Here is a 56708-nt window from a genome sequence, read left to right on the forward strand (position 1 = left end):
CTGGCCGCCGCGATAAAGTGCTCGCCACGGCCCGGGCGCAGATAATCAACGCGCAAATCTATGGTGCCCATGCGCGACAGACGGCTAGCGACTTCTTCTTCGATCAGTGGATCCAGGCGCATCAGCACGCTACCGGCGCAGGCTAACCCGGCGGCGACGTCGAGCACCGAGGCGATCACCCCGCCGTGCAGGATCTTCTGGGCCGCATTGCCAACCAGCTTGGGCTGATTGGTGAAACTCAGCTCCACGTAGTCGTCGTCAAAGCGGCGCAGCTCGAGACCCAGCTCGCGGTTAAACGGCATGTGATAAACAAAGATTTCGCCAATTTTTTGGCGTGCGGCTTCTAGTGTGAGTGGTGTGGTAGACATAAATACCCATTCTTGTTCTGTGTCGTAGGGAAGTAAACTGGTCAGTCCAGGTTAACCGTTTGTTGATATTATGCCTATATTTTGTTGCTTTCCAGACTAATCCAATAAATACACGCCGTGCTGCTGTAAAATCTCCTTTGTGTGTAAAATGGCCTGTTTTTATTTCAGAGTTTGTCATTTTTTGTTGGGGTGAGGAACGTTATGCGCATTTTGTCAGGGATCGTTTTGGCCACGCTGGCCGCGCCGCTGCTGGTACAGGCGGAAGAAGCCAAAGAGCAGCAAATTCATGATAAACCGGCGGTACGCGGCAGCATTATTGCCAACATGCTGCAGGATCACGACAACCCATTTACGCTGTATCCGTATGAAACCAACTATGTGTTGTATACCGATACCAGCAATATCAATAAAGAAGCCATCCAGTCCTATAACTGGTCCGATAACGCCCGCAAGGACGAGGTGAAGTTCCAGCTTAGTCTGGCATTCCCACTGTGGCGCGGCATTGCGGGCGACAACTCGGTGCTGGGTGCATCTTATACTCAGCGCTCCTGGTGGCAGCTGTCCAACCACGGTGAATCATCACCGTTTCGCGAAACCAACTACGAGCCGCAGGTGTTCCTCGGCTGGGCGACCGATTACCGCTTCGCCGGCTGGACATTGCGCGATGTGGAAGTGGGCCTCAATCACCAGTCCAACGGCCGTTCTGATCCCACCTCACGCAGTTGGAACCGCGGTTACGCGCGCTTTATGGCGCAAAACGGCAACTGGCAGGTGGATCTGAAGCCCTGGTTCCGTTTCTCGGAAAGCAGCAGCAGCGACGATAACCCGGATATCACCAAATACATGGGCTACTACCGCCTGAAAGTCGGTTATGCCTGGGGTGACAGCATCTTCAGCGTCGACAGCCACTATAACTGGAACAGCGGCTACGGCGGCGCGGAAATGGGCTGGAGCTACCCGATCAGCAAGCACGTGCGTTTCTACACGCAAGTCTTCAGCGGTTACGGCGAATCCTTGATTGATTACAACTTCCGGCAGACACGGGTTGGCGTTGGTGTCATGCTTAACGATATTATGTAATCCGGCCGTCATACAGGCGTCGCTACGCAGCAAAAAATGGGGAAGTGTGTGTCAACCGCAGCAGTGATAAACAAAGAGTTGCTGGCAGAGCAGGTATTACGCGATACCTTCGGCTATCAGCAATTCCGACCGGGTCAACAAACGATTATCAACACGGCGATCGGCGGGCAGGATTGCCTGGTTGTTATGCCGACCGGCGGCGGTAAATCGTTGTGCTATCAAATCCCGGCGCTGGTGATGGATGGCCTGACGTTAGTGGTTTCCCCGTTGATTTCGCTGATGAAAGATCAGGTCGATCAGCTGTTGGCCTATGGCGTCTCAGCCGCCTGCTATAACTCGACGCAAACGCGTGAGCAGCAGCTCGAAGTGATGGCGGGGTGCCGCAGCGGCCAAATCAAAATGCTGTACATCGCTCCCGAGCGGCTGATGATGGACAGCTTTCTCGATCTGCTCGACCACTGTCCGCCGGCGTTGCTGGCAGTAGATGAAGCACACTGTATCTCGCAGTGGGGCCACGACTTCCGCCCAGAATACCGTGCCTTGGGGCAGTTGAAGCAACGCTTCCCCGCGATGCCGGTGATAGCCCTGACGGCGACAGCCGATGAATCTACCCGTGGCGACATCGTGCGCCTGCTGGCACTGCAGGACCCTCTGGTGCAGGTCAGCAGCTTTGACCGGCCGAACATCCGCTATACGCTGGTGGAGAAGTTTAAACCTCTCGATCAACTGTGGCGTTTTGTACAGGACCAACGCGGCAAAAGCGGCATTATTTACTGCAACAGCCGGGCCAAGGTGGAAGACACCACCGCGCGCCTGCAAAGCCGTGGGCTGAGCGTGGGTGCCTATCACGCCGGGCTGGATAACGATCGCCGCGCCCAGGTGCAGGAAGCGTTCCAGCGTGACGATTTACAGGTGGTGGTGGCCACCGTCGCCTTTGGTATGGGCATCAATAAACCGAACGTGCGCTTTGTGGTGCACTTTGATATTCCGCGCAATATCGAATCTTATTATCAGGAAACTGGCCGCGCCGGGCGCGATGGCCTGCCCGCCGAAGCTATCTTGCTGTATGACCCGGCCGATATGGCCTGGCTGCGCCGCTGCCTGGAAGAAAAGCCTGCCGGACAACAGTTGGACATCGAGCGCCACAAGCTGAACGCCATGGGCGCATTTGCCGAAGCGCAAACCTGCCGCCGCCTGGTGCTGCTTAACTATTTTGGCGAGGGCAAACATCAGAACTGCGGCAACTGCGATATCTGCCTGGATCCGCCCAAGCGCTACGACGGGCTGGAAGATGCGCGCAAAGCACTGTCTTGTGTCTATCGCGTCGGGCAGCGTTTCGGTTTGGGCTACATTGTCGAGGTGTTACGCGGCTCCAATAATCAGCGTATCCGCGAATACGGCCATGAAAAGCTGCCGGTGTACGGCATTGGCCGCGACCAAACCACCGAACACTGGACCAGCGTGCTGCGTCAGTTGATCCACCTGGGGTTTATTACTCAGAACATTGCCATGCATTCGGCATTGCAGCTGACCGAGGCCGCACGCCCGGTGTTGCGCGGCGAGTTGGAGCTGCAACTGGCGGTGCCACGCATTCAAAGCCTGAAATCGCGTGGCAGTGCCAACCAGAAATCCTACGGCGGCAACTACGATCGCAAACTGTTTGCCAAACTGCGCAAGCTGCGTAAATCGATTGCCGATGAAGAAAATATTCCGCCTTACGTGGTGTTTAACGATGCTACGCTGCTGGAAATGGCGGAACAGATGCCAATCAAGGCCGGCGATCTGTTGAGCGTTAACGGCGTTGGCCAGCGTAAGCTGGAGCGTTTTGGCGCCCCGTTTATGGCGATGATCCGCGATCATCTCGATAATGACGAAGACTAAGGGCAGTAAATCATGCTGATGTTATTTCTGACCGTGGCGCTGGTGCACCTGATTGCGCTGATGAGCCCGGGGCCGGACTTCTTTTTTGTTTCGCAAACCGCCGCCAGCCGTTCACGCCGTGAGGCGATGATGGGGGTGGTGGGCATCTCGCTGGGCATCGTCGTCTGGGCGGGCGTGGCGCTGATGGGCCTGCACCTGATCCTGCAAAAAATGGCCTGGCTGCATCAGGTTATTATGGTGGGCGGGGGGATTTACCTGTGCTGGATGGGCTGGCAGCTGCTGCGCTCCGCACGCTCTCAGAATGCACAATCAACGCCAGCACCGGAAGTGAAAGTGGCCTTGCCTAAGCCGGGACGCAGCTTTATTCGCGGTTTTCTGACCAACCTGTCAAACCCAAAGGCCGTTATCTATTTCGGCAGCGTGTTCTCACTGTTTGTCGGTGACGACGTGGGCGCCGGTGCGCGCTGGGGGCTGTTCCTGTTGATCATCGCCGAGACTTTTGTCTGGTTCAGCCTAGTGGCCGTGGTGTTTGCGCTACCGGCAATGCGCCGGGGCTATCAACGCCTGGCGAAATGGATCGACGGACTGGCGGGGGGATTGTTCACCGGTTTCGGCTTGCACCTGATCTTTACCCGTTAATTTTGGGGCAGTGAACCAGAGGGCCGAACAGCGATGTTCGGCCCTTTTGCATCAGGCTTTTCGGGCCGTGGCCAGCAGCCCTGCGACCAGGATGAACAGCGAGCCAAAGATGCGGTTCAGCAGTTGCATTTGGCGTGGGGTCTTCAGCCAACCGGCAATACGGGTCGCCAAAGTGGCGTAGCCAATCATCACGATGATATCGACCACCACCGTAGTGACGCCGAGTACCAGGTACTGCTCGGCTTGGGGCTGATTGGGCAAAACAAACTGTGGAAACAGCGCCGCCAGAAAAACGATGCTTTTCGGGTTGGTCAGATTCACCAGCACGGCGCGGCGGAACAGACGGCGGCGCGGCATGGTGCCCGCCAGCGTATGCAAGTCCAGCGAACCGGCGGCGCGCCACTGCTGAATACCGAGCCACACCAGATAAGCGGCACCCAGCCATTTCAGCAATTCAAAAGCCATCAGCGACTGCGAGATCAGCGCCCCCAGGCCAATGCCCACCAGCAGGATATGCAGGCTCAGCCCGACCTGCAGCCCGGCGATCGAGGCTGCTGCCCCGCGATAACCGTGGCTGATGCCGGTGCTCATGGTGTTGATCGCTCCAGAGCCGGGTGACAGGCTGAGGATAAGGGTTGTCAGCAGGTAGGTTAGCCACCAGTCCAAAGTCATTGCAGTGCTCCCTGAAAGCGCCAATTTGTGCCAAAATGATTCGGTTTTTGTAGGAATTGAATCACAATACGCTAGTATTATTTCTTGTGCCAGCGGTCACATTTTTACCGCTGGCGGCTCAGGGAAAAGCATTTGATGACGTCGTTTACTCTCAGCACCGATGACTGGTTAACGCGTGAAACGCAGTTTGCTGCTTTCGCCACCGGCCCGCTGCTGGACTTTTGGCGGCTGCGTGAGGAGGGCGAGTTCATCGGCGTTGGCGGCGTATCCATCCGCTTCGTACGATTCTGTTCTGCGCGTCATCAGCGGGTGGTGGTGGTAAGCCCCGGCCGCATCGAAAGTTACGTTAAATATCCTGAGGTTGCCTACGATCTGTTCCAGTGTGGCTATGATGTGATGATTTTAGATCACCGTGGGCAAGGCCGTTCCGGCCGTTTGCTGGCGGATACGCACCGTGGTCATGTGATAAACTTCAGCGATTACGTCGACGATTTCACCCAGTTCTATCAGCAGGAAGTGAAGCCACGCGGTTACCGGCAACGCTTTGCGCTGGCGCACTCAATGGGGGGCGCGATCCTGGCACAATTCCTGGCTCGTCAGCCGCAGGCCTTTGACGCCGCCGCGTTTTGTGCGCCAATGTTCGGCATTTATTTACCTATGCCGGGTTGGATGGCCAATCGCATTCTTGACTGGGCGGAGAAGCACCCGAAGGTGCGTGAGTACTATGCGATAGGCACCGGCCAGTGGCGCCCACTGCCGTACGTGGTCAACGTGTTGACCCACAGCCGTGAACGTTATCGGCGCTGCTTGCGCTATTACGCCGACTATCCTGAGCTGCAGGTGGGGGGGCCCACTTACCATTGGGTGCGGGAAAGTCTCCAGGCCGGTCGGGATATCATCGCTCAGGCGGCTAACATCACTACGCCGCTATTGTTATTGCAGGCCGGGGAGGATCGGGTGGTCGACAACCGCTCTCACCAGGCTTTTTGTCAGGCATTGTCAGAAGCGGGGCACCCTTGCGAAGGGGAAAAACCGCAGGTTATCGAAGGCGCACGGCATGAGATCCTGTTTGAGCGGGACGCGATGCGCGCCGAAGCACTGAACGCAATCCTGCGTTTCTTTGCTCAACACTTAGGTGGTACCCCTACCGCCGACCACTCCATCAGAGGTTAGAACATACCGCTATGTATCACGTCGTCGCTTCCGATTTAGATGGCACGCTGCTGTCACCTGACCACACCTTGTCCCCGTACGCCAAAGAGACCTTGAAGCTGCTGACCCAGCGTGGGGTACATTTCGTCTTCGCTACCGGGCGTCACCATATCGACGTTGCGCAGATCCGCGATAACCTCGACATCAGCGCCTTTATGATCACGTCCAACGGCGCTCGCGTGCACAACACCGACGGTGAGCTGATTTTCAGCCATAACCTGGCCGAAGACATTGCCCGCGACCTTTACGGCATGCTGCATAACGATGCCGATATCACCACCAACGTCTATCGCAACGATGACTGGTACATCAACCGCGAAAGCCCTGAACAGAAAGAGTTTTTCCAGGAATCCATTTTCCAGTACCAGTTGTTCGAACCGGGCCTGTTGGAAACCGACGGCGTGTGCAAGGTGTACTTCACCTGCGACGATCACGAAAAGCTGCTGCCGCTGGAAGATGCCATCAATGCACGCTGGGGCGATCGGGTTAACGTCAGCTTCTCGTTCCCAACCTGTCTGGAAGTGATGGCGGGTGGCGTGTCAAAAGGGCATGCGCTGGAAGAAGTGGCCAAGATCATCGGTTATACGTTGAAAGAGTGCATCGCCTTCGGCGACGGCATGAACGATCTGGAAATGCTGTCGATGGCCGGTAAAGGCTGCATCATGCGCGACGCGCATCAGCGTTTGAAAGATAAACTGCCTGAGCTGGAAGTCATTGGCTCAAACGTCGACGACGCGGTGCCACATTACCTGCGGAAAATGTTCCTGGGTTGATATGAACAGGGCGCCTTGCGGCGCCCTGATTGGTATTACTTGTGCTGGCCCTGCTTTTGCAGGAATTGCACGCCCTTGTCAGGGAAGTCGGTGAACACGCCGTCCACGCCCGCCTGGTTGTAAATCACGTCATACAGCTGATTCACGTCGGTCACGTAGTCTGGCAGCGCATCGGCGCGGATGGTGAATGGGTGCACCGCCAACTTGTTGGCATGCGCTTCTTTCACCATGTCGGTCAGCACCACCTTGCCCGGCTTGGATTTTTCCGCCACCACCAACATGTGGTAGTCCGGTCCGATGCCGTCGGCATACTGGGCGATTTGCTTCATCGCGCCCGGTTTGAACATCCAGTCATAGTCGTATTCCACCCATTTGCCGTCGGCTTTCTGCTCATAGGTTTCCTGCCACTTGTTATAGGCGATCAGTTGGATCAGTTTCAGATCCATGCCCATTTTCGGTTCCAGCTCGGTCTTAATCCGCTTCAGCTCGTTGGCATCGAAGCATTGCAGATAAACGTTATCGCCCTTGCCGGTGTAGCCGTACTGTTTCAGAACCGCCAGCACCTTGCTGGAAATGTCTTTCCCTTCTTGCTTATGGAACCACGGCGCTTTGATTTCCGGGTAAATACCGATATTTTTGCCGGTTGAATGATTCAACCCCTGCACAAATTCGATCTCTTCCTGGAAGGTATGGACGCGGAAGTCGGATTTACCCATCGGGAAACGACCCGGGTAGCCCTGCACCTTCTTGCCATTTTCGATCTCAAAACCTTCGGTGAACTTCAGCGACTTGATTTCAGGCAGCGTAAAGTCGATGGCGTAATAACGGCCGTCTTTGCGCGCGCGGTCCGGGAAACGCTCTGCTACGTCGGTGACGCGATCGAGGTAGTGGTCATGCAACACCACCAGCTCGTTGTCCTTGGTCATCACCAGATCTTGTTCGAGGAAATCCGCGCCCTGCGCGTAGGCCATGGCCTTCGCTGGCAGCGTGTGTTCCGGCAGATAACCGCTGGCGCCACGGTGGGCGATCACCACCTTGTCGGCGGCTTGTGCGGCGCTGACCATTGAGGTGGCCAGGATAATCCCTGCCAGCAGGGCTTTGACTTGAGTCCGCATATTGTTGTTCTCCATGTTGTAGGTGCAGGGGTAGTAAAAAGGCCGGTGATTAACCGGCCTAAGACTGCTGACAAAGTCCTTTGCAGTTAAACGTTATGATCTGGGGACTAATAAAAACAAAGGATTATGTCTTATGAGCTACTCCAAACGCCCGAAAATCCCATTTTTCGGGTGTTTGTCATCAGATAAAGGCCGCAAGGCGGCCTTTAAATAATGCGAAAGTTGTATGACGCTTAACCGCGTTTGTTGGCAGCGATTTCCGCGTGGTGTTTTTTCTCGCTCATCATGGTCAGCAACAGCAGCACTACCGCGCCGATGCTACCGCCAATCATCACCATAAAGCCGCCGTCCCAACCGAAGTAGTCAACGGTGTAGCCGACGATGGCGCTGGCTGCAACAGAGCCGCCCAGGTAACCGAACAGACCGGTGAAGCCTGCGGCGGTGCCGGCGGCTTTCTTCGGCGCCAGTTCCAGTGCGTGCAGGCCGATCAGCATGACCGGGCCGTAAATCAGGAAGCCGATGGTGATCATACAGGCCATATCGATGCCAGGATTACCGACCGGGTTCAGCCAGTAAACGACGGTGGCAATGGTCACCAGCGTCATGAAGAACACGCCGGTGGCACCACGGTTACCCTTGAACACCTTGTCCGACATCCAGCCGCACAGCAGGGTGCCCGGAATACCGGCATACTCGTACAGGAAGTAAGCCCAGGAAGACTTGTCCAGCGCGAAGTGTTTCACTTCTTTCAGGTAGGTCGGTGACCAGTCCAGAATGCCGTAACGCAGCAGATAAACGAACACGTTAGCTACGGCGATGTACCACAGCAGTTTGTTCGGCAGGATGTACTGCATGAAGATCTGCTTGGCCGTCAGCTCTTCTTCCGCTTTGTCGGTGTAGTCGTCTGGATAATCGTTTTTGTATTCTTCAATCGGCGGCAGGCCGCAGGATTGCGGGGTGTCGCGCATCAGGGCAAAGGCGATCAGGGCTACCAGAATGGCACCGAAGGCCGGCATGTACAGCGCCGCGTGCCAGTCGTTGAACCAGGCCATACCCAGCAAGAACAGCAGCGGTGGCAGACCGCCACCCACGTTATGGGCGCAGTTCCAGACCGAAACGATACCGCCACGCTCTTTCTGCGACCACCAGTGCACCATGGTACGGCCACAAGGCGGCCAGCCCATGCCCTGGAACCAACCGCACAGGAACAGCAGCACGAACATGACCGCGATGCTCGATGTCGCCCATGGAACGAAGCCCATGAACAGCATGACCGCAGCAGCCAAAATCAGGCCTGCGGGCAGGAACACGCGAGGGTTGGAGCGGTCAGAAACCGACCCCATGATAAATTTGGAGAAACCGTAGGCGATGGAAATGCCGGACAGCGCGAAACCGAGGTCCCCGCGGCTGAAGCCCTGGTCAATCAGGTAAGGCATGGCCAGGGTGAAGTTCTTGCGCACCAGGTAGTAGGCGGCATAACCGAAGAAAATCCCCATAAATATTTGCCAGCGCAATTTACGGTACAGCGGGTCGACTTTGTCGACCGGCACACGTGAAATGTGTGCTGCCGGCTTAAAAATACTCAACATGAGCGCCTCCGATGGCTTTATCTAGTTATCACATCAATATGATCTTTTACGTTCATTTGATGATTGAGCGGATATCGAATGTGGTGTTTTTTTGTTCCATAACGAGCGTCATCCTAGTCAAAACCGCCTGGTGTCGCTGTGATGAATGGCGCAAATGTTACACTTTTATGAAACACCGGCGGATTTTGAGCGATTCGTTAACGTTATGAAATAGAAAAACGCCTAAAAATCGTGATTGTGATCACATTCGTGGTTTTTTGTGGACATTTTACTTTCGTTTTGAGTTCGTTATTGTTCCTTATCAAACAAAGACCCCAATGACTGTGGCCCAATAGGGCAATAACCACGGATCCAGAGGGAGCGTCATGAGCAGCCATTCAGCAGAAAACGAAACGGATGTGATCATCATTGGCGGCGGCGCGACCGGCGCGGGCATTGCTCGTGACTGCGCACGCCGCGGGCTGCGTTGCATACTGCTGGAGCGTCATGATATCGCCACCGGCGCGACCGGGCGCAACCACGGCCTGCTACACAGCGGTGCGCGATATGCGGTAACCGACGGCGAATCTGCGCGCGAATGCATAGAAGAGAACCGTATCCTCAAACGCATTGCGCACCACTGCATCGAGCGAACCGACGGGCTGTTTATCACCCTGCCGCAGGATTCGCTGGCTTACCAACAGCAGTTTATTGTCTCCTGCCACAGCGCCGGTATCAACGCTGAAGCTATTGATCCGCAGTTGGCGTTGCGGCTGGAGCCGGCGGCTAATCCGGCGCTCATCGGTGCCGTGCGCGTGCCGGACGGCACTGTCGATCCTTTCCGTTTGACCGCCGCCAATATGCTCGATGCCCGTGAGCATGGCGCGCAGATCCTCACTTATCACCAGGTGGTCGGTTTATTACGCACGGGCGATCGCGTTACCGGAGTGCGTGTTTTCGACCATCAATCGTCGCGCCGTTACGATATTCACGCCGAAGTGGTGGTCAACGCCGCCGGTATCTGGGGTCAGCAGATTGCAGAATATGCCGATCTGCGAATTCGCATGTTCCCGGCCAAGGGCGCTTTGCTGATCCTGGGTCATCGCATCAACAACATGGTGATCAACCGCTGTCGTAAGCCGGCGGACGCCGACATTCTGGTGCCGGGCGACACCATCTCGCTGATTGGTACCACCTCCACCCACATTGACTATGACCAGATCGACAACATGCTGGTGACCCCGCAGGAAGTGGACATTTTAATCCGCGAGGGCGCGCTGCTGGCACCTGAATTGGCGCAAACCCGAATTCTGCGTGCTTATGCCGGCGTTCGGCCTTTGGTAGCCAGTGACGACGACCCTAGCGGTCGCAACGTCAGCCGTGGCATCGTGCTGCTCGATCATGCCAGCCGCGACGGTCTGGAAGGCTTTATCACCATCACCGGCGGCAAGCTGATGACCTACCGGCTGATGGCGCAGTGGGCGACCGATAAAGTGTGCGAAAAGCTTCGGGTAGACAGCCCCTGCACTACCGCACAGGAGGCGTTGCCGGGTTCTCGTCAGTCGGCGGAAGAAACGGTGCGTAGCGTGGTGTCTTTGCCTGCCAGTATTCGTGGCTCGGCGGGTTATCGCCACGGCGACCGTGCAAACCGCGTACCGGCGGGGGATCGGTTGGACAACAGCCTGGTGTGCGAATGCGAAGCGGTGACCGCCGGCGAGGTGCGTTATGCGGTTAACTCTCTCACCGTCAATAACCTGGTCGATTTGCGTCGCCGTACCCGCGTTGGCATGGGCACCTGCCAGGGGGAGCTTTGCGCCTGCCGTGCCGCGGGGCTGCTGACACGCTTTAACGTCACCACCCCGCAGCAGTCGATCGACCAGCTATCGCATTTTCTCAACGAGCGTTGGAAAGGCGTCCGGCCTATCGCGTGGGGCGATGCGCTGCGCGAAAGTGAATTTACCAGTTGGGTTTACCAGGGATTGTGCGGGCTCGATGCCCGGGGGGAACAGGAGGCCGATGATGCGATTTGACGTAGTGGTGATTGGCGGTGGCCTGGCGGGTATGACCTGCGCCATCCGCCTGGCGGAACAGGGCAAGCGCTGTGCGGTGGTCAGTTCTGGCCAGAGTGCACTCTATTTTTCATCCGGCTCGCTTGATCTGTTGGCGCAACTGCCCGACGGCACCCCGGTGACAGAGCCATTGGCGGCGCTGTCCGCACTGGCAACACAGGCACCCCGGCATCCCTATGCGTTGATCGGTGCCGAGCGGGTGGCGGCGCTGTCGGGTGAAGCTGCATCGCTGCTACAGCGCTGTGGGCTTGATTTGCAGGGTGGCAGTGAACGCAATCATCTGCGCATCACGCCGCTGGGCACGCGCCGGGCCACCTGGCTCAGCCCGCAGGCTATCCCCGTTACGCCGTTAGGCGGTGAACTGCCGTGGCGGCACATTGCGGTGATCGGCATTGAAGGCTTTTTGGATTTTCAGCCACAGTTGGCCGCCAGTTCCCTGACGCAGTCCCTGGGCGTTCGGGCTGAGGTGGCAGATATGCACTTGCCGGCGCTGGACCGGCTGCGCAATAACCCCAGTGAGTTCCGAGCGGTAAATATCGCCAGGGTACTGGATCTGCCGGAAAACCTGACGCCAATGGCGGACGAGCTTCGGCGGTTGGCTGCGGACGCCGAGGCGATATTCTTGCCGGCCTGTCTGGGGCTGGAGGATGACGCACCATTGGCGGCGCTGCAGGCGGCGGTCGGCAAACCGATTCGCCTGCTGCCGACGCTGCCGCCTTCGGTACTGGGGATGCGGTTGCACCAGGCGCTGCGCTCGCGATTACAGCAATTGGGCGGCGTTTTTATGCCGGGGGACAGCGTGCTGCGAGCGGATATTGAAGCCGGGCGAGTCATCGGTGTTTATACCCGCAACCACACTGACATTCCGTTGGTGGCGCAGCAGGTAGTGCTGGCCAGCGGCAGTTTTTTCAGTAATGGGCTGGTGGCGGACTTCGACGGCATACGTGAACCGGTATTTGGGCTGGATGTCGACAGTAAGGCGGAGCGTGCAGACTGGAGTTGTCGCGAGCTGTTTGCTCCGCAACCCTATTTGCAGTTTGGGGTACGCACCGATAACCAACTGCGTGCCCTAAGGCAGGGAGAGCCTTTGAGTAACCTGTATGCCATAGGGGCGGTGACCGGCGGCTACGATCCGCTGCAGCAGGGCTGCGGTGCAGGTGTTTCGTTGGTGGGAGCATTGCATGTCGCGCAACAGATTGCGGCACAGGAGGAGCAACCATGAGCCTGCACAAAGACAACAGTTTTGAGAACTGCATCAAGTGCACCGTCTGCACCACCTATTGCCCGGTGGCCAAGGTCAATCCGCTTTATCCCGGGCCCAAGCAGGCGGGGCCGGACGGCGAACGCCTACGGTTAAAAGATCCGGCGCTGTACGACGAAGCGCTGAAGTATTGCACCAACTGCAAACGCTGTGAGGTGGCCTGCCCGTCCGACGTCAAAATTGGCGATATCATTCAGCGGGCGCGTGCCGACTTTGCCCAGAGCAAGCCGACGCTGCGCGACGCCATCCTCAGTCATACCGATATCATGGGCTCGCTGTCGACGCCGTTTGCGCCGATCGTCAACGCTGCCACCGGGTTGAAGCCGGTGCGCGCGCTGCTGGACAAGGCGTTGAAAATTGATCACCGTCGCGAACTGCCCAAATACTCGTTCGGCACCTTCCGCCGCTGGTACCGCCAGCAAGCGCAGGCCCAACAGCGTTACGCCGAGCAGGTGGCTTTTTTCCACGGCTGCTTCGTCAATTACAACCATCCACAGCTGGGTAAGGATCTGATCAAAGTCTTCAATGCGATGGATATCGGCGTGCAGCTGCTTAAGCGCGAAAAATGCTGCGGTGTGCCGCTGATTGCCAACGGCTTTATCGCCCAGGCCAAGAAACAGGCCAAGGTGAATGCCGAATCGCTGCATGAGGCGGTGTTGGAGCGCGGCATCCCTGTTGTGGCCACATCATCGAGCTGTACTTTTACACTGCGTGACGAATACCCGCATTTGCTGGAGGTGGATACCTCGGCGGTGCGTGAACGGGTGGAGCTGGCGACGCGCTATCTGTACCGCCTGCTCAATCAGGGGCGCAGCCTGCCGCTGAAGCGCACGCCATTGCGGGTGGCCTACCATACGCCGTGTCACATGGAGAAAATGGGCTGGACGGCCTATACGCTGGAATTATTGCGGCAGATACCGGGGCTGGAGCTGGTGGTATTGGATTCGCAGTGTTGCGGCATTGCCGGCACCTACGGATTTAAATCCGAGAACTATGCGACTTCGCAAGGGATTGGCGCATCGCTGTTTCGCCAGATTGAGGAGAGTGGGGTCGATTTGGTGGTGACGGACTGCGAAACCTGTAAATGGCAAATCGAGATGTCGACCAGCAAGCGCTGCGAACACCCGATTACCCTGTTGGCACAGGCCCTGGCGTAGGGCGCAGCAGTGTGAACTGCGCCCTATAGGCTGAGTCAGTAAAAGTTTACTTGTTCAGTTTCAGCGTTTTGATGATGCCTTCGGCTTCACTTTGCGCCTGCTGCTGGTTGTCCGCCGGCAGCGTCACCTGAATGGTCAGCATGTTGTTATCCAGCGTGCCAATCAGGATGGAGGAGTAGGCCTTCTCGCCGCCGCTGGTAATGATGCTGTCCAACTGACGCAGTGGCACGCCGTTTACGTCGATGGCTTTGTTGGTGACCACCTGCAGGTTCGCATCACGCGCGCGCTGGGTATCTTCCAGACGCTTGCTCAGGGTTTCCAGACTGTCGGCGGTTTTGTCGCCGAGGATCACGATCACTGCGCGTTGGCCGGTGCTGTCGGCGTAAACGTGCATGTTGTTCGCCTGATTACCCAGCTTGCCGCTTTGGTCCGCCATACCGACCGGCAGGGTGAACGCCAGCTTACCCTCCAGCAAGCTTACCTGTTGCCCGGCCGGTGCGCTGGCTGCGGCATCGCCCGCCGGCGCTTTGGTGTCTTTGGTTTCGCCGTCGCAGGCCGCGAGGCCAAGCACTAACAGGCTGATACCCATCAATTTTGCTACTTTACGCATTGGGCTTCCTTCTTCCTTTCAGGTAGGGTTTCACTGCCGTATCGCAACCTATTCCAGGGTGAAATGCAAGGCAGATGTTGTCACAAGGTTTTCTCAAGTAATAGCCGATAATCAGCCACTTCGCCTTTCTTTTCCAGTTGAACAATCTGATAGTGATTGTTGATAAGCATCATCAGCATCGCACGGAACTGATTACGGGTTTTCACCCTCAACTGGTGATAACCCTGCGCCCGTGCCCAGTTTTCCTGCTCGGCCAATAGCGCTAACGCCACACCGTGGCGGCGATAAGCCGGCAATACGGCACCCAACCAGCTGTAAAACACCCTGTCTTGTTGCTGATAACCGAGTTTGAAACCGGCAGCCTGGCCGTCGACTTCGGCGATCAGTGCGGCCATTGGGAGTGAGCCGATGCGCTGTTGCAGATCGTTGAGGTTGTGCAGATTGCCGAATTCGGGGATTTGCTGATACAGACGATGAATTTCTTCGAGGGTAGCGTGGCGGGTGGTGACGGTCATGGCGGCCTCCGGATGGGTAGGCCGCCAATGATAACACGGGTCAGCTCGGTTGCAGGCTGCTGTCGCCCTGGCGAGCGGCAATGCGTTTGAGCAGCATATTCAGCAGCACGCCATACATTGGCAGGAAGAACAGCATGCAGATCAGCACCTTGAAGCTGTAATCGACCAGCGCAATCTCGACCCAGTTGTTGGCCATAAAGGCGTCGCTGCTCTTGTAGAATGCAATAAAGAAGAACGACAGCGTGTCGCTGATATTGCCAAGGAACATGGCCGCGGCAGGGGCCACCCACCAGGCGCTGCGCTGGCGTAACCGGTTGAAAACGTGTACGTCGAGGATCTGACCGAGCACGTAAGCCATAAAGCTGGCGACGGCGATACGTGCGACAAACAGGTTAAAGCTACCCAGTGCGGCAAACCCCTGCCATTCCCCCTGATAGGTGACGGTGGAGATGACGTACGAGATAAACAGGGCCGGCACCATCACCGAAAGAATGATGCGTCTCGCCAGCGGGGCGCCAAAAATACGCACCGTCAGGTCGGTTGCCAGAAAGATAAATGGGAAGGTAAACGCACCCCAGGTGGTATGGAAACCGAAAATGGACATCGGCAACTGCACCAGGTAGTTACTGGAGGTAATGATGACAATATGGAACAGCGATAGCCAGACCAACGCGGTGAGGCGCTGTCGAGCGGTAAACGAATACATGTTGTAGCCTTTTTAGCAGTGGGGTGAGGGAACCCAGAATGTCTTGTCTGTGCAGCGAAATAAGCTGCGCGGCCGCATGATACGCGTTTGCGCAACCAATGCAATGGTTAAATTTAACGCAAACGTTAACGCATCTTGCACAGAAAAACTACCGGCGTAAACTAGGCGCTAATGAGATGCGGCGAGCGTACGCCGATCGCTTTTGACCGAGAAAAATTGCATGACTGACTTGTTTGCCCAGGCCGACCAGACGCTTGATGCGCTGGGGCTGCGCTGTCCGGAACCGGTAATGATGGTGCGTAAAACCGTGCGCCATATGGATAACGGTGAAACCCTGCTGATTATTGCTGACGATCCGGCCACCACCCGCGATATTCCGGGTTTTTGCCGTTTTATGGAGCACACGCTGGTGGCGCAGGAAACTGAAAAAACGCCTTACCGCTATTTATTGCGTAAAGGTGTTGAGCGCTAATCGCCGCTTTTGCCTAGCGTTTTTGCAGTATTTGCTGTGCGTCCGATGCGCGAGCATGCATTGCCAGCCCCCTGAAATCCTGCGGGCGGTAATAGTGGGGCGGCACCGGCAGAGAATGCATCGCATCCGTCGGCCAGAGTTGCAGTTCACCCAGCTTTGCCAGCCAGAACCCCTGAACCTGCAGCGGTAACATCAGGCGTTGTGGGGCGGTGTTTTCGAACGGCGGCAGAGCCGGCAGGCGATTGCTGCCGGTCGTGTAATCCCGTTTTAAGACCAGAAACTTCTCCGGTACCCGGCGCTGGCTGTCCCACCAGTCGCCGTCAATCCCGTCAAACTGCCGCTGAGTTGCCCTGATGGAGACGGCGCCAAGCTGGTGCAGGGCCTGGGGGAGCAAATTCTCCATGGCGTGGTTGTAGGCCGTTATGGAAACCGCCTGCCCCTGCAAGATAGCATCGATCGCCAGCCGTGATCCCAGCAGGTTGGAATACAAATCTTCCGGTGAAAAAGCCGAGACCTCCTCAGAAAACCCCGGTACCGACTGGTAGCCATACCACTGTGCCACTTCATGCCACGCCGCCATTTGAAAGGCGAGTTCTCCTGCCAAATACGCCGCGAGCGTATAGCGCTGCGCAGCATCCTGAGGCGGGGTAAAGGCGTTCAGCTGGATACGGCGTATTGCCAACTCGGGGCTAAGATCGATATTCCATTGCTGGCCCAATCGGGGTAACAGTTGGCTGAACAGGAAAAGGGTATTGTCGGCGGTGTCGCGTACGTGAGCGATATCGATAAATCCCCCGCGGCGGGTGTACATCACCCCCAATTGCTCGCTGCCAAGTCCCATCAAGTTGCTAACGGCATTGAAAGCGCTGTCGTTATAGTGGTGACGGCCAAGCCGGTCGGCATCCACCAGGTTACCCAACTGATAAAAGGGGACTGGGATACCCCAAACTTGCGCTTTGAGGTTGTAGCCAAAGGCACAGCAGGGGCGCAAACCATCCGGCGGGGACAGCGGCGCAGCCACCGGCCAGGCGATACGGCTTTCGTTGATGGGTTGCGAGGTCACCAACGTTTCCACGGGTTTGGCAGATAGCGCGGAAGTAAACGACAACAAAACCAGCAGTACAACAGAGCGCATTAAAAAGCTTCCCCAACCTGAAAGTAAAATCCACTGCTGCCACGTCCGATGCCAAAATCGAGCCGCACGTTCATTTTCGGTTTGAATTCAAAACGGTAACCCGCTCCCAGCGTGGGTAACCAGGGCCCCTGGCCCAAATCGCCGGCCTTGCTACTTAGCGTTCCCGCACCGGCCCAAAGAACGTAACCGTGGCGCCAGTTCAGCTTGCGACGATACTCGATCTGGCTGCTGAACACATTTCTGTCGCGATAGCGGCCTTGATAATAGCCGCGCATGCGTTTGTCGTCACCCAGGCTGGACAGCCTGTCCCAGGGCACCTCGCCCGTCGTCAGGCGGCTGTAAGCGTCTAACGCCAGCACGCTTTTCGCACTCAAGCTGTGGTAGGCATTGTACTGGCCTTCTACAGCATTGAAACGGCTGTCGCCGCCCAATTCTGGCGCAAAATAGGTGTCGCTCAGGCGAAGATACTGGCCACGGCTGGCATTAGAAACGAAGTCGCGCGTATCGTAACTCAGCGAACCGCTGACTCCTGAACTTAGCGATGAAACGCCGGCTTTTTGGGCCCTTAACAGGCTGCTGTCATCCTCATCAGTTTTGCTGGCGTGCGTCGAGGAAAAATCCCAGCCCACCCCCGCGTAGGTGGCATTGGCAATGCGATACAGCAGCTGTGGGGCTATCTGGAATGCCTGCTGCGTGTACTTTTCTTTGTTGCCGTTGTTATGCCCAGCCTGGTAACCGGTGCCCCAGAAATAGGTGGGCATATTATTCAGCGAGCCGTCGGCAAAAAAACGCCATTGGTCGTCAGCGAAAAAACTGTGGTTTTGGAAACCGACGCCGAAGGCACCGGTGGTGCTGAAAAAGCCCTTTAACGCCAGCGTCGAGTTTTGGCTGACTTTATCCTGGCTGTCCGGGCGATATATCCCCACGACGGCGGTACCGATACCAAGACCGAGTTCTGGCGTATAGAACGGGCCGGGCAAGACCCCCCAATCGATGGCTTTGCTGCTGTCGAATTGGTTGTTAGACCCCAAAGGGGTCAACATTTCATCTATTTGCTGGCGTGACAACAAAGTGGCGTGAGCTCCGGGTAGCAGAACCAACAATACCAGCGGCAAACTGCGGATCGATATTGCCATCAGAAGCGATATTCACCGGAGACCATAAAGCTGTTACGTTCGCTAAAGCCAAATTCGGTCAACAGGTTAAAGTGTCTGGTGATCTCGTATTGCGTGCCAATCAGTACGTTCCACGGCGATTGCAGGTGCTGTTTCACGTCGAAGCGGCCTTCACCCTGCTGATTGGCCATCATCATCAGGCTCTGAAGTTCGGTTGGCATTTTTAAATCACTCAGGCTGCCTTTGAACCTCTGCTGGACGTCCTGATACATGGTGCCGACCCACAGGTTGAGATGGGTTTGGCCACTGATACCGGGCACCAGGAAGCGGTAACCTACCCGAGGCGACACCGTCAGTGCGGAAATCTGACCATCAAGGATATCGAAATTGGTGCGGGTGTAGTTGGTATCGACCGAGGTGAACCAGTTCTCATATCCCCCAACCAGCGTGAAACCGGCGCCGTAAGTGGTGCCTTTAAAATCGAGCTTAAAATCCAGATCGCGCAGTTGCCCACTTTGATTCATGCGGTGCACCTGACCCGCGATAACCTTGTTCAGGAAGCCTTTTTGTTGACTGGGATCGGCGTCTACGGAAACCTGGGACAGCGAGCTGCCTTTGGTATGGCCGATGATGCCGTAAACATTGAGGAATGGCAGTACCCAGGTGTCCAGACGCATGGTTTCCGTTTTGCTTTTCTCGCGAGTTTTGCCCACGTCGATGTTGAACAAATTGGATGGCAAGGGAGTTTTACCCAGGCTGAGGCCGGAAAATTGGATACTGTCGACATCGATATTTTGCCGCATGTTCATGTAGTTGATGCCGATCCCGAAGGGTTCCGGCAGATCATAACCACGGGCGCGTGCTTCATCCCCCCAAATCGGCAACAGGCGATGCTCAGGCTGGGGTTTTGCCTTGGGCGCATCGTTATGCTGGGCTGCGGGTAAGGCGTTAGGGGTGGTGAAAAGGGGGCGATCGGCGCTATCAATGAGTTGCTCTGTGGCGGCAGAATCAGGCTGCTGCGCCAGAGCCAGTGTAGGGATAAAAGGGACGACGATCAGGTTCAGGATTTTAAAATATAGCGGTTTCATTCATTCGGCCATGACTCTGATAAGTTAAGTAGGCTTATCGGGTTTCAGGAATAGGTGGCGGAAGAATATAGAAAGGCATGCTGGTTTTATGGTTATTACGTGCGACTTGCCGGTGCTATTTTTCGGCTAAGTGAATCAGGATGCCATTGCTGGCATCCTGATATGTGGTTCTTATTACTGACGTTTCTTCAGCAAGCGTAGGGCGTTGGCGGTGACCAGCGCGGTAGCGCCAGAGTCCGCCAGCACCGCCAGCCACAGCCCGGTCAGGCCCATCAGTGTGGTGATCAGGAATATCCCTTTCAGCCCCAACGCAATGGTGATGTTCTGGCGGATATTGGCGTGTGTAGCGCGTGAGATGCGGATCATCTCCGCCACGCCCAGCAGCCGATTGTGCGTCAGCGCCGCGTCGGCGGTTTCCAGCGCAACGTCGGTGCCACTGCCCATGGCAATACCGATGCTGGAGGCTTTCATTGCCGGCGCATCGTTGATGCCATCGCCGATCATCGCCGTTGGGCGCAGCTCGCTCAACTCGGTTACCGCCCTCACTTTATCTTCCGGCAGCAAACCGGCACGGTAGTCCAGCCCCAGCTCGGCGGCAATCGCTGCGGCCGCTCGAGGGTTGTCGCCGGTTAACATTACGCCGTTGATCCCCAACGCATTCAGTTCGGCAATCGCCTGCTTGGCGTCGCTGCGCAGCGTATCGCGCAGGGCCAGCAGGCCGATCGGCACGCCATCTTCCAGTACCACTACCGCCGTTTTACCGGCATTTTCCAACCGTTCCACCTGGTTAGCACCTTGCTGATTGAGCAAGCCTGCAGCCAGTTTGGCCGGTGTACTGATCAGCACGGTTTTACCGTCGACAATGCCTTCCACACCGACGCCGGCCAACGCACGACGGTTCTGTGCCGGCGGCAAAGGAGCACCATATTGTTCGGCGCGATTGATAATGGCCTGCGCCAACGGGTGATGGGAGCCGGCTTCTACCGCTGCGGCAAGGATCAACAGTGACTGTTCGCTGATGCCGTTGAGCGGCAGCACATCCGTCACCGTCGGTTTGCCTTCCGTCAGGGTACCGGTTTTGTCGAAGGCGATGGTTTGCACCTGGCCGAGCTGTTCCAGCGCCGCGCCACCTTTAATCAACGCGCCGCGACGGGTTGCCGCCGCCAGTCCGGAGGTAATGGCTGCCGGAGTGGAAATCACCAGTGCACAAGGACAGCCGATCAGCAACAGGGTCAGGCCGCGATAAATCCATACATCCCAGGGTTGAGCATACATCAACGGTGGCACCAGAATTACCGCGATGGCCAGCAGCATAATGGCCGGGGTGTAGTAACGGCTGAAACGGTCAAGGAAACGCTCGATCGGCGCACGGCGTTCTTCGGCTTCCTCAATCAGCTGCAGGATACGGTCGATGGCGTTTTTACCCGGCTCGGAAATCACCTTCATCTGCGCGGCCTGATCGACCGACAAACTGCCCGCCGCCACTTTCTGACCTTGCTGACGTTCGACCGGGACCGACTCGCCGGTCAGGGCGCTTTCGTCGAAGCTGGCGAACGGGTTGAGCAGTTCGGCATCGGCCGGAAGGCGACCGCCGGGGGCAATTTCAATCACATCGCCAGGACGCAAGCTGGAGACCGGCACGCGTCTACGCTCGGTACCCTGCAGCAGCAGGGCATCTTCAGGAACCAGCTCCATCAACGCTTTCACGCCACGACGGGCGCGGTTGGCGGCGTAGGATTCGAGCATTTCGCCGACCATAAACAGCAACAGCACCATGGCCGCTTCGGCGGTAGCGCCGATAAACAGCGCGCCGATGGCCGCCACGCTCATCAGCGTTTCGATGGCAAACGGCGTGCCGGAGCGGATCAGACGTATCGCCTTGGTGGCGACCGGTGCCAACCCCACCAGCGTGGTGGCGATAAAGGCAATGCGGCTCAGCTCTGGATTGACCATGCTGAGTGCCCAACTGACGATCATCAGCGCGGTGAGCAGCAGCAACGGGCCGAATTCCCCCAGGCGTGAAGGTTTAGGCGGCTCGGCTTGGTTTGCCTGGGTGCCGAGCAGGGTAAACCCGGCTTGTTTTACCGCATCCTGAATGCGCAGGCTAAGGTTCGACTGGCCGTCGACCACCAGCTTTTCGGTGGCGAATAACACCCGTGCGTTTACGACACCCGGGATGGCAGTAACGGCATTTTCAATCTTTTTAGCGCAGCTGGGGCAGTCCATACCCGTGACTTTCCAACTGTAGCGCTCGCTGCCGGAGAGAGGGGCGGCAGCGAGCCTGTCACTTTCCTCGTCCGGATCCCCATGATCGTCAGCGCTGCAACAGCTGGCGCCATGATCGTGAGCATGAGAGTGTTCGCCAGGGTTGACGGCGTTTTGTTTTTCACTGCTGCAACCGTGCTGGGTTTTGCTGTGGCTGTGATTGCACCCGCAGCCACCTTCGGCATGGTTATGTTCCTGATGATTGTGATTTTCATGGTTATGCATAACGTCCCCCCTCAGGGCAGTTAATGAGCTTCTTGAAACAAACTCTACACCCTGGAGTCCACTCCAGAGTCAAGCGACGGATGAGAATTATTGCTAATGGCGCACCGGAGGGAGAATTGGGGTATTTCTTTTTTCCTATGTCGTTTATCAGGGGGCGACGAGCGCGAAAGACCCGAGGTGATTAGTCAAAAAAAGAAAATGTTATTCCTGCGGGAACTAAAAAGTACCGGCGGCTAATAATAAAGAGTTATTAATCTATAACGCTTTAGCAAAATTTAACTTTTAGCCGTCTAAATCCCAGCACGATTCGCTTGACGCTGCAGACCGCATTTTTGTTGGAGTTTGTTACCAATTCATGGCATTTAAGTTTCATTAATATTGTAAAGAACGCAAAAAACCAGCATAAATCGCCTTCGAAACGATAATAAATGGCTGATTATTTTATGTGCAGTTTTACACTGCTGCCTATAATTGGAATCGATTACCATTTATGGTGGTAATCTTATTTGCTGATATATATGCATTAATTCTCTCTAACACACTGCCGGCAACGGCGCATAAACTCCTTCCCGTAAGCGTGCGGTTCGTTCTCCGTGGCTTCCTGGCAGGTTATGTCTATCTGTCTGATTGAAAACAATCAGCTAATGAGTGGAATCGAACCAATGCAATCTACTAAAAAGGCAATTGAAATTACTGAATCCAGCCTTGCGGCTGCGAGCTCCGCTTACAATGCAGTAGATGATTTGCTGCATTATCATGAGCGAGGCAACGGGATTCAGGTTAATGGCAAGGACTCATTTTCTACCGAACAAGCCGGGCTGTTTATTACCCGCGAGAACCAAACCTGGAACGGTTATAAAGTTTTTGGCCAGCCGGTTAAATTAACGTTCTCTTTCCCGGATTATAAATTCTCTTCCACCAACGTCGCCGGCGATACTGGACTGAGCAAATTCAGCGCGGAACAGCAGCAGCAGGCTAAGCTGTCGCTGCAGTCCTGGTCTGACGTGGCCAATATCACCTTTACCGAAGTTGGTGCCGGCCAGAAGGCCAATATCACCTTCGGTAACTACAGCCAGGATCGTCCCGGCCATTATGACTACGATACCCAGGCTTACGCCTTCCTGCCGAACACCATTTATCAGGGCCAAAACCTGGGCGGGCAGACCTGGTACAACGTCAACCAGTCCAACGTGAAACATCCGGCCAGCGAAGACTACGGCCGCCAGACCTTTACCCACGAAATTGGCCATGCGTTGGGCTTGAGTCATCCGGGCGATTACAACGCCGGCGAAGGCAACCCGACTTACAGAGATGCCAGCTACGCCGAAGATACTCGTGAGTTCAGCCTGATGAGTTACTGGAGCGAAACCAACACCGGTGGCGACAACGGCGGGCACTACGCTGCGGCGCCACTGCTGGATGACATTTCCGCTATTCAGCATCTGTATGGTGCCAACCAGACCACCCGTACCGGCGATACCGTGTATGGCTTCAACTCAAATACCGGACGTGACTTCCTCAGTACCACCAGCAATTCGCAAAAAGTGATCTTTGCGGCCTGGGATGCGGGTGGTAATGACACCTTCGATTTCTCCGGTTACACCGCTAACCAGCGTATTAATCTGAACGAGAAATCTTTCTCCGACGTGGGTGGGCTGAAAGGCAACGTGTCCATTGCCGCAGGTGTGACCATCGAGAACGCGATTGGCGGTTCAGGCAATGACGTGATCGTCGGCAATGCGGCCAACAACGTGTTGAAAGGTGGCGCGGGCAACGACGTGTTGTTCGGCGGCGGTGGGGCTGATGAGCTGTGGGGCGGTGCGGGCAAAGACACCTTTGTCTTCTCTGCGGTCAGCGATTCTGCGCCGGGTGCCTCCGACTGGATCAAGGATTTCCAGAAAGGCATCGATAAAATCGACCTGTCATTCTTCAATCAGGGCGCGCAGGGTGGCGATCAGATCCACTTCGTCGATCATTTCAGTGGCGCAGCGGGCGAAGCCTTGCTGTCTTACAATGCGTCGAATAACGTCAGCGATCTGGCCCTGAATATCGGTGGCCATCAGGCCCCGGACTTCCTGGTGAAAATCGTCGGCCAGGTTGACGTCGCCACTGACTTTATCGTTTAACAGTGCAGACGGTAACGCCCGGCGCCGGTTGGCCGGGCGTTATACAGGAGCCGATATGAAGGGCAAGGTGACGCACGTCGCTGCAGTCGTGGGCGGTATGATGGTAACGGGAGCAGTTATGGCCAGCAGTTTGGTTCTTCCCAGCGCGCAATCATTGGCGGGGCAATGGCAGGTCGCCAATGCCGAACAACAATGTCAGATTGAGTTTTTGGCCGGTGAACAGAGTGAAATCAACGGCTACTCATTGGTTGATCGGCAGCACTGTTTGGAAAAGGTGTTAACCGCCGAGGTGGTCGGTTGGCGCCCGGCACCGGACGGCATCGCTTTGCTGCGGGCGGATGGCAGTACGCTGGCGTTCTTCTCGCGCGATGGCGATATTTACCGCAACCAGCTTGGCGCGGATGACGGACTGACGCTGAAAGCGCTGGTATAACAACAGCGGGTTCGGCAGTCGAACCCGCCCTGAGCTACAGATACAGCGAACGTACGATCAGGAAATGGCCGGAGAAATAGCAGAAGGCCACCAGCGCATCCGCAGCGCGGAAGGTCCAGCGATAACGGTTAACCAGCCACACCACGTTGGCCAGCAGCAGCAGTGAAGTGCCCGCCAGCAGCGAGAAACCGAAATCGGTGCTGCGCATAAAGTACTGCTCACCCGCCAGCCACACCATCAGCAGCGTCATCGCTACATAAGTGGCAATCGGCCAACGCATTTCTTCCAGTCGCGTCCAAATTGTTGCCAGTAACAGCACGCCGATAATCAGCAGCGCCAGCGGCAGCGGCCAAAACAGGCTGAAGGTCATCTGACTGGCGAAGCTCAGGGTATACAGCAAGTGCGACAGGAAAAAGGCACCGATGGCGTAAAGCACGCGTTCGCGCGGCAGCAGCAGCAGGGTGTCGGCGATCAGGGTTGCCAGCAGGCCGAGGACGATCAGATACCCTGCAGGCCCCAACACCGGCGCTTGCCAGGCCAGCAATAACAACAGCAGCAGGGTGATGGGCTTAAACACCCAGCGCTGCCAGCGAGGCCCACGGTAGGAGGCATCGACGAACAGCCAACCGGAAAAGAATACGGCAAGGAACGGCCAACTCATTATGTCTTCCTTATTCATTATGGGAACCGTAGCTTCCGGCTCCAAATTGTCACCAGCGTCACTTCTGTTTGCAGTGTAGGCAGCGCCTCTGCGATCGACAATGCTTTCTTGCTGATGAACTGTAACTTATTTGCAGAGTAAGAAAGGGGGACGTGTTTTTTTTCGGAAAAACTTACTGACAATGGCTACTCTACCGTTGCGGATCATTTTCTGAGAGCCATAGCTGCTCGATGCGAATGCTAATTAATTAGTAATTAATGCTGCGCGTGACAATAATAGCTAAGGATTAATCTTAGAGTCTCATTATTATTTAGCACAGTTGGGTAACTGTATTTGCATTTTTGGCTGTTTTTTAAACCCGCCATCGGTCCTGCTTGATACATGATGTTTCTGGGGAGTTATGCAATTGGAAATAAGAAAATATCTGAATGAATCAGAAATAAAAAAAATGATAAAAAATATAAAGGGAGGACTAAACTCGGTACGGGACAGCTGTATGATCACCATGTGCTTTGTTCACGGTTTGCGGGCCAGCGAGTTAAGCCGTATGACGCTGGACAATATAGAACTCGCCGAGCGGCGGGTTTTTATTTCGCGACTGAAGAATGGTCTGTCGGTTCAGCACCCATTACAACCGGATGAGACCCTGATGCTTAAACGCTGGCTGGATGATCGTAAAGACAGCCCGCATGCCGGCCAGCCCTGGTTGTTTTTGTCGCGCAAGGGCGGCCGGCTATCGCGCCAGCAAATCTACCGACTGATCCGCGATTACGGCAAAGCGGCATGTCTCGAATTACCTGCCCATCCCCACATGTTGCGTCACGCCTGCGGTTATAGCCTGGCAAATAAAGGTATGGACACCCGACTGATACAAGACTATCTCGGCCACCGGAATATTCAGCATACGGTACTCTATACCGCCAGCAATGCCCAACGATTCAAAAGAATTGAATTTTAACTTTCGGCCAGGGCTTAATTCGCGCGAAATGGCAACAGTGTGATAATTAAGCGACGGTTTATTCCTATTAGGTCATTGGCTGAATATTTGATACTTATTCAGCATGACTGGGGGTGGTTTTTTTTGCTCTGTATTGTAGTGTTCGGCGGCGGCAAACAGTGCCACCTCATGGGGCACATTAAGTCGACGCATAAGATTGAGTTTTTGGCCACTCACCGTTTTGACGCTTTTCCCCAGCAACTTCGCGGTCGCCGTGACGCTGCCGTTGCGCAGCAGGGCGGTCAACACCTGCTGTTCCGCTGCCGGTAAGGCAATCTGCGCGGTCGCATGCTGTGGGCCGTAAAGCAGCGCCCCCAGCGCATAGAGTTCGCCGTTGTGTTGCAAACCGGCTTTGTCCATGGCCCGTTTTTTATGGCTGGAAATGGTGCGAATATCTCGGTTCATGCGGGCGGCCAGCTGCCAGGGATGCATGCCGCCAAGCAATGTCAGCAACACCCGACTCTCTGTTAGCGTCAAAAGTGGCAGGCTCTGTGGTTGTTTGGTGGACAGATCGGGAGAGATGTTCAGCACGCCTAACAGACGGTGCCATGCGGGGGTGGAAAATGGTGCTTGCAGACTCAGTTTCAGGTCATGCCGGCAAGACTTCAGCACCACCAGTTGCCACAGCAGCGGTAGCCATTTGACACCGCCGGTATGGGGCAGGGGCTCTAGCCGCACGGCGCTTTCGGCGGCGGGGTGCAGTTTGAGAACAATGCTGGGCAGACTGTCCGCCGTGGCAATATTACGAAGCAGGTCCAGCTCTTTGGGAGCGGGGAAATAGCCGGTGCGATCGTTAACGGTCAAACGCATATCATCTCTCCTGCAATCAAATGAAAAAATTGCGCCGGGGTTAAAAAAACCAGTAGAGCAGCAGCGCAAAAAGACACCAGAGTAGTGCACTGAGGGTAAGCATCAGGTTCCAGGCAAGCCGCTCCAGGTGATACAAGGTTCTTTTGGTCAAGACAGGGTCATTCCCCTTGGTTTGAAAAAGTCGGGGCCGGTTAGACGCAACGCTGTTCATGTCATCACGGCTTGGCCCCGATGGGAAAAAGTTGTCTATAGGCAACCTCTCTAATTAGGGGAGCGAAAAGGGCCTGTTATCACAGATGCAGTTCGCTCCACGGCCGTTGAAGCAGTTGTGCCCAGACGCTTTGCCTGTCTACATTGCGAACCCTGGTGCTCTTTGTTCGTAATGGCAGAGGTTGGCTTACCGTGCGGATCCAGACCCGCAGTTCCTGGCGGTGCGATCGCGGATGCGTATAAACGTGTTGGTCGCAGGTGATGCAAGGGCTGTGAACGATATAGCGCAGAATGTAACCCGCTTTACGGCGCGGTACGTTAAAGGCCTGCATGATGCGCTGACGATTCAGATAGTGGTTTTGCAGCAACCCCCAGGTGGCCACAATGCGACATAACGGCTGTTCGGCCAGGTGCGCTACCGTTTCCGGCAGGGTGATATTCTCGTCATGCTGAAGCTTCATAAAACCCCCTGTCTCCTTGTACAATGAATAGTTGTTGGGGTGGCTTTGCCATGGATAAATTTTCTTGCGCCCGGTGCTTCCGATTAATGCTGAAACCCGTGTTGGGTGTCTTGAAAAAAACAAGAGTGAATCTGTCGTCACTATTGCGTATTTTCTTCACGTGCATGTTTCCACCAGTATTTCCACCTTTGCTGTTTTAAAGGGGACCGGTGCAAAGATGTAGAATTTCCACTTGGTATAATAATTAAAGTTATTTTTTATTTTCTCCTTTTATTTCAGTGTGATGCGTTGTTTTTTTTGAGCTGAAAATGCGACATTTTGGACCAAAATGTGACATTCAGATAATTAATCTGTTTTTAGGCGTTCCAGTGGGCTAATGTTTTAGTTTTAGTGGGACGCTGACGGATTTGTCAGTGTATGTATCTGAAAATAAAATGACGTTGCTTCGCTGTTTAATTGCGTTAATTTATTTAACAAAGGTTCGCTTCGGTGAGCCTTTTTTATTTTGTTTAGTGGGTTGTTGATATTGAAGGAAATAAAATTGTTGCGTAAAAGCGGGGGGTATTCTTATTGACTTGAAATCGTACAAAACTAAGATATGTAACACTTTGGTCCAAAATGACCTATTTTCCACCTCACTTTTTTTGCCATAATCCAATAAAGCGATTGGGATTGCTGGCGGTATATATCACCGTATGTCGAATATTCCGGTGACCCAGATAATCCTGAATCAAACGCGTGTCGACGCCCGAATCCGCCAGCGCATAGCCACAGGCATGTCGCAGCATATGTGGGTGCGATGCCACCGTAATATTGGCGGCCTCGCCGTAGCGTTTAATCAAGTAATGCACGTGTTTGCGCGTCAGTTGGCCGCCTTTTTGCGACAGGAATAACCACTCGCTGTCAGCATCGCGCCACTTGTCGCGCAAATTGAGCCAGCACAACAAGTGCGGCAGCTCATCTTGCGCTAAGGGATGCACGGTCGAAAAACCGTTCTTCAGGCGGCGGATATAAATCACGTTATCGCGCAGATCGATATCAGATATTTTTAACTGACAGGCTTCGCTGGCGCGCAGCCCGTGGATAAAACACATCTGTATTAAACAACGGTCACGCTCCGGATGTTTTCCAATGTGCGTGGCAAGCAGGATGTCATTTATTTCCCCGAGAGTGAGGTGTTTTCGAGTTTTCATTATTTTGGCTCCATATAGCCTCTCCGACCCGATGCCGTATGAGGATCTTACTGGAGAGAAAATAGCCTGTTTCCATTTTTTTACGCATCTATTTTCTTTGCGAATAAATGGCGGCAGTTGATCTGACAGGAGGAGTAAAAACCACCATGCAGCATGAATTAACCGCGATGGCAGCACCCACGATACTCACCCGCAAGGCCGCCCGTGCCGTTGCTGGCAAAGCCGCCAGCCTGGAACGGCGCATCATGCAACTCAGCGGGATGGCTTACGGTGTAGAAGATTGGCTGTGTGCGTTGCACAAGGCCGCCGAATTGTGGCGTAGCCTTAGTGAAACGCCCTTGTTGGCTGAAAACGAACGTCACTATGCCCGGCTACGCTATCACCACTGTGCTCATCCAGCCACTCATTTGCTGGTGCGTCAACGTTATCAGGCCGATCACCAGCAGTTCTGAATCTACAGCAGAGGGACTCCCTTATGTCAGCTACCTCTTTTCCATCGCGTTTGCGCGTGGTCGTGATGATGGCGCCGGGGCTGGTGCGAGAAGGCACCCTGAAAGTGTTAGCACTTACCCGTCAGGCGATCGCATCGTTAATTGTGGTCGACGATCTATTGACTCTGCGACAGACGTTATCGCAAGACGGAGCAGATATCATTATCACTGGGCTCTGCGGACATCGCGACAAACTGCGCGATTTTTTCCTGTTTTATTCCCACTATCTGCGTTTCGACCTCAATACTACCTGGCTGTTGTACAGCGAACCGTTAACACCGTTGCTAACCACTCTGAGCCCGTTGAGGCCGAGTGAAGGGCCATTGTGCCTACCGCACGATCTGCAGCCGCATCAGTTGCACGATTTGTTGCTGAAACGTCAGGCGTTGGGGCATCCGGCTTTTATGGCCAAGGGCCTGCTATGTCGGACGCCGTCGGAGATTGCTCTCAGTTGGCCGGAGTTACAGGTCCTCAGTCATTTTGTCTGTGATGCGCTTGAACACCTCGTTACGCCAACGGGGGGATTTACGACGAAGACCCTGAGTGCCCATAAACGTAGCGCGATGCGCAAACTGGGTGTGCATCGCGATCAAGAACTCCATGCGTTGCTGTATGGTTCTCGCTTATGCCCAACAAGGAGGTTGCCTGATGTTGCCCTCAGCCAGAGATAAACACATCCGCCGCTACACCTGGTTGGCGATGTTGCTGGTATGCGGCATCTTTGGGTGGGGGGTAATTTGGTGCGCACTGAAATTCGCCGGTATTTAATGGTTGGCCGCGCTTGGTCAAGCCGGCTCTTAAAACAATTTACCGACAAGTGCTTATGCCCTCAGGTCATTACGCTCACGGTTAGGGTGGCGGTGACTTTGTTGTGGGGCGTGCTGTTTTTCCCTCAAGCTGAGGCTGGCACGCTGTTGAATGGCTTGCCGACGTCCTTTATTGGTCGCAGTGGGAAAAACGCATTGCCTCAGCGGCTGGCACAATGCCGTCATGACGCCAAAATACTCGACGCTTCGCCTGCGAACCATGCCGGGCGTTATTTCCATGTTCTGAGCGATCGCTTCGCTCAATGGGGAATAGGCCCTGAAACCGATGTCAGTCCTCCATTGACCCGCGTCCAACGCTGCGAACTTAATCGTTTCTGTGACATGTTGCACCGGCTGGCCGGTAGGCAACTGTTGGATCAGCTGTTTTTGCCACAGGGCGGGGTGGCTGAAGTGGAATATCGTACGGTGGTCGTCACGGCCCCAGGTTTAAGGAGAAACAATGACACCTCTAAAAGTGATGGTTATGGAGCCGAATCCCTGGTTTCGGCACGGAGTCCTGGCGGTGCTTGCGTCACTCCCCGCCCAGTATGAGGTTTGTGGGGTGACTGACCGGCTGTCGGAATTGCGCGGTCTGTTGCACAAACAACCGCTCGACCTGTTGTTGTCAGATACCCACGGACACGATGAAAGCTTGGATGACTTCTTTGTTTTCCGTGGGAGATTCTGGAAGAAGCACGCTAATGTGACCTGGCTGATGTGGAGCGACGGTTATAGTCCTTTCTTGTCGGGTTTATCTTCCAAAATGATACTGCCGGTTTGTCTGCAAAAAACGCTGCGTCCGACCGAGTTGAACTCACTGTTGGTGTTGCGTCATCGGCTGGGACATCATCATTTTTTGGCTGAATACCGTCGGACCCAGATGCGCGTCTGCTGTCATCTGACGCAAAAAGAGCTTTTGGTTATCAGCGCGTTGGCGCATGGCGAGCCGCAAAAGCAACTGGCGCGGCGGTTGGGGCGAAGTGAAAAAACCATCAGTTCACATAAGGCCCATGCCTTGCGCAAGCTGGGTGCCAGTAGCGATCGGCGGCTATTCCATCACCAGGGGGAAAATCGCCTGTTGGATATCCTGCGCTATGCAGGCATCAACATTCCTCATACTCCCTTGGGGAGTTACTCAGCATAACCCATCATGCTGAAGAGCCGTTCGTAATAAGCCGCTAATCAATGTTATGCATGGGGTTGTCCCAGGCAACAGCGGTGTCAGTTTAGGGCTTGTGCTATGTTTACGCTGATTTCACCGCGTGGAGATGGGAAGTAAGATGAGTAAGCCACCGCTGTTTTTTATCGCTGTGATCGCGTTGATCGCCGTATTGGCGACGCACCGCTATTTCAATCAGCGCCGTATTGAAGCGGATAACGACCGTGCGCCGGTACGCAGTTTGCAGGTCACGGTGAGTGATAAACGTGAGTTTCCGGTCGCCAAGACCCGGGCACCGCAGCGTGAGCCGCTGGTCAATGAGCCGATGCATTATGAGGTGGTGTTTAGCCCACAGCGCGGTGGCGAGGAGATCCGGCTGCGGTTGAAGCCGTGGCAGTATAATCCGATTGAAAAAGGCGCACAGGGCACGTTGAGCATGCAGGGCACGCGGTTTGTCTCCTTTACTGCCCAGCCGTAGGGCACCGGACCCGGTGCCCATGTGGGGTTATTTTCTTTTGATCGGTGGCTGTTTTTTCTGCCAGGCCAGTAATTCGAAGACGCCAAAGATGAAGATCTTGGCTTCTTGCCAGTAGCTTATCGGCTGATCTTTCGGTTGTGTGGACTTCAACAGAACCAGCTGCAGCCCGTGCATCACCACCATAAAGAACAGCGCCACGTCGATGAAATATTTCAGCGGCTTGGGAAAGGGGTGAAACAGGTTGGAGAGCAGAAAGCCCCACACGCACAGCATCAGCAGGCGACCCAGATTAATCAGCATTTTCGGTTTTCTCTTGCGAACGGATATAAAGACGATAAGCCACCTGACCGGCGACTTTTTCACGGTGTAATTGCCAGTTGGCCGGGACATCAGCGGCGGCGCTTTCGGCTTCGGCCTCTACATAGATCCAGGCCTCATCGGCCAGCCAGCCCTGCTGCTCCAGCAGCGTGACGGTTTCAGCCAGCAAGCCTTTGCGAAATGGCGGATCGAGAAACACCACGTCAAACGGCTGAGCAGAGTTCGCCAGCCAGTTTAGCGTGTTGGTATTGACCACCTTGCCATTGCCCTGCAGCAGGGCCAGATTTTTTTCCAGTTGCTGCGCCACTGGGCGTTCAAACTCCAACAGCGTGACGCTGCCGGCATAGCGCGACAGCGCTTCCAGGCCGAGTGCGCCGCTACCGGCGAAGCAGTCCAGGCAGCGTGCGCCCTGGATCACCGGCGCCAGCCAGTTGAACAGGGTTTCCCGAACGCGATCGGTGGTCGGACGCAGCCCGGGGCTGTTGGGTACTGGCAGTTTTCGCCCGCGCCATTGGCCACCGATAATGCGGATCTGCCCGGCCGCAGCCTGAGGCGGTTTTTTTGCCGATGCCCGTGGCGATAGTCTTGTCATAGGTTTGCTTTGATTGTTTTCTGGCGGTGAGGCCGAATGAGTTGGCGATAAGTTGCCTCTATTCTACCGGTGAGAGGCGCCGGGGGAAACGGTAAAACTTTGTTGCCTGATTTCACAGTGGAAAGCATGCCGGATGCGTGTTGCTGAACGAGGGAAAGTGATAGACTCGGCGAATTATTGTCAGCATAAGCAAGCCTTCGGTACGGAGTAGAGTCATAACATGGCAAAAGATAAGAAACGCGGGTTTTTCTCCTGGCTGGGCTTCGGCCAGAAGGAAGAAGAGCAACAGCAACCTGAGACGCCGGTAGAAGCGGCGGAAAATCAGGCCGTGGAGACCCCGGCTGAACCGGTCGCTCCCAAGCTGGATGACCAGCTCCCCGCGCAGGAATCTGAACCTGCCGCTTCCGTAGAGACGCCAGGGGAGTGGGACGGCAGTCTGACCGGCGAACATATTGCAGAAAGCGTGCCGGCGATCGTCGAACACACTGCCGCGGCAGAAAAGCTGGCGGAAGAGATTGTCACCCTTACTGAACAGGTGGCGGCAGAACAGCAACAGCCGGCAGCGGAAGAGATTGCCGTGCCTGTGGCCGTGGTTCAGCCTGAACCCGAACTTGTCATCGAGCCTAAGCCAGAAACGACCGCGGTATCAGAACCCGAAGTGGTTACGCCAGAGCCGATTATTGCGCTAGAACCGGAAGTGGTTGAACCGGAACCGGTGATTGTGCCCGAACTGGAAGTGATTGAGCCTGAACCTACTATCGTGCCAGAGCCAGAGCCAGAGCCAGAGCCAGAGCCAGAGCCAGAGCCAGAGCCAGAGCCAGAGCCAGAGCCAGAGCCAGAGCCAGAGCCATTGTCGGCCAGCGTGGCGCTGGAACCGATTATTGTCGCGCCGGCCATTATCGAAGAAGAAGAAAAAGAACCCGAGCTGCTGGCCCCTGCGGTCACTCAGGAGCAGGAACGTCCGACCAAAGAAGGCTTCTTTGCCCGGCTGAAACGTAGTCTGGTGAAAACCAAGCAAAATTTGGGATCCGGTTTTGTCGGCTTGTTCCGCGGCAAGAAAATTGACGACGAACTGTTTGAAGAGCTGGAAGAACAGCTGCTGATTGCCGACGTCGGCGTGGAAACCACGCGTAAAATCATTACCTCTCTGACTCAGCATGCCAGCCGCAAGCAGTTGAAAGACGCCGATGCGTTATACGGCAAGCTGAAGGAGGAAATGTCCGAAATTCTGGCTAAAGTTGATCAGCCGCTGGATGTTGGCGGTAAAAACCCGTATGTCATTCTGATGGTTGGGGTGAACGGTGTGGGTAAAACCACCACCATCGGTAAGCTGGCTCGCCAGTTCCAGGCGGAAGGCAAATCGGTGATGCTGGCGGCGGGGGACACCTTCCGTGCCGCGGCGGTAGAGCAACTGCAGGTGTGGGGCGAGCGCAACCGTATTCCGGTTGTGGCGCAGCATACCGGCGCGGATTCCGCCTCGGTGATTTACGATGCGGTCCAGGCCGCCAAGGCCCGTGGCATCGACGTGCTGTTGGCTGATACGGCAGGGCGTTTGCAGAACAAAGCGCACCTGATGGAAGAGCTGAAGAAGATTGTCCGCGTCATGAAAAAACTGGACGACCAGGCCCCCCATGAGGTTATGCTGACTCTCGATGCCAGCACCGGACAGAATGCTGTCAGCCAGGCGAAATTATTTAATGAAGCCGTGGGCTTAACCGGTATCACACTGACTAAACTGGACGGTACCGCCAAGGGCGGGGTGATCTTCGCCATTGCCGATCAGTTCGGTATCCCGATTCGCTATATCGGCGTTGGGGAAGGCATCGAAGATTTGCGGCCGTTTAAGGCTGACGATTTTATTGAGGCACTTTTTGCCCGAGAGGATTAATACGGATGATTCGCTTTGAACAGGTCAGTAAAGCTTATCTGGGCGGACGGCAGGCCCTGCAGGGGGTGGATTTCCATCTGCGCCCGGCAGAGATGGCGTTTCTGACCGGCCATTCCGGCGCGGGGAAGAGTACCCTGCTGAAACTGATTTGTGGTATCGAACGGCCAAGCGCCGGCCATATTTGGTTTGGCGGCCATGACATCAGCCGGTTGAAAAACCGCGAGGTGCCGTTCCTGCGTCGTCAGATCGGCATGATTTTCCAGGATCACCATCTGCTGCTGGATCGCACGGTGTATGACAACGTGGCAATGCCACTGATTATCGCCGGCGCCAGCACCGAAGACATTCGTCGCCGCGTTTCCGCTGCGTTGGACAAGGTCGGGCTGCTGGATAAGGCGAAGAACTTCCCGATTCAGCTTTCCGGCGGTGAGCAGCAGCGTGTGGGTATCGCCCGCGCGGTGGTGAACAAGCCGGCGGTACTGCTGGCGGATGAGCCTACCGGTAACCTGGACGATGCGTTGTCGGAAGGCATTCTGCGCCTGTTCGAGGAGTTTAACCGCGTGGGTGTCACCGTGTTGATGGCCACCCACGACACCGGGCTGATCGCCCGTCGCAATTACCGCATTCTGCGCCTGAGCCAGGGCCGCATGGCTGGAGGAGCGCATCATGGCGAATAATGCAAAAACCGCCAAGAGCAAAGCGCTGCGTGGCGGCTGGCGGGAACAATGGCGCTACGCCTGGATGAACGCCGTCAAGGATATGCTGCGCCAGCCACTGGCGACGCTGCTGACGGTGATGGTCATCGCCATCTCCCTGACGCTGCCAAGCGTGTGTTATATCGTTTGGAAAAACGTCAGCACCGCGGCGACGCAATGGTACCCTACGCCGCAGTTAACGGTGTACCTGGATAAATCCCTGGATGACGGCGCGGCGGTGAAAGTGCTCGACGCCATCAAAGCAGAAGCTGGCGTTGAGAAAGTGAATTACCTGTCGCGTGAAGAGGCCCGGGGCGAATTCCGCAACTGGTCCGGCTTTGGCGGCGCGCTGGATATGCTGGAAGAGAACCCGTTACCGGCGGTCGCTATCATCACGCCGAAAATGAGCTTCCAAAGTTCCGACACCCTCAATACCCTGCGCGATCGCGTCGCGGCGGTGCAGGGGGTGGATGAAGTGCGGATGGACGACAGCTGGTTTGCTCGTCTGGCTGCACTGACCGGGCTGGTGGGGCAAGTGGCTGCAATGATCGGCGTGCTGATGGTGGTGGCGGTGTTCCTGGTGATCGGCAACAGCGTACGTCTGAGCATCTTCAGCCGCCGCGATACTATCAACGTGATGAAGCTGATTGGCGCCACCGACGGTTTCATCCTGCGGCCTTTCCTGAACGGCGGAGCGATGCTGGGCTTCTTTGGCGCATTGCTGTCGTTGGTGTTGTCCGGGGCGATGGTGTGGCGGCTGGAGTCGGTGGTCACCGGCGTAGCCAAGGTATTTGGTACCACCTTTACCCTGCACGGCCTGGGTTGGGATGAGGCGCTGTTGCTGCTGATTGTTTCCGCGATGATCGGCTGGATCGCCGCCTGGCTGGCGACGGTGCAACATTTACGCCGATTTACACCACAATAAAGATTTTTTGGTATACTCTTCTCCTGCTGCTCCGAGCGTGTTGCGGGAGAAGAGCTACCGGCACTAACTTAAGCACCATCCAGTCTCTTCTTAGCGCACAAATTCCCTATCGGCCTGAATATTCGTCACGTATTGTCATGGACAATGCGATCGAAAAACTGTGAACTAATAGGGCGGAACGCGGTCAAAATCTGCAGCAAAATGTTATGGTGCCCGGTGTGTGGACCGCTTTTGCAATAGCAACTGCCGTAGAATCAATCATTTCCCCGCCGTGACAATCACCTGCATGACCTGTTTTTTCAAGAGAGGGTTTGAATGACCAAAGAAATGCAAACTTTAGCTTTAGTGCCCCAGGGCAGTTTGGAAGCCTATATCCGGGCCGCCAACACCTATCCGATGCTGACGGCAGAGGAAGAGCGGGAGCTGGCTGAACGGCTGCATTATCAGGGCGATCTGGAAGCCGCTAAGCAGCTCATCCTGTCTCACCTGCGCTTTGTCGCTCATATTGCCCGTAATTACTCCGGTTACGGCCTGCCTCAGGCAGACCTGATCCAGGAAGGTAATATTGGCCTGATGAAAGCTGTTCGCCGCTTCAACCCAGAGGTTGGTGTGCGTCTGGTTTCCTTTGCGGTGCATTGGATCAAGGCAGAAATTCACGAGTACGTACTGCGCAACTGGCGTATCGTCAAAGTGGCTACCACCAAAGCACAGCGCAAGCTGTTCTTTAATCTGCGTAAAACCAAGCAGCGTCTGGGCTGGTTCAATCAGGATGAGGTGGAATTGGTTGCTCGCGAGTTGGGTGTGACCAGCAAGGATGTCCGCGAGATGGAATCCCGCATGGCGGCGCAGGACATGACGTTCGATCCTACGCCGGACGACGAAGCCCGTGATGGCCAGTCTATGGCGCCGGTGCTGTACCTGCAGGATAAAAGCTCGGACTTCGCCGAAGGCATCGAGGAAGATAACTGGGAAAGCAACGCCGCAGACAAACTGGCCTATGCGCTGGAAGGTCTGGACGAGCGTAGCCAGCATATCATTCGCGCCCGTTGGTTGGATGACGACAATAAATCCACGTTGCAAGAGCTGGCCGATCAGTACGGTGTTTCCGCTGAGCGTGTGCGCCAGCTAGAAAAGAACGCCATGAAGAAACTGAAAATGGCGATCGAAGCCTAATCCCGCATAAGCGTTAAAAAGCCCGGCTAGCCGGGCTTTTTTGTGCCTGAAATTCGGCGTTATGGCGCGATCGCCGCAAAATCGGGTACCGGACAGTCATAACCAAACTTGTTGGCCCAGGCATAGCGCGTCCCGTTATTGATATAGCGCTGATACAGCGCCCGGCCGGTTTTCGCGTCACGTTTAATCACCCAACCGGCGGCATTACACAACACGGCGGCATAGGCCTGGCTTTTTGGCGGCAGTAAGTCGGCGGCCTGCTGCGCCAGATCAACCGCCTGCCAGCGGTAGTGCAGGAAGCGATTATCCTGCGGCGGTAACGCCGCTTTGGCCCGTGCTGCCTCGGCACTGCTGATCCAGCTCTTATGCTTGAGCTCACGCGTATCAAAGGCATCCCCCAGATAGGAATAACCGGCGTCATAAATTGCATAGTCCGGTGTCATCTCATAACCCGTGAACACCAATCCCTGGCTGCGCAGCAGCGTTGCAGCCTGATAGTAGGCTTTGGCCCGCGCCAGCTTGTCTGCGGATTTATCCTGCGCCGTTTTCAGCGTATCGGCGTACTGTTGGGCAACCTGACGATAGTTCGGGATGTCAAAGTAGGCCATTGCTTCTTGAGGGCGTCCGGCGCGCATCAGCCGCCGCGCCAGCAGCTCGCGCAGTTGCACCTCCGGCGTAAGCGGCTGGCCGTTGTAGTCGTCGGGATTGACCGGTTTCAACGGCGTAGCTGGGGCTGGCACATGCTTATCAACAAAGCCTTTCAGTTCATCGATGGTCAGCACGCGTTCGGCCACGTCGGCGACGTCCGCCCAGTAAATATCTTTGCCGCGATAGAGGAAGTCCATTGCCTGCAGATAGTCGCCGCGATCCAGGGCCAGAATAGCCTGCTCCCCCGCCACCCGGCATTCGGGCACGATGGTTTCTGGCGTAAAGTCCGCATTACGCTGTTCGCCCCAGCTTTCATTGGAGGGGAATGCGGCCGCCGCTTTGGCGTAGTCTGCGGTAGCGGCTTTAACATCCCCGTCGCGCAGCGCCATTTTGGCGCGTAACCACCAGGCCAGGCCACTGTCGCCAGCGTGTTTCAGCAGGCTGGCCGCCATCGGGTATTGTCCTGCTCGGTAGGCCAGCGCCGCCAGCCGGTCGCTGCCGCTGAAACCGCTTTTCACCGAGGCGTCCAGCAGCGTCAGGATTTGGCTGATGATTTGTGCTGAGCGAGTGCCGGTGCCGTCCGTATCGGTCATTTGCAGATTACTGCTGCGGGCAAACAGCTCAATGGTGACCAGTTGTTGGATCAACGGATCGGCGATTGTTTGCTTAAGAATATCGAAGTGATCCGGATTGACCAGGTAACTGGAGACGTACTGCAGCGACAGTGCCCCATTTTGGTCACCCTGTGCCGCCTGTTGAGCATATAACTTCGCTGCCTGGGTGACGTTGCCGAGCCAGAAATGAATGCGGGCCTGCTGCCCAAGGCTGCTTAGTGCCAGTTGATCTGGATCGGCCGTACCGCCTTTCACTTTATCAATCACCTGCTGGAAGGCCGCTAGCGCCTGCTCGAGCTGGGGCTTCGCGGGATGTTCGACTGCGATGCTCGAGCCGTCACCTTCGTTTTCCGGCGTGCCGTAATCGCCCATCAACAACCGACCGAGTGAATACTGCGCCCTTAGCCCCCAGTCACCTTGATCTGCGGCAGGTAGCGCCAGAACCTGTTGGAAGTACTCGCTGGCGCGCGGGTCTTTACCGGCGAAGGCCACTGCACCCAGTTGGTAAAGGCGGGCCGCGTCAGACAGCCCCTGGCTATTGACCGCATCGGCCTCTTCAACGGTTTTTGCCGCACGCATTTTCTCGATGATGATAGTTTCCGGCGACAGCGGCATCGGTTTCGGTGGCATCGCCGGTGGCGGTGCTTTCCACAACGGCAGCTGTTTATCCACTGCGACCAGACGCCCGGCTTCAAAGGCAAAGTTGCCTTCCGGCATATACAGCAGCGTGCCGTTGCGATCGACCAGTAAACGGTTAGGGAAATCCGGCCCGCAGGCGTAGCCATTAAGTGGCATCGCCAGCGCCGAGCCGATCAGGGCAGCCAGTGGAAGAGTTCGGCCGCGCAGAGTCCGTGTAGCGCGTGCATTACGGTGTGACAAGGGTGCCTCCTGGCGTCAGTTGTTGGCAGCGGATCCAGCCCAACGGCCGGGACTGCCCGGCGCGCAGCTGGTCACTGCGGGTAAGCACAAAGCGTAGTCGTTGAGGCTCGCTTTCCAGCCGGTAGTTGCCTGCCGCGTCCGCCGCCAGGCACTCGCTGGCGATGATGACGATTTCATGCGGCAGCGGTGCATCCACCGGCCCGTTATTTTGAATTATCAGATCATTCAGCCCATTTTGCAGCGCCTGAGGGCTAAATTTTACCTGCCAGCTGACGTCGAGTGGTTGCTTTTCTATTACCGCCCTCAGCGTAGCCAGTGACCAGGCGCGGCGATCTTCCTCCAGTGGCAAACGGAACCAGATCAGGCCCAGCAGGTGCGGTGTGGTCCGTGTGTTCAACTGGCGCAGAAAATCGGCCACCTGCTGCGGCGCGACCGTCAGTTCGCGCGAGGTACCCGCCACGCGTACGGAGGCTTCGCTTTCCACCTGCGCGCCTTGCGTATCGAACCCCACCAAACCCATGCCATAGGCAGGCAGCGCCACCCGGAAAGGTCTTGGCGTGATTTGTGCGTACTGTTTTACCCACCGCAGTGCCAGCGGGGCAGCAAACAGGCCTTGTTCGGGCGACAGTACGGCATGCACCTGCAGCACGGAGCTGTCTGCCTGTTGCAAAACACCGGGAAGCGCAGCTGAGCCGATCCAGGCCGGCAATGCGGTAATGCCCAGTTGCAGTGAGGAGGGCAATTGCTGACGCAACTGCTGCAGGAAATGCTGATAGGCGGGCAGGCGCGCGGTAGCTGCGTCATGATCGATTTCAACGCCGATCACTTGCAGCCCGGCGGCTTGCCAGCGTTGCACCTGTTTTAGCAAACGTTGGCGAATCGCGACTTCATCCAGTTGCGTCAACTGCCCATCCAGACGGGCCACCAGCCACAGCGGGCGGCCATCTTGTTTCAGTAAGGGGAGATTGACCGGGATTTCCCGCCAGCCCTCACGCGGGTGCACTTGTAAACCCAGCACCCGCAGCGTAGGGAACAGATCGCGGCTTTGCGCCAGTGCGGCAACATGCTGCGGCGTCCAAACGCGTTGCCAGACGTAGACCTGATTATCCCAGGTCGGCTGTATCCGCAGCGCCTGCTGGCGGCCGCCGAACCAGGCGATTAACGCCAGCACCAGCACCAACAGTGCGAGGAACCTGCGCTTCATCGTTGCCAGAGTTCGCCTTGCTGAGTGAAACCGCAGGCGCGCATAAAGTTATCCACCTCGCCCCGCTCGCGTGGGGTCAGACCGGCGGTCGAAAGCTGCCAATGCGTTATCTGCGGTAACTGACGCTGCACGTCCTGCACCAGATACAGCCCGACGCCGCGACGGCGCGTGACTTCACGCACCAGCAAATCCTGCAGTTGGGCACGTTCACCGTCCAGCTCGAGTTTCACCGCACCCAGCAGCCGCTCATTGAAGCGTGCGGCGAACAGCGCTTTATTGCCGTTCAACCCGCTTTGCCACTGTTCCGGCTGCTGATGCGGCCAGATTTTGCCAAGGTCGATAAGGTCTTGCTGGGACAGCGTGGTTAATCGCTCAATAGTCAGTTTCATGCAGGATTTCCGAACGGCTAATCGATGCCGACAGTGTAATAGATCTTGCACAGAGCGTTGTGTAAGTTTTTCTGTACGATTACTGCGCAAAATGTTTTTTGCAGGACGCATTTTCCGAGTAAATATGTAGTTAATCGATCGAGAACCAGCATAACGCGCTGTGCCTGATGCAAAACAGCGCAGATTTAATCCGGATTTTATGCTGTTTACACCGCTTGTTTCTGATTGTGTAAGTTGATTTGCAGCAGAAAATTCCTGTTTAATGGCATGAAAAATAAAGTCTTATTAGAAAATATTGTCGAAAAAACACCTAAATCATTATTACTTATGAATAAAAGTAGTAAATAAGGGTTGGGTGTCGGCAAACACAACAGGTACGTTCACAACGACAGATGGGGATTTGCGGATGAAATTAACAAAAGGTAAGGCGCTGTTGGCGGGTTGTATCGCGATGGCTATCGGGCATGCGGCAATGGCGAAAGACATCAAGGTGGCGATCGTCGGGGCGATGTCCGGCCCGGTGGCGCAGTATGGCGATATGGAATTCACCGGCGCCCGTCAGGCGATTGCCGATATCAACGCCAAGGGCGGTATCAAGGGCGACAAACTGGTCGGCGTGGAATATGACGACGCCTGCGATCCAAAACAGGCAGTAGCCGTCGCCAACAAGGTAATCAATGACGGTATCCGCTATGTGATTGGCCACCTGTGCTCATCCTCGACGCAGCCGGCTTCCGACATCTATGAAGATGAAGGCGTCATCATGATCACCCCGGCGGCCACTAACGCCGATCTGACCACTCGTGGTTACAAAATGATCATGCGTACCACCGGCCTGGATTCCGATCAGGGGCCAACGGCGGCGAAATACATCCTCAGCGAGATCAAACCCAAGCGCATTGCCGTGGTTCACGACAAGCAGCAGTATGGCGAAGGCCTGGCGCGCTCGGTGCGCGACAGCCTGAAAAAGCAGGGCACCGACGTGGTGATGTTTGAAGGTATCACCGCCGGCGATAAAGATTTCTCCACCCTGGTGGCGCGCCTGAAGAAAGAAAATGTCGATTTCGTTTACTTTGGCGGTTACTACCCGGAAATGGGCCAGATCCTGCGTCAGGCTAAACAGGCCGGTTTGACCACCCGCTTTATGGGGCCGGAAGGCGTGGGCAACTCCTCACTGTCCAATATCGCCGGTGCCGCCTCTGAAGGCATGCTGGTGACCCTGCCTAAACGTTACGATCAGGTCCCTGCCAACAAACCTGTTGTAGATGCGCTTAAAGCCAAAAAGCTGGATCCAACCGGACCGTTCGTCTGGACCACTTACGCGGCGCTGCAATCTCTGACTGCCGGGATGGAGCGCAGCGGCAGCCAGGAACCGGCCGACATCGTCAAGGACCTGAAAACCGGCAAGCCGGTGGACACCGTGATGGGGCCGTTGAGCTGGGATGACAAAGGCGATCTTAAAGGCTTCGAGTTCGGCGTGTTCGAATGGCATGCTGACGGCACTTCAACGCCGATTAAATAATATACCCGTCGTCTTTCACGTTGCAGCGTTGTTGGCTTCACGGGTGCACCCCAGTCACTTAGTTTACTAAGCTCCTGGGGATTTACCCGCTTGCCGCCTAGCTGCAACGCGAAATCCATTGGGTATAAGCGTTTTTAATGATTGTTATTTCAGGTTTGCTTTACCCAAAATAAATTGAAGTTGCATCAAGGCGGCAAGGGAACGATTCGGGTGAATGAGTGCAGCCAACACAAATGCAACTTCAAGTGTGATGGGTATAGAAAGCACAGCCAAGGGTTAGAGTATGTCTGAGCAGGTTCTCTATTTTCTGCAGCAAATGTTCAACGGCGTCACGTTGGGCAGCACCTATGCATTGATCGCCATCGGTTACACCATGGTCTACGGCATCATCGGCATGATCAACTTCGCCCACGGTGAGGTGTATATGATCGGCAGCTATGTCTCCTTTATTGTTATCGCCGCCCTGATGATGATCGGCATCGACGTCGGTTGGCTGCTGATTGGCGCGGCTTTCCTGGTATCGATCGTGATCGCCAGCGCTTACGGCTGGAGCATCGAACGGGTGGCCTACAAGCCGGTACGCAACTCCAAACGCCTGATCGCGCTGATTTCCGCCATAGGAATGTCGATATTCCTGCAAAACTACGTCAGCCTGACCCAGGGCTCGCGCGACCTGGCGTTGCCAAGCCTGGTCACCGGGCAATGGGTGCTGGGGGAAAGCAACGGCTTTGCCGCCACCATCAGCACCATGCAGCTGATTATTTGGGTAGTCACTTTCCTGGCGATGCTGGCGTTGACGATGTTTATTCGTTATTCACGTATGGGCCGCGCCTGCCGCGCCTGTGCGGAGGATTTGAAGATGGCCAGCCTGCTGGGCATCAATACCGACCGGGTTATCTCGCTGACCTTTGTGATCGGTGCGGTGATGGCGGCGGTCGCTGGCGTACTGCTCGGGCAATTCTACGGAGTGATTAACCCCTATATCGGCTTTATGGCCGGCATGAAGGCCTTCACCGCGGCGGTGTTGGGCGGCATCGGCAGCATCCCCGGCGCGATGATTGGCGGCCTGGTATTGGGGGTGGCAGAGGCGCTGACTTCGGCTTACCTGAGTACCGAATATAAAGACGTGGTGTCGTTCGCGCTGCTGATTGTGGTGCTGCTGATCATGCCTACCGGCATCCTTGGGCGTCCGGAGGTTGAGAAAGTATGAAACTCAATTTGCTCAACGCGCTGATCGCCACCCTGGTGCTGTTTGTGATGGCTTCATTCCTGATGGGCATGCAGCTGAGCCTGGACGGTACCAAACTGGTGGTGCACGGCGCGGCGGAAGTGCGCTGGATGTGGATCGGCATCGGCTGCGTCATTGTGTTTTTCTTCCAACTGCTGCGCCCGCTGATGCAGCACGGGCTGAAAAAAATCTCCGGCCCGGCCTGGGTATTACCGAGCTTCGATGGTACGACCGCCCGGCAGAAGCTGTTGGCCGCAGCGATCATTATCGCCGCGGTTGCCTGGCCATTTCTGGTCTCACGCGGCTCGGTGGATATCGCCACGCTGACGTTGATCTATGTGATGTTGGGCCTGGGCCTGAACGTGGTGGTGGGGCTGTCCGGTTTGCTGGTATTGGGCTACGGCGGTTTCTATGCGATTGGCGCTTACACTTACGCACTGCTGAACCATTATTACGGCCTGGGTTTCTGGGAGAGCCTGCCGCTGGCGGGTATGGTCACCGCCCTCTTTGGTTTTCTGCTCGGGTTCCCGGTGCTGCGCCTGCGCGGCGATTATCTGGCGATTGTCACGCTGGGGTTCGGTGAGATCGTGCGCATCCTGTTGTTGAACAATACCGAGATCACCGGCGGGCCGAACGGTATCAGCCAGATCCCGAAACCGACCTTTTTCGGCCTGGAGTTCAACCGCAGCGCGCGTGACGGCGGCTGGGATACCTTCCATAACTTCTTTGGCCTGAAATATGATCCGAGCGATCGCATTGTCTTTTTGTACCTGGTGGCGTTGTTGCTGGTGGTGCTGACTCTGTTTGTGATCAACCGCCTGCTGCGCATGCCGCTGGGCCGTGCCTGGGAAGCTTTGCGCGAAGATGAAATCGCTTGCCGTTCACTGGGGCTTAATCCGACCAGAATCAAACTGACCGCTTTTACCATCAGCGCCGCCTTCGCCGGTTTTGCCGGCACGCTGTTCGCTGCGCGCCAGGGCTTCGTCAGCCCGGAATCCTTCACCTTTGTCGAGTCGGCCTTCGTGTTGGCGATCGTGGTCTTGGGCGGCATGGGATCGCAGTTCGCGGTGATCCTGGCGGCGATCCTGCTGGTAGTGTCGCGCGAACTGATGCGTGACCTGAACGAATACAGCATGCTGTTGCTGGGTGCCTTGATGGTATTGATGATGATTTGGCGGCCGCAGGGACTGCTGCCGATGAAGCGGCCACAGCTAAAACTGAAGGCGGCGGATATGCAAGCAGGCAAGGGGGAGCAAGTATGAGCATGCAACCTTTGCTGAAGGTCGAAGGACTGTCGATGCGTTTCGGCGGCCTGCTGGCGGTCAATAACGTGGCGCTGACGCTCAACGAGGGCGAGATTGTCTCGCTGATCGGCCCGAACGGTGCCGGAAAAACCACGGTGTTTAACTGCCTGACCGGCTTTTACCGTCCGACCAGCGGCACCATCAAACTGCGTGAGCGCCATCTGGAAGGGTTGCCCGGCCAGGCCATCGCCCGGATGGGCGTGGTGCGGACTTTCCAGCACGTACGGCTGTTTCGCGAGATGACGGTGATCGAAAACCTGTTGGTCGCACAGCATCAGCATCTGAAAAGCGGCGTGTTCGCCGGGCTGCTGAAAACGCCGGCCTTCCGCCGTGCCGAAGCCGATGCGCTGGAGCGTGCCTCGGTTTGGCTGCAACGGGTGGGCCTGTTGGAGATGGCGAACCGTTCGGCGGGTAATCTGGCTTACGGCCAGCAACGGCGGCTGGAGATTGCGCGCTGCATGGTCACCCGGCCGGAATTACTGATGCTGGACGAGCCGGCGGCGGGCCTGAACCCAAAGGAAACCGACGAGCTGGATCACCTGATCGTCGAGCTGCGCAATCAGCATAAGGTGTCGGTGCTGCTGATCGAGCACGACATGAAACTGGTGATGGGCATCTCCGATCGTATCTACGTGGTGAACCAGGGCACGCCGTTGGCGCAGGGCACCCCGGCAGAAATCCGTAACAACCCGGACGTGATCCGGGCCTATCTGGGCGAATAATTTATGTTGTCATTTAATCAGGTATCCGCCCATTACGGCAAAATCCAGGCGCTGCATCAGGTTAGCCTGAACATAAAGCAGGGCGAGATTGTCACTCTGATCGGCGCTAACGGCGCCGGTAAAACCACGCTGCTCGGCACGCTGTGCGGTGAACCCCGCGCCAGCGAAGGCAGCATCACCTTTCTCGATCAGGACATTACCCAGTGGCAGACGTCGCGCATCATGCGCGAAGCGGTGGCTATCGTGCCGGAAGGACGGCGGGTATTCTCGCGCATGACGGTGGAAGAGAACCTGGCGATGGGCGGTTTCTTTGCCGACCGTCACCAATATCAACAGCGTATCGAAAGGGTGTTTGGCCTGTTTCCGCGCCTGCTGGAACGCCGTACGCAGCGCTCGGGCACCATGTCCGGCGGTGAGCAACAGATGTTGGCGATAGGCCGTGCACTGATGAGCCAGCCGAAGCTGCTGCTGCTCGATGAGCCCTCTCTGGGGCTGGCGCCGATCATCATTCAGCAGATTTTTGACATCATTCAGCAGCTGCGTGAAGAGGGCATGACCATCTTCCTGGTCGAACAAAACGCCAATCAGGCGCTGAAACTGGCAGATCGCGGTTATGTACTGGAAAACGGGCGCGTGGTGTTGGAAGATACGGGGGCCGAATTGTTAGCAAACGAAGCAGTTAGGTCGGCGTATCTGGGCGGTTGAAATACCCGTCGAAGCGGTAGGGGGCGAATATCTTCGCCCCGAGCGACTCGGGCGCAGCGTATCGGACCCCTACAACATTTTTAACGATTACGAGAAGAATAAGAAATGAACACAGAAGGGTTACTCGCGCAGCGCATCGTAAAAGTAAAAAGCTCGGCAATCCGTGAATTGCTCAAGCACAGTAAGATGGAAAACGTCATTTCGCTGGCGGGCGGCATCCCCTCTGATGCCCTGTTTGATTTCGAAGGGCTGAGCATCGCCACTCATCAGGCGATCACCGAACAGCCGAAAAGCGCTTTTCAGTACGGTCTGACCGAAGGCAGCCCGGTGCTGCGCGAACGCATCTGCGAGCTGTGTGCCGAACGCGGCGTCACCGCCACCGCCGATGAAGTGATGGTCACGGCCGGCTCCCAGCAGGCGCTGGATCTGGTGATGCGCGCCATTGTGAACCCGGGCGACGTGTTCGTGGTGGAACGTCCGACCTACCTGGCGGCGTTGCAGACGCTGGAACTGGCGGAAGCCAACATCATGTCGGTATCGTCCGACAGCGATGGCATGGTGGTCGAAGAACTGGCCGAGCTGTTGAAAACGCAGCGCATCAAGGGCGTGTATGTGGTGCCGAACTTCGGCAACCCAAGCGGCATTACCCTGAGCGCCCCGCGTCGCGAACTGTTGGTCAAGCTGGCGGCCGAGCACAATTTCCTGATCATCGAGGATGACCCGTACGGCGAACTGCGTTTTACCGACGAGCGTAACGCGACGCTGCACCAGGTTTCGCAGCAGGTGCTGGGCCATACCGATAACATTATCTATACCTCGACCTTCTCCAAGATCCTGGCTCCGGGGTTGCGTCTGGGCTGGGCAATTCTGCCGCCGTTTTTGCTGCATAAAGTGGCAATCATCAAGCAGGCGGCGGATCTGCATGCCAGCGCATTGTCGCAGAGCATCGTAGAGTGTTACCTGGGGCTGGATCGCCTGCCGGCGCAGATCGAAAAGATCCGCGCGGCTTACAAACAAAAGGGTGAGATCCTGGCCGGGCTGGTGGAAAAAGAGCTGGGTGACCATATCAGCTTCGATATGCCGAAAGGCGGCATGTTCCTGTGGGCGCGTTTCCGTCAGCCGTTCAACGCCACCGAATGGCTGAAAACCACCCTGCAGCAGGGCGTGGTGTTTGTGCCGGGAGAATACTTCTTCTCAGACAATCCGGACCGTTCTACCTTCCGCCTGTCGTTCGCCACCGCCACTGAACAGCAAATGCAGGAAGCGGTTGCCCGCCTGCGCCGTTCACTGTGATCCTCACGGCGGCGGGGATCTTTCCCCGTCGCCGACATCAAACCGCAATCTGCACTTCACTCTTCCGTCATATGGCTGTCATCTAACGGTTATTTTTCTGTCATCCGAGCATGGCATGTTAGCTTCCGAACAAAAAACTGATTCTTTTCGCTCACGCGCTTATTGCCCCAATAGATTTCACGTAGCAGCAAGGCGGTGACCGCCAGAATCCTCAGGAGTTTACATAGGTAAATGACTGAGGTGATGGCGGGAAACCAACACGGCTGCGGCGTGAAAGATGCAGGGGATACACCAGCTTTTTCAGGAGTTAGGCATGCTCACCTACGCTATTCGCAAAACCACGCTGTGCGTCGCGTTGACCCTGGCGGTCAGCACTCAGGCACTGGCGGCGACCGAGATCCCGTTCTGGCATTCGATGGAGGGCGAACTGGGTAAAGAAGTGGATTCCCTGGCGGACCGCTTTAACCAGTCGCACACCGACGTCAAAATTGTTCCGGTTTACAAAGGCAACTACGAACAGAGCCTGGCGGCGGGTATCGCGGCCTACCGCTCCGGTAAAGCGCCGGCGATCCTGCAGGTGTATGAAGTGGGCACGGCCACCATGATGGCCAGCAAGGCGATCAAGCCGGTGTACGAAGTGTTTAAAGACGCGGGCATCAGCTTTGACGAATCGGTATTCGTGCCTACGGTGTCCGGTTACTACACCGACAACAAAAGCGGACACCTGCTGTCGCAGCCGTTCAACAGCTCTACCCCGGTGCTGTATTACAACAAAGATGCCTTCAAGAAAGCCGGTTTGAACCCAGACCAGCCGCCAAAAACCTGGCAGGAGCTGGCGGCGGACACCGCCAAACTGCGTGAAGCCGGCATGAAATGCGGCTATGCCAGCGGTTGGCAGGGCTGGATCCAACTGGAGAACTTCAGCGCCTGGCACGGCGTGCCATTCGCCACGGAGAACAATGGCTTTGGTGGCGCGAGCGCCAAGCTGGAGTTCAACAAGCCGTTGCAGGTCAAGCATATCCAACTGCTGGAAGAGATGAACAAAAAAGGTGACTTCACCTATTTCGGCCGTAAAGACGAATCCACCGAGAAGTTCTACAGCGGTGACTGTGCGATTACCACCGCTTCATCCGGCTCGCTGGCGGACATCAAGCATTACGCCAAATTCAACTATGGCGTGGGCATGATGCCGTATGACGCCGATGCCAAAAATGCACCGCAGAACGCCATTATCGGGGGCGCCAGCCTGTGGGTGATGAACGGTAAAGATGCCGCCACCTATAAAGGCGTAGCCGAGTTCCTGCAGTATCTGGCACAGCCGGAAATCGCCGCCGAGTGGCACCAGAAGACCGGTTATCTGCCGATCACCACGGCAGCGTACGACCTGACCAAACAACAGGGGTTCTATGACAAGAACCCAGGGGCGGACGTGGCGACGCGTCAAATGCTGAACAAGCCGCCATTGCCGTTCACCAAGGGGCTGCGTTTGGGCAATATGCCGCAGATTCGCACCGTCGTGGATGAAGAGCTGGAGGGCGTGTGGACCGGTAAGAAAACGCCACAGCAGGCATTGGATGCCGCCGTACAGCGCGGTGATGTGTTGCTGCGTCGCTTCGAGTCTCAGACTAAGTAATAGCGGCTACTGCGCTTTGCCATTCTGGGATTGGGCAGTGCTCGCTCTCCTCATGGACTTTATGTCCACTCCGGGAGCTGTGCGCTGTCCGCACCCAGACTGGCTTTGCTCGCGACGCCCTGCTTCGAGTCACCCGTTTTTTGTCTTCATGAGTCCCTAATGATGAGTTCACATCGTCCCGGTTTCGGCTGCAGTTGGCTGCCCTATGTTTTAGTGCTGCCACAGTTGCTGATTACCGCAATATTCTTTCTGTGGCCCGCCGGCGAGGCGCTGTGGTATTCGGTGCAAAGCCTCGACCCGTTTGGCCTGTCCAGCCAGTTTGTCGGGCTGGACAACTTTACCCAACTGTTCCACGACCCTTACTACCTGGACTCGTTTTACACCACGCTGATTTTCAGTTTCCTGGTGGCGGGTATCGGGCTGGTCGTGTCGCTGTTCTTCGCCGCGTTAGTGGATTACGTGCTGCGCGGCAGCCGGATCTACCAGACGCTGATGATCCTGCCTTACGCCGTGGCGCCCGCGGTGGCGGCGGTGCTGTGGATTTTCCTGTTCAACCCCGGCCTGGGGCTGATTACCCACTTCCTCAACGGACTGGGTTACAGCTGGAACCACGCGCAAAACAGCGGGCAGGCGATGTTCCTGGTGGTGCTGGCCTCGGTATGGCAGCAAATCAGCTATAACTTCCTGTTTTTCCTGGCCGCGTTGCAGTCAATTCCTCGCTCTCTGGTTGAGGCGGCGGCCATTGACGGTGCCGGCCCGGTACGGCGTTTCTTCAATCTGGTGCTGCCGTTAATCACGCCGGTGAGCTTCTTCCTGCTGGTGGTGAATCTGGTGTACGCCTTCTTCGATACCTTCCCGGTGATCGATGCCGCGACCGGCGGCGGACCGGTACAGTCCACCACCACGCTGATCTACAAGATTTACCGTGAAGGCTTTGCCGGTCTGGATCTGTCCAGCTCCGCGGCACAGTCGGTGATCCTGATGTTGCTGGTGATTGGCCTGACGGTGATCCAGTTCCGTTTTGTCGAACGTAAGGTGCGTTACCAATGATTGAGAACCGACGCGGGCTGGACATTTTCAGCCACGTAATGCTGATTATCGGCGTGCTGGTGGTGCTGTTCCCGCTGTACGTGGCCTTTGTGGCGGCTACGCTGGACGACAAACAGGTGTTTCAGGTGCCGATGACCCTGATCCCCGGCGGTCACCTGTGGGAAAACATCAGCAATATTTGGCAGGGTGGCGTGGGCAACCTTAAGGTGCCGTTTTCGCTGCTGCTGTTGAACAGCGTGGTGATGGCGCTGGCCATCACCTTCGGCAAGATTGTGGTATCGGTGTTGTCCGCCTATGCCATCGTTTATTTCCGTTTCCCGCTGCGCAGCCTGTTCTTCTGGCTGATATTCCTCACCCTGATGTTGCCGGTTGAGGTGCGTATTTTCCCGACGGTGGAGGTTATCTCCAACCTCAACCTGCTGGACAGCTACACCGGCCTGACGTTGCCGCTGATGGCGTCGGCGACCGCCACCTTCCTGCTGCGCCAGTTCTTTATGACGTTACCGGACGAACTGCTGGAAGCGGCGCGGATTGACGGCGCCGGCCCGATGCGTTTTTTCTGGGATATCGTGCTGCCGCTGTCGAAGACCAATCTGGCGGCGCTGTTTGTCATCACCTTTATCTACGGCTGGAACCAGTATTTGTGGCCGATTCTGATCACCAGCGATGCCTCGATGGGCACCGCAGTGGCGGGCATCAAGAGCATGATCTCCACCTCCGGCGCGCCGACCCAGTGGAATCAGGTGATGGCGGCGATGATTCTGACTTTAATTCCACCGCTGACGGTGGTTCTTCTGATGCAGCGCTGGTTTGTACGCGGCCTGGTTGATAGCGAAAAGTAACGAGAGAAATTTTCACATGGCAGGTTTAAAACTACAGGCAGTCACCAAGTCTTACGACGGTAAAACGCCGGTGATCAAGCAAATTGACCTCGACGTGGCGGACGGCGAATTTATCGTGATGGTCGGCCCGTCCGGCTGCGGTAAATCGACGCTGTTGCGCATGGTGGCCGGGCTGGAACGCACCACCAGCGGCGATATTTATATCGACAGTCAACGCGTAACGGATATGGAGCCGAAAGATCGCGGTATCGCGATGGTGTTCCAGAACTATGCGCTGTATCCGCACATGAGCGTATACGACAACATGGCCTATGGCCTGAAAATTCGCGGCTTTGGCAAACAGCATATTCAACAGCGGGTGGAGGAAGCCGCGCGTATTTTAGAGCTGGAGCCGTTGTTGCAACGCAAGCCGCGCGAGCTTTCCGGCGGCCAACGTCAACGGGTGGCGATGGGACGCGCTATCGTGCGTGAGCCGGCGGTATTCCTGTTTGATGAACCGCTGTCGAATCTGGATGCCAAGCTGCGCGTCCAAATGCGCCTGGAACTGCAACAACTGCATCGCCGGCTGAAAACCACCAGCCTGTACGTGACCCACGATCAGGTGGAGGCGATGACGTTGGCACAGCGGGTGATCGTCATGAACAAAGGCGTGGCAGAGCAAATTGGCACCCCCAGTGAGGTCTATCAGCGCCCGGCGTCGCTGTTCGTCGCCAGCTTTATCGGTTCGCCGGCGATGAACCTGTTGCCCGGCACGTTGAGCGCCGACGGCAGCCAACTGCAACTGGCCGAGGGGATGACGCTGAATTTACCGCAACCCAAAGCGCAGTGGGGCGGTCGCCGGTTGACGCTTGGCATCCGCCCGGAACATCTTCAATTGACCACCTCCGAGCAAGGGGGCGTGCCCCTGGCGCTGCAAACGCTGGAGTTATTGGGCGCAGATAACCTGGCGCATGGGCAGTGGGGCGGTCATGGCGTGATTGCGCGTTTGTCGCATGAAACTATGCCGACGGCGGGCAGCACGCTATATTTGCAGTTGCCTGCACAGGCGCTGCACTTTTTTGATACCGATAGCGGATTACGGATGGAATCATGACCACAGCCTGGCCTTACCCCCACATTGTCGCCCACCGCGGCGGCGGTTCTCTGGCACCGGAAAATACCCTGGCGGCGATCGACGTCGGCGCACGGCACGGTCATAAAATGATTGAGTTCGACGCCAAGCTGGCGCAGGACGGGCAAATATTTCTGTTGCACGACGATACCCTGGATCGCACCAGCAACGGCTGGGGCGTGGCGGGTGAGCTGCCGTGGGACAAGCTGGTACAGCTGGATGCCGGCAACTGGTATAACTCCGCTTACAAGGGCGAACGTTTACCGCTGTTGGCCGAAGTGGCGGAGCGCTGTCAGCAGCATGGCATGATGGCGAACATTGAAATCAAGCCTACCACCGGCAGCGATGATGAAACCGGTCGTGTTGTGGCGCTAGCCGCACGTTTGCTGTGGCAAGGGCAGACCGATCCGCTGCTGTCCTCATTCTCGATTGAGGCGCTTGAGGCGGCGCAGCGTACGGTGCCGGAACTCCCGCGCGGCCTGTTGCTGGATCAGTGGGACGACAACTGGCAGGCGTTGACCGAACGATTGGGCTGCGTTTCGTTGCACATCAACCATAAAGAACTGACGGCCGAACGGGTGTCGGCACTGAAGGCGGCAGGGCTGCGCATCCTGGTTTATACCGTTAACCAGCCGGCGCGTGCGCGCTTGTTGTTGAACTGGGGCGTTGACTGCATTTGCACTGACCGGATAGATTTGATCGGCCCGGACTTTCCCAACGCGTGATCCCGTTGCCACGGACGCAGTTTGCTGCGTCCGTGAGAAAGCCGTCGGCGCCTGTTGAATTTTGCGACGTCAGTCCTTTGCCGCCGCGCTAACGGAAGGGATGTGATGTCTGTTTTTATGGGTTCGTTATGGCATCAAATAGCGCTGTCTTTGCCGCTATTTGTGCTGATCGTGTTGGGATATGGGCTTATCCGCTGGGGTAAATGGCCAGCGACCATCACCGACGGTTTAACGCGTTTTGTCTTCTCTTTGGCTCCCCCCGCCATGTTGTTCCGCATGATGTGCGACTTTTCGCAGCGTCCAGCGGTAGATGCCCGCCTGTTGATCGCCTTTTTCGGCAGTTGCCTGATTGTGTTCGTGATCGGTCGCATCACCGCGCGTCGGGTGTTTAAACTGGATGGAGTGGCGGGATCGGTGTTCGCGTTGGGTGGAATTTTCTCCAATAACGTGATGTTGGGCCTGCCCATCGCCAGCGTCATGCTCGGCGAGGCGGCAATCCCATCGGTGGCATTGGTGTTGGTGTTTAACGGCCTGATCCTCTGGACGCTGGTGACTATCTCCATCGAATGGGCGCGCAATGGTTCGCCGACGCTGCAGGGCTTTATCAAAACGGCGCGTAGCGTGCTGACCAACCCGCTGATTATCGGCATTCTTTCCGGCACGCTGTTCAGCCTGACCGGCTTGCCGCTGCCGACGTTTGTCGACCAGCCGGTCAGCATGCTTGGTCAGGTTGCCGCACCGCTGTCTCTGGTAGTGCTGGGTATGGGGCTGGCGGAGTATCGCATCAGCGAAGGCTGGCGCCTCAGCAGCGGCATCTGTTTCCTCAAGCTGATTGTTCAACCGCTGATCATCTGGCTACTGGCCTGGATGATGGACCTGCCGCCGATGGAAACCCGGGTGGTGGTGTTGCTGGGGTCGATGGCGGTCGGGGTCAATGTTTACCTGATGTCACGCCAGTTCAACGTATTGACCGGGCCTGCCGCCACCAGCCTGGTGATGTCCACCGTGCTGGCAGCAGTGACTACGCCATTGATCCTGACCATCATGGGCGTGCGGGGCTAGCCGGCAGCGGTGCCTGGGGGACTGCAGGTGCTGTGCGGTTAAATGGGCTGCGCGGCTGGTTGCCGTTGGGTAACAACCTCCCACCGTTTGGCGCCGTTTGCTGCAGTTGCTGCTGGTTATTATCGAACTGCCGCTGTTGTTGCAGGCGGCGCTGATCCAGCTGCTGATTATTCAACATACGCTGTTGTTGCGTCTGCTGAGTGCGTTGGTTGAGAAACTGCTGTTGCGAGCTGAGCTCGGTGACGCCGTTGGCCGCAGTGGCCAATCCGGACAGCAGCAACAGGCCATAGAGCAGATGATAACTTTTCATGATGTTCTCCTCGTCTTTTATTAAGCCTAACCCAGCGGTGCAAATTTGCTGAAAGTTTGTATTTTGCTCAGATGTAAACCTTCTTTTCGCTACACCCCTTTCTGCCTTCCGTTACAATCGCCCTTTCTGAATCTTTAGGGTGAACCCATCGTGCTGCTTCTGGTGATTACTACCATCCTGTGGGCATTTTCTTTCAGCCTGATTGGCGAATACCTGGCGGGCCAGGTCGACAGCTGGTTCTCGGTGCTGATGCGCATCGGCCTGGCGGCGGCGGTGTTCCTGCCTTTCCTGCGCTGGCGCAACATCAAGCCAAAAGTGATCCTGTTGTACATGCTGGTGGGGGCTTGCCAGCTTGGCATCATGTATCTGTTCAGCTTCCGCGCGTACATGTACCTGACGGTGCCGGAATTCCTGCTGTTTACCGTGCTGACGCCGCTGTACGTTACGCTGATTTATGACTTGATCAGTGGACAGCGCCTGCGCTGGGGTTATGTGTTCAGTGCGGTATTGGCGGTGCTGGGCGCTGCGATTATTCGATATCATCAATTGAGCGAGCATTTTTGGTGGGGGCTGTTGCTGGTGCAGGCGGCGAACATCAGCTTTGCCATCGGCATGGTCGGTTACAAACGGTTGATGGAAGTGCATCCGCTGCCGCAACACACCGCATTTTCCTGGTTCTATCTGGGGGCCTTGGTCGTGGCGGTGGTCGCCTGGTGCCTGTGGGGCAATCCGCAGCAGCTGCCAACCACTAACCTGCAGTGGGGCATTCTGGTCTGGCTGGGCGTAGTGGCTTCCGGGCTGGGTTATTTCATGTGGAACTACGGCGCAACGCAGGTGGATGCCGGTACTTTGGGCATCATGAATAACATGCATGTGCCGGCAGGACTGTTGGTTAATCTGGCCATCTGGCAGCAACAGCCGCATTGGCCAAGTTTCATTATCGGCGGGGCGGTGATTGTCGCTTCGCTGTGGGTGCATCGCCGTTGGGTGGCGCCTAAAATAGTCAGCAAATAAACGGGCAGCCCAAGCGCGAGCTGCCCTGATATTTAGGGTTGCGAAGCCAGCGGTTTGACGCTGGCGACACCGGCGCTTGGGCGTGCAGCATCACGCACGAATGGCAGATGGTTGCAGGCATGTTGCCGAGCCGAGCGGATAAAGGCTTCGGTGACGGCCTGGCGCTGTTCACCGTCGCGTACCGCCGCGTACAGGCGGCTCCAAAGCCCATCCCCCAGGGTTTTGGTCACCACTAACCCCTGGCGTTCAAAACTTTCCACCACCCAGTGCGGCAACGCCGCGATCCCCATGCGGGCCGATACCATCTGGATCAGCAACAGGGTGTTATCCACGTTTTTCAGCGCCGGGCTGATGCCTGCGGGCTGCAGGAAATGGCGCCAGATATCCAGTCTCTGACGCTGTACCGGGTAAATCATCAGCGTTTCGTCAATCAAATCTTCAGGCTCAATGTGCAGCTTGCTGGCCAATGGATGATCCGGCGCCAGCACCAGGCGTACTTCGAAATCAAACATCGGTGAATAGTGCAGCCCACTGCGCGGCAGAATGTCGGAGGTCAGCACCAGATCCAGTTCACCCTGTTGCAGCGCCGGCTGCGGATCAAAGGTCACGCCGGATTTGAAGTCCATGATCACCTGTGGCCAACTCTGACGGAAGTTATCCAGCGCGGGCGTCAGCCATTGAATGCAGCTGTGGCATTCAATGGCGATGCGCAACGTGGCCTGATGAGGTTCGTGACACGCCTGTAGCGCGTGCTGGATTTGCGGCAGTACCTGTTCTGCCAACTGCAACAGGATCTCTCCCTGCGCGGTAAAGCGCAGCGGCTGGCTTTTGCGAACGAACAGCTTGAAGCCCAGACGCTGCTCCAGATCGCTGAACTGATGCGACAGAGCAGACTGTGTCTGATGGAGTTGGGCCGCCGCGGCCGCCAGCGAGCCGGTATTGCGCAGCGCCTGCAGCGTCCGTAAGTGTTTCAGTTCGATCATGAGAGTCCTTCACAGTGACAGTGAATAAATTGCGCTTGTGGTTAATACAGTACCTGCGGATTATGGATGTGTAAACATCTGGACGGCTAAATGGGGAATATGACGATGGCAATTTTAAATCACACACT

General features: G+C 56.2%; 57 protein-coding genes (2 of these 57 only partly in view). 35 read left to right on the top strand and 22 right to left on the bottom strand.

Annotated features, from left to right (window positions below):
* Positions 1–368 carry the 5' portion of a thioesterase family protein gene (locus NR114_RS15855; RefSeq protein WP_020824778.1) on the bottom strand. The gene continues 103 nt to the left of window position 1, outside the view, so only the first 368 of its 471 coding nucleotides appear in the window; it begins with the start codon at positions 366–368; its stop codon lies beyond the left edge, outside the window.
* Positions 369–569: 201 nt separating this feature from the next.
* On the opposite strand from NR114_RS15855, the gene pldA reads away from it, so the two are divergent.
* From pldA to rhtC, 3 genes are read left to right on the top strand one after another with little or no spacing between them, the layout of a single operon-like run.
* A complete protein-coding gene (gene pldA, locus NR114_RS15860; protein WP_020824779.1) occupies positions 570–1448 on the top strand; it encodes a phospholipase A in 879 nt (292 codons plus the stop codon).
* A 48-nt stretch (positions 1449–1496) separates the two neighbouring features.
* Entirely contained in the window at positions 1497–3329 is a 1833-nt protein-coding gene (gene recQ, locus NR114_RS15865) for an ATP-dependent DNA helicase RecQ (protein ID WP_020824780.1), read from the top strand.
* A gap of 12 nt (positions 3330–3341) precedes the next feature.
* Positions 3342–3968, top strand: a complete 627-nt coding sequence (rhtC, locus tag NR114_RS15870) for a threonine export protein RhtC (protein WP_256824838.1) — start codon at positions 3342–3344, stop codon at positions 3966–3968.
* A 51-nt stretch (positions 3969–4019) separates the two neighbouring features.
* On the opposite strand, the gene rhtB is transcribed toward rhtC, so the two are convergent.
* Positions 4020–4640 carry a homoserine/homoserine lactone efflux protein gene (gene rhtB, locus NR114_RS15875; RefSeq protein ID WP_129941176.1) on the bottom strand — a complete coding sequence of 207 codons (621 nt, stop codon included), beginning with the start codon at positions 4638–4640 and terminating at the stop codon, positions 4020–4022.
* 135 nt (positions 4641–4775) lie between these two features.
* Between rhtB and pldB the strand changes: the two genes are divergently transcribed.
* The gene (pldB, locus tag NR114_RS15880; protein ID WP_234529290.1) at positions 4776–5813 is read left to right on the top strand and encodes a lysophospholipase L2; all 1038 of its coding nucleotides are present in this window, start codon (positions 4776–4778) and stop codon (positions 5811–5813) included.
* An 11-nt stretch (positions 5814–5824) separates the two neighbouring features.
* Positions 5825–6625, top strand: a complete 801-nt coding sequence (yigL, locus tag NR114_RS15885; RefSeq protein WP_020824784.1) for a sugar/pyridoxal phosphate phosphatase YigL — start codon at positions 5825–5827, stop codon at positions 6623–6625.
* A 35-nt stretch (positions 6626–6660) separates the two neighbouring features.
* Here yigL and glpQ read toward each other — a convergent pair whose 3' ends face one another.
* Positions 6661–7740, bottom strand: coding sequence for a glycerophosphodiester phosphodiesterase (gene glpQ, locus NR114_RS15890; protein WP_020824785.1), 1080 nt, complete (start codon positions 7738–7740; stop codon positions 6661–6663).
* 233 nt (positions 7741–7973) lie between these two features.
* Positions 7974–9329 (bottom strand): glycerol-3-phosphate transporter, encoded by a 1356-nt coding sequence (gene glpT, locus NR114_RS15895; protein ID WP_020824786.1) that lies wholly within the window; start codon positions 9327–9329, stop codon positions 7974–7976.
* Positions 9330–9694: 365 nt separating this feature from the next.
* Between glpT and glpA the strand changes: the two genes are divergently transcribed.
* The 3 genes from glpA to glpC are packed head-to-tail and all read left to right on the top strand — an operon-like array spanning position 9695 to position 13795.
* The gene (gene glpA, locus NR114_RS15900; RefSeq protein WP_256824839.1) at positions 9695–11338 is read left to right on the top strand and encodes an anaerobic glycerol-3-phosphate dehydrogenase subunit A; all 1644 of its coding nucleotides are present in this window, start codon (positions 9695–9697) and stop codon (positions 11336–11338) included.
* Positions 11328–12599 (top strand): glycerol-3-phosphate dehydrogenase subunit GlpB, encoded by a 1272-nt coding sequence (glpB, locus tag NR114_RS15905; RefSeq protein WP_234529296.1) that lies wholly within the window; start codon positions 11328–11330, stop codon positions 12597–12599. The genes glpA and glpB overlap by 11 nt, the downstream gene beginning before the upstream one ends.
* Complete coding sequence (glpC, locus tag NR114_RS15910; protein ID WP_020824789.1) at positions 12596–13795, top strand: anaerobic glycerol-3-phosphate dehydrogenase subunit GlpC; 1200 nt, start codon at positions 12596–12598, stop codon at positions 13793–13795. The genes glpB and glpC overlap by 4 nt, the downstream gene beginning before the upstream one ends.
* 46 nt (positions 13796–13841) lie before the next feature.
* Here the strand turns inward: glpC and NR114_RS15915 are convergent, their stop codons facing one another.
* The 3 genes from NR114_RS15915 to NR114_RS15925 form a co-directional block, all read right to left on the bottom strand.
* A complete protein-coding gene (locus NR114_RS15915; RefSeq protein ID WP_048762234.1) occupies positions 13842–14405 on the bottom strand; it encodes a DcrB family lipoprotein in 564 nt (187 codons plus the stop codon).
* 80 nt (positions 14406–14485) lie between these two features.
* Positions 14486–14920: a GNAT family N-acetyltransferase gene (locus NR114_RS15920; RefSeq protein ID WP_046374732.1), complete on the bottom strand. Its 435-nt coding sequence runs from the start codon at positions 14918–14920 to the stop codon at positions 14486–14488.
* A gap of 40 nt (positions 14921–14960) precedes the next feature.
* The gene (locus NR114_RS15925; RefSeq protein WP_020824792.1) at positions 14961–15626 is read right to left on the bottom strand and encodes a 7-cyano-7-deazaguanine/7-aminomethyl-7-deazaguanine transporter; all 666 of its coding nucleotides are present in this window, start codon (positions 15624–15626) and stop codon (positions 14961–14963) included.
* Positions 15627–15846: 220 nt separating this feature from the next.
* Here NR114_RS15925 and tusA point away from each other — a divergent pair, with 220 nt between their 5' ends.
* Positions 15847–16098 (top strand): sulfurtransferase TusA, encoded by a 252-nt coding sequence (tusA, locus tag NR114_RS15930; RefSeq protein ID WP_020824793.1) that lies wholly within the window; start codon positions 15847–15849, stop codon positions 16096–16098.
* Positions 16099–16111: 13 nt separating this feature from the next.
* Here tusA and NR114_RS15935 read toward each other — a convergent pair whose 3' ends face one another.
* The 4 genes from NR114_RS15935 to NR114_RS15950 form a co-directional block, all read right to left on the bottom strand.
* Complete coding sequence (locus tag NR114_RS15935; RefSeq protein WP_234529291.1) at positions 16112–17233, bottom strand: DUF4056 domain-containing protein; 1122 nt, start codon at positions 17231–17233, stop codon at positions 16112–16114.
* Positions 17233–18369 (bottom strand): BamA/TamA family outer membrane protein, encoded by a 1137-nt coding sequence (locus NR114_RS15940; protein ID WP_234529292.1) that lies wholly within the window; start codon positions 18367–18369, stop codon positions 17233–17235. Before NR114_RS15940 ends, NR114_RS15935 begins: the two co-directional genes overlap by 1 nt.
* Positions 18369–19436 (bottom strand): hypothetical protein, encoded by a 1068-nt coding sequence (locus NR114_RS15945; protein WP_116691456.1) that lies wholly within the window; start codon positions 19434–19436, stop codon positions 18369–18371. Before NR114_RS15945 ends, NR114_RS15940 begins: the two co-directional genes overlap by 1 nt.
* A gap of 174 nt (positions 19437–19610) precedes the next feature.
* Positions 19611–21926: a zinc/cadmium/mercury/lead-transporting ATPase gene (locus NR114_RS15950; RefSeq protein WP_234529293.1), complete on the bottom strand. Its 2316-nt coding sequence runs from the start codon at positions 21924–21926 to the stop codon at positions 19611–19613.
* A 662-nt stretch (positions 21927–22588) separates the two neighbouring features.
* Between NR114_RS15950 and NR114_RS15955 the strand changes: the two genes are divergently transcribed.
* Positions 22589–24052: a serralysin family metalloprotease gene (locus tag NR114_RS15955; protein ID WP_020824798.1), complete on the top strand. Its 1464-nt coding sequence runs from the start codon at positions 22589–22591 to the stop codon at positions 24050–24052.
* Positions 24053–24107: 55 nt separating this feature from the next.
* Positions 24108–24485, top strand: a complete 378-nt coding sequence (locus NR114_RS15960) for an AprI/Inh family metalloprotease inhibitor (RefSeq protein ID WP_046374727.1) — start codon at positions 24108–24110, stop codon at positions 24483–24485.
* Positions 24486–24519: 34 nt separating this feature from the next.
* Here the strand turns inward: NR114_RS15960 and NR114_RS15965 are convergent, their stop codons facing one another.
* Positions 24520–25146: a lysoplasmalogenase gene (locus NR114_RS15965; protein ID WP_020824800.1), complete on the bottom strand. Its 627-nt coding sequence runs from the start codon at positions 25144–25146 to the stop codon at positions 24520–24522.
* A gap of 400 nt (positions 25147–25546) precedes the next feature.
* Between NR114_RS15965 and NR114_RS15970 the strand changes: the two genes are divergently transcribed.
* Positions 25547–26104: a tyrosine-type DNA invertase gene (locus NR114_RS15970; protein WP_369982314.1), complete on the top strand. Its 558-nt coding sequence runs from the start codon at positions 25547–25549 to the stop codon at positions 26102–26104.
* A 72-nt stretch (positions 26105–26176) separates the two neighbouring features.
* Here the strand turns inward: NR114_RS15970 and NR114_RS15975 are convergent, their stop codons facing one another.
* The 3 genes from NR114_RS15975 to NR114_RS15985 form a co-directional block, all read right to left on the bottom strand.
* Positions 26177–26953, bottom strand: coding sequence for a LuxR C-terminal-related transcriptional regulator (locus tag NR114_RS15975; protein WP_129941173.1), 777 nt, complete (start codon positions 26951–26953; stop codon positions 26177–26179).
* A gap of 290 nt (positions 26954–27243) precedes the next feature.
* Entirely contained in the window at positions 27244–27624 is a 381-nt protein-coding gene (locus tag NR114_RS15980; RefSeq protein ID WP_020824804.1) for a CaiF/GrlA family transcriptional regulator, read from the bottom strand.
* A 635-nt stretch (positions 27625–28259) separates the two neighbouring features.
* Positions 28260–28817 (bottom strand): tyrosine-type DNA invertase, encoded by a 558-nt coding sequence (locus tag NR114_RS15985; protein ID WP_048762248.1) that lies wholly within the window; start codon positions 28815–28817, stop codon positions 28260–28262.
* Between the two features lie 146 nt (positions 28818–28963).
* On the opposite strand from NR114_RS15985, the gene NR114_RS15990 reads away from it, so the two are divergent.
* The 5 genes from NR114_RS15990 to NR114_RS16010 all read left to right on the top strand — a co-directional run bounded on the left by NR114_RS15990 (position 28964) and on the right by NR114_RS16010 (position 31751).
* Entirely contained in the window at positions 28964–29269 is a 306-nt protein-coding gene (locus NR114_RS15990; RefSeq protein ID WP_046374724.1) for a hypothetical protein, read from the top strand.
* Positions 29270–29292: 23 nt separating this feature from the next.
* A complete protein-coding gene (locus NR114_RS15995; RefSeq protein ID WP_046374723.1) occupies positions 29293–29979 on the top strand; it encodes a hypothetical protein in 687 nt (228 codons plus the stop codon).
* Positions 29980–30048: 69 nt separating this feature from the next.
* Positions 30049–30666, top strand: a complete 618-nt coding sequence (locus NR114_RS16000; RefSeq protein ID WP_153263162.1) for a hypothetical protein — start codon at positions 30049–30051, stop codon at positions 30664–30666.
* Positions 30638–31258, top strand: a complete 621-nt coding sequence (locus tag NR114_RS24270) for a helix-turn-helix transcriptional regulator (protein ID WP_165367005.1) — start codon at positions 30638–30640, stop codon at positions 31256–31258. Before NR114_RS16000 ends, NR114_RS24270 begins: the two co-directional genes overlap by 29 nt.
* A 136-nt stretch (positions 31259–31394) precedes the next feature.
* Positions 31395–31751: a DUF2500 domain-containing protein gene (locus tag NR114_RS16010; protein ID WP_020824810.1), complete on the top strand. Its 357-nt coding sequence runs from the start codon at positions 31395–31397 to the stop codon at positions 31749–31751.
* Positions 31752–31778: 27 nt separating this feature from the next.
* Here NR114_RS16010 and NR114_RS16015 read toward each other — a convergent pair whose 3' ends face one another.
* Positions 31779–32051: a DUF1145 family protein gene (locus NR114_RS16015; protein ID WP_006317223.1), complete on the bottom strand. Its 273-nt coding sequence runs from the start codon at positions 32049–32051 to the stop codon at positions 31779–31781.
* The gene (rsmD, locus tag NR114_RS16020; protein WP_048762257.1) at positions 32041–32661 is read right to left on the bottom strand and encodes a 16S rRNA (guanine(966)-N(2))-methyltransferase; all 621 of its coding nucleotides are present in this window, start codon (positions 32659–32661) and stop codon (positions 32041–32043) included. Before rsmD ends, NR114_RS16015 begins: the two co-directional genes overlap by 11 nt.
* Before the next feature lie 220 nt (positions 32662–32881).
* Between rsmD and ftsY the strand changes: the two genes are divergently transcribed.
* The 4 genes from ftsY (at position 32882) to rpoH (ending at position 37342) form a co-directional block, all read left to right on the top strand.
* The gene (gene ftsY / locus NR114_RS16025) at positions 32882–34549 is read left to right on the top strand and encodes a signal recognition particle-docking protein FtsY (protein WP_256824840.1); all 1668 of its coding nucleotides are present in this window, start codon (positions 32882–32884) and stop codon (positions 34547–34549) included.
* Positions 34550–34554: 5 nt separating this feature from the next.
* Entirely contained in the window at positions 34555–35226 is a 672-nt protein-coding gene (gene ftsE / locus NR114_RS16030; protein WP_020824813.1) for a cell division ATP-binding protein FtsE, read from the top strand.
* Positions 35216–36169, top strand: a complete 954-nt coding sequence (gene ftsX / locus NR114_RS16035) for a permease-like cell division protein FtsX (protein ID WP_115057970.1) — start codon at positions 35216–35218, stop codon at positions 36167–36169. The genes ftsE and ftsX overlap by 11 nt, the downstream gene beginning before the upstream one ends.
* A gap of 315 nt (positions 36170–36484) precedes the next feature.
* Positions 36485–37342 (top strand): RNA polymerase sigma factor RpoH, encoded by an 858-nt coding sequence (rpoH, locus tag NR114_RS16040; protein WP_020824815.1) that lies wholly within the window; start codon positions 36485–36487, stop codon positions 37340–37342.
* 59 nt (positions 37343–37401) lie between these two features.
* On the opposite strand, the gene NR114_RS16045 is transcribed toward rpoH, so the two are convergent.
* From NR114_RS16045 to panM, 3 genes are all read right to left on the bottom strand, one after another.
* Entirely contained in the window at positions 37402–39399 is a 1998-nt protein-coding gene (locus NR114_RS16045; RefSeq protein WP_234529559.1) for a hypothetical protein, read from the bottom strand.
* 70 nt (positions 39400–39469) lie between these two features.
* Positions 39470–40687 carry a DUF3142 domain-containing protein gene (locus NR114_RS16050; RefSeq protein WP_234529556.1) on the bottom strand — a complete coding sequence of 406 codons (1218 nt, stop codon included), beginning with the start codon at positions 40685–40687 and terminating at the stop codon, positions 39470–39472.
* A complete protein-coding gene (gene panM / locus NR114_RS16055) occupies positions 40684–41076 on the bottom strand; it encodes an aspartate 1-decarboxylase autocleavage activator PanM (RefSeq protein ID WP_048762262.1) in 393 nt (130 codons plus the stop codon). The genes NR114_RS16050 and panM overlap by 4 nt, the downstream gene beginning before the upstream one ends.
* A gap of 406 nt (positions 41077–41482) precedes the next feature.
* On the opposite strand from panM, the gene NR114_RS16060 reads away from it, so the two are divergent.
* The 12 genes from NR114_RS16060 to NR114_RS16115 all read left to right on the top strand — a co-directional run bounded on the left by NR114_RS16060 (position 41483) and on the right by NR114_RS16115 (position 54273).
* Positions 41483–42598, top strand: a complete 1116-nt coding sequence (locus NR114_RS16060; RefSeq protein WP_046374714.1) for a branched-chain amino acid ABC transporter substrate-binding protein — start codon at positions 41483–41485, stop codon at positions 42596–42598.
* 283 nt (positions 42599–42881) lie between these two features.
* On the top strand, positions 42882–43808 hold the full coding sequence (livH, locus tag NR114_RS16065; RefSeq protein ID WP_020824820.1) for a high-affinity branched-chain amino acid ABC transporter permease LivH: 927 nt from the start codon (positions 42882–42884) through the stop codon (positions 43806–43808).
* Positions 43805–45088 (top strand): high-affinity branched-chain amino acid ABC transporter permease LivM, encoded by a 1284-nt coding sequence (locus tag NR114_RS16070; RefSeq protein WP_020824821.1) that lies wholly within the window; start codon positions 43805–43807, stop codon positions 45086–45088. Before livH ends, NR114_RS16070 begins: the two co-directional genes overlap by 4 nt.
* Complete coding sequence (livG, locus tag NR114_RS16075; RefSeq protein WP_020824822.1) at positions 45085–45852, top strand: high-affinity branched-chain amino acid ABC transporter ATP-binding protein LivG; 768 nt, start codon at positions 45085–45087, stop codon at positions 45850–45852. The genes NR114_RS16070 and livG overlap by 4 nt, the downstream gene beginning before the upstream one ends.
* Before the next feature lie 3 nt (positions 45853–45855).
* On the top strand, positions 45856–46557 hold the full coding sequence (livF, locus tag NR114_RS16080) for a high-affinity branched-chain amino acid ABC transporter ATP-binding protein LivF (RefSeq protein WP_020824823.1): 702 nt from the start codon (positions 45856–45858) through the stop codon (positions 46555–46557).
* 105 nt (positions 46558–46662) lie between these two features.
* Complete coding sequence (locus NR114_RS16085) at positions 46663–47850, top strand: PLP-dependent aminotransferase family protein (RefSeq protein WP_048762265.1); 1188 nt, start codon at positions 46663–46665, stop codon at positions 47848–47850.
* 313 nt (positions 47851–48163) lie between these two features.
* Positions 48164–49483, top strand: coding sequence for a sn-glycerol-3-phosphate ABC transporter substrate-binding protein UgpB (ugpB, locus tag NR114_RS16090; RefSeq protein WP_020824825.1), 1320 nt, complete (start codon positions 48164–48166; stop codon positions 49481–49483).
* A gap of 162 nt (positions 49484–49645) precedes the next feature.
* On the top strand, positions 49646–50533 hold the full coding sequence (gene ugpA / locus NR114_RS16095) for a sn-glycerol-3-phosphate ABC transporter permease UgpA (RefSeq protein ID WP_041415156.1): 888 nt from the start codon (positions 49646–49648) through the stop codon (positions 50531–50533).
* Positions 50530–51375 carry a sn-glycerol-3-phosphate ABC transporter permease UgpE gene (gene ugpE / locus NR114_RS16100; RefSeq protein ID WP_020824827.1) on the top strand — a complete coding sequence of 282 codons (846 nt, stop codon included), beginning with the start codon at positions 50530–50532 and terminating at the stop codon, positions 51373–51375. Before ugpA ends, ugpE begins: the two co-directional genes overlap by 4 nt.
* Positions 51376–51391: 16 nt before the next feature.
* Positions 51392–52468 carry a sn-glycerol-3-phosphate import ATP-binding protein UgpC gene (locus NR114_RS16105; RefSeq protein WP_046374713.1) on the top strand — a complete coding sequence of 359 codons (1077 nt, stop codon included), beginning with the start codon at positions 51392–51394 and terminating at the stop codon, positions 52466–52468.
* Positions 52465–53211, top strand: coding sequence for a glycerophosphodiester phosphodiesterase (ugpQ, locus tag NR114_RS16110; RefSeq protein WP_048762269.1), 747 nt, complete (start codon positions 52465–52467; stop codon positions 53209–53211). Before NR114_RS16105 ends, ugpQ begins: the two co-directional genes overlap by 4 nt.
* 105 nt (positions 53212–53316) lie before the next feature.
* Positions 53317–54273 (top strand): AEC family transporter, encoded by a 957-nt coding sequence (locus NR114_RS16115; RefSeq protein WP_256824841.1) that lies wholly within the window; start codon positions 53317–53319, stop codon positions 54271–54273.
* Here the strand turns inward: NR114_RS16115 and NR114_RS16120 are convergent.
* Complete coding sequence (locus NR114_RS16120; protein ID WP_234530492.1) at positions 54254–54583, bottom strand: hypothetical protein; 330 nt, start codon at positions 54581–54583, stop codon at positions 54254–54256. The two genes, NR114_RS16115 and NR114_RS16120, sit on opposite strands and share 20 nt — an antisense overlap.
* Before the next feature lie 150 nt (positions 54584–54733).
* Here NR114_RS16120 and NR114_RS16125 point away from each other — a divergent pair, with 150 nt between their 5' ends.
* On the top strand, positions 54734–55597 hold the full coding sequence (locus NR114_RS16125; RefSeq protein WP_256814299.1) for a carboxylate/amino acid/amine transporter: 864 nt from the start codon (positions 54734–54736) through the stop codon (positions 55595–55597).
* 32 nt (positions 55598–55629) lie between these two features.
* On the opposite strand, the gene metR is transcribed toward NR114_RS16125, so the two are convergent.
* Positions 55630–56580 (bottom strand): HTH-type transcriptional regulator MetR, encoded by a 951-nt coding sequence (metR, locus tag NR114_RS16130; RefSeq protein ID WP_020824832.1) that lies wholly within the window; start codon positions 56578–56580, stop codon positions 55630–55632.
* Between the two features lie 90 nt (positions 56581–56670).
* Here metR and metE point away from each other — a divergent pair, with 90 nt between their 5' ends.
* Positions 56671–56708, top strand: partial view of a 5-methyltetrahydropteroyltriglutamate--homocysteine S-methyltransferase gene (gene metE, locus NR114_RS16135; RefSeq protein ID WP_234530491.1) — the start only. 2254 nt of this gene lie beyond the right edge of the window; the window shows 38 of its 2292 coding nt (coding positions 1–38); it begins with the start codon at positions 56671–56673; its stop codon lies off the right edge, out of view.

The sequence above is a fragment of the Serratia sp. Ser99 genome, assembly GCF_024519545.1.
Lineage (GTDB): Bacteria > Pseudomonadota > Gammaproteobacteria > Enterobacterales > Enterobacteriaceae > Serratia > Serratia liquefaciens.

Coding starts and splice junctions, on each gene's coding strand:
- NR114_RS15960 (WP_046374727.1), top strand. CDS start 24,108: ATGAAGGGCAAGGTGACGCACGTCGCTGCAGTCGTGGGCGGTATGATG.
- NR114_RS15985 (WP_048762248.1), bottom strand. CDS start 28,817: ATGAAAACTCGAAAACACCTCACTCTCGGGGAAATAAATGACATCCTG.
- glpB (WP_234529296.1), top strand. CDS start 11,328: ATGCGATTTGACGTAGTGGTGATTGGCGGTGGCCTGGCGGGTATGACC.
- ugpA (WP_041415156.1), top strand. CDS start 49,646: ATGAGTTCACATCGTCCCGGTTTCGGCTGCAGTTGGCTGCCCTATGTT.
- rsmD (WP_048762257.1), bottom strand. CDS start 32,661: ATGACAAGACTATCGCCACGGGCATCGGCAAAAAAACCGCCTCAGGCT.
- NR114_RS16050 (WP_234529556.1), bottom strand. CDS start 40,687: ATGAAGCGCAGGTTCCTCGCACTGTTGGTGCTGGTGCTGGCGTTAATC.
- glpT (WP_020824786.1), bottom strand. CDS start 9,329: ATGTTGAGTATTTTTAAGCCGGCAGCACACATTTCACGTGTGCCGGTC.
- NR114_RS16105 (WP_046374713.1), top strand. CDS start 51,392: ATGGCAGGTTTAAAACTACAGGCAGTCACCAAGTCTTACGACGGTAAA.
- NR114_RS16085 (WP_048762265.1), top strand. CDS start 46,663: ATGAACACAGAAGGGTTACTCGCGCAGCGCATCGTAAAAGTAAAAAGC.
- ftsY (WP_256824840.1), top strand. CDS start 32,882: ATGGCAAAAGATAAGAAACGCGGGTTTTTCTCCTGGCTGGGCTTCGGC.
- NR114_RS15940 (WP_234529292.1), bottom strand. CDS start 18,369: ATGGCAATATCGATCCGCAGTTTGCCGCTGGTATTGTTGGTTCTGCTA.
- NR114_RS15965 (WP_020824800.1), bottom strand. CDS start 25,146: ATGAGTTGGCCGTTCCTTGCCGTATTCTTTTCCGGTTGGCTGTTCGTC.
- NR114_RS16115 (WP_256824841.1), top strand. CDS start 53,317: ATGTCTGTTTTTATGGGTTCGTTATGGCATCAAATAGCGCTGTCTTTG.
- rpoH (WP_020824815.1), top strand. CDS start 36,485: ATGACCAAAGAAATGCAAACTTTAGCTTTAGTGCCCCAGGGCAGTTTG.
- NR114_RS15925 (WP_020824792.1), bottom strand. CDS start 15,626: ATGTATTCGTTTACCGCTCGACAGCGCCTCACCGCGTTGGTCTGGCTA.
- yigL (WP_020824784.1), top strand. CDS start 5,825: ATGTATCACGTCGTCGCTTCCGATTTAGATGGCACGCTGCTGTCACCT.
- ugpB (WP_020824825.1), top strand. CDS start 48,164: ATGCTCACCTACGCTATTCGCAAAACCACGCTGTGCGTCGCGTTGACC.
- rhtB (WP_129941176.1), bottom strand. CDS start 4,640: ATGACTTTGGACTGGTGGCTAACCTACCTGCTGACAACCCTTATCCTC.
- tusA (WP_020824793.1), top strand. CDS start 15,847: ATGACTGACTTGTTTGCCCAGGCCGACCAGACGCTTGATGCGCTGGGG.
- NR114_RS15975 (WP_129941173.1), bottom strand. CDS start 26,953: ATGCGTTTGACCGTTAACGATCGCACCGGCTATTTCCCCGCTCCCAAA.
- livF (WP_020824823.1), top strand. CDS start 45,856: ATGTTGTCATTTAATCAGGTATCCGCCCATTACGGCAAAATCCAGGCG.
- NR114_RS15990 (WP_046374724.1), top strand. CDS start 28,964: ATGCAGCATGAATTAACCGCGATGGCAGCACCCACGATACTCACCCGC.
- NR114_RS16010 (WP_020824810.1), top strand. CDS start 31,395: ATGAGTAAGCCACCGCTGTTTTTTATCGCTGTGATCGCGTTGATCGCC.
- ftsE (WP_020824813.1), top strand. CDS start 34,555: ATGATTCGCTTTGAACAGGTCAGTAAAGCTTATCTGGGCGGACGGCAG.
- pldA (WP_020824779.1), top strand. CDS start 570: ATGCGCATTTTGTCAGGGATCGTTTTGGCCACGCTGGCCGCGCCGCTG.
- NR114_RS15945 (WP_116691456.1), bottom strand. CDS start 19,436: ATGAAACCGCTATATTTTAAAATCCTGAACCTGATCGTCGTCCCTTTT.
- NR114_RS16070 (WP_020824821.1), top strand. CDS start 43,805: ATGAAACTCAATTTGCTCAACGCGCTGATCGCCACCCTGGTGCTGTTT.
- glpC (WP_020824789.1), top strand. CDS start 12,596: ATGAGCCTGCACAAAGACAACAGTTTTGAGAACTGCATCAAGTGCACC.
- livH (WP_020824820.1), top strand. CDS start 42,882: ATGTCTGAGCAGGTTCTCTATTTTCTGCAGCAAATGTTCAACGGCGTC.
- pldB (WP_234529290.1), top strand. CDS start 4,776: ATGACGTCGTTTACTCTCAGCACCGATGACTGGTTAACGCGTGAAACG.
- ugpQ (WP_048762269.1), top strand. CDS start 52,465: ATGACCACAGCCTGGCCTTACCCCCACATTGTCGCCCACCGCGGCGGC.
- glpA (WP_256824839.1), top strand. CDS start 9,695: ATGAGCAGCCATTCAGCAGAAAACGAAACGGATGTGATCATCATTGGC.
- NR114_RS15935 (WP_234529291.1), bottom strand. CDS start 17,233: ATGCGCTCTGTTGTACTGCTGGTTTTGTTGTCGTTTACTTCCGCGCTA.
- NR114_RS15995 (WP_046374723.1), top strand. CDS start 29,293: ATGTCAGCTACCTCTTTTCCATCGCGTTTGCGCGTGGTCGTGATGATG.
- ugpE (WP_020824827.1), top strand. CDS start 50,530: ATGATTGAGAACCGACGCGGGCTGGACATTTTCAGCCACGTAATGCTG.
- NR114_RS15920 (WP_046374732.1), bottom strand. CDS start 14,920: ATGACCGTCACCACCCGCCACGCTACCCTCGAAGAAATTCATCGTCTG.
- NR114_RS15955 (WP_020824798.1), top strand. CDS start 22,589: ATGCAATCTACTAAAAAGGCAATTGAAATTACTGAATCCAGCCTTGCG.
- NR114_RS15980 (WP_020824804.1), bottom strand. CDS start 27,624: ATGAAGCTTCAGCATGACGAGAATATCACCCTGCCGGAAACGGTAGCG.
- NR114_RS16060 (WP_046374714.1), top strand. CDS start 41,483: ATGAAATTAACAAAAGGTAAGGCGCTGTTGGCGGGTTGTATCGCGATG.
- ftsX (WP_115057970.1), top strand. CDS start 35,216: ATGGCGAATAATGCAAAAACCGCCAAGAGCAAAGCGCTGCGTGGCGGC.
- NR114_RS16045 (WP_234529559.1), bottom strand. CDS start 39,399: ATGCCACTTAATGGCTACGCCTGCGGGCCGGATTTCCCTAACCGTTTA.
- NR114_RS15950 (WP_234529293.1), bottom strand. CDS start 21,926: ATGCATAACCATGAAAATCACAATCATCAGGAACATAACCATGCCGAA.
- NR114_RS16120 (WP_234530492.1), bottom strand. CDS start 54,583: ATGAAAAGTTATCATCTGCTCTATGGCCTGTTGCTGCTGTCCGGATTG.
- metR (WP_020824832.1), bottom strand. CDS start 56,580: ATGATCGAACTGAAACACTTACGGACGCTGCAGGCGCTGCGCAATACC.
- NR114_RS16015 (WP_006317223.1), bottom strand. CDS start 32,051: ATGCTGATTAATCTGGGTCGCCTGCTGATGCTGTGCGTGTGGGGCTTT.
- rhtC (WP_256824838.1), top strand. CDS start 3,342: ATGCTGATGTTATTTCTGACCGTGGCGCTGGTGCACCTGATTGCGCTG.
- NR114_RS15970 (WP_369982314.1), top strand. CDS start 25,547: ATGCAATTGGAAATAAGAAAATATCTGAATGAATCAGAAATAAAAAAA.
- panM (WP_048762262.1), bottom strand. CDS start 41,076: ATGAAACTGACTATTGAGCGATTAACCACGCTGTCCCAGCAAGACCTT.
- glpQ (WP_020824785.1), bottom strand. CDS start 7,740: ATGCGGACTCAAGTCAAAGCCCTGCTGGCAGGGATTATCCTGGCCACC.
- NR114_RS15915 (WP_048762234.1), bottom strand. CDS start 14,405: ATGCGTAAAGTAGCAAAATTGATGGGTATCAGCCTGTTAGTGCTTGGC.
- livG (WP_020824822.1), top strand. CDS start 45,085: ATGAGCATGCAACCTTTGCTGAAGGTCGAAGGACTGTCGATGCGTTTC.